This window comes from Embleya sp. NPDC055664 (genome assembly GCF_053618075.1).
The window spans coordinates 115,344-172,380 of sequence record NZ_JBSHGZ010000006.1 but is presented as its reverse complement, the minus strand read 5'-3'; the positions used below and the strand labels follow the sequence as shown (position 1 = coordinate 172,380).

Genomic DNA, 57,037 nt, shown 5'->3' with positions numbered 1-57,037 from the left:
GATCGTCGACTTCCACCCGGCCGTGAGCCACAGCGGGTAGGCGAGGTAGCGGTAGGCCAGCTCCGGGTCCAGGTCCGCGCGGAACTCTCCGGAATCGATGCCTTCCTGAAGGGTGTTCAGCCACAGATCGCGGACCCGCATACCGTCCGCCGCCAGGTGCGCGAAGCGCGGCAGCGTGGCCAGGTAGGCGTAGTCGCGGACGTACATCACGGCCGCGTCGGGGTGGTGCTCGATGGTCCGGAACGCGGCGTGCACGAGTCCGCGCAGCCGGTCGGACGAGGTGCGCGCGTCGGCGAACGCCTCGTCGTACCACGTCGCGAGGTCGCGCATCGCGGCGGTGAGGATTTCGTCGATCAAGTCCTCTTTCGAACCGAACCAGTGGTAGATGCTGCCCGCGAGAATGCCCGACGCGTCGGCTATCTCACGAACCGTCGACGCGACGACGCCCTTGCGGGCGAACAGTGCGGCGGCCTCGGACAGGATCACCTCCCGGCGCGGAAGTGCTTCGGGTTCCGTCTTCCTGCGTGCCATGAGCGCCCGTTCTCGGTCCGGCGGGTTGACTGCTGCCGCGTACTGCCAGGTGCCGTGCAGCCTAACCGCAGGTGGAGCGGTTGCCGTTGATTCAGTGGGGGATGCCTTCAGGGAGATCCGAACTACCTATCTAACATTTGTTAGATTGTGCTGAACCTTCTACGCCAGATCCCGATTCCCTGTCAAGGGCCTTGCGGGGCACGGGGGTTGCGGTCTAGCTTGTGCCGCATCCGGGAGTCCGTGGGGGATGGCCGGGCGGGGAGACGACGCGAAAGGCGTTGGCTCCCATGGCTCGTACGACGGCACCGCACAGAGCACACATCGCAACCCATGTCGCACCACCGGCCCGCGTCACAGACACGACGCGAGCGGTGACACCACGTCCGGGCCCGGCCGGGGGATCGTCCTCGACCGACGGCGGCGGCATACCCGCGCACACCGAGCTGGTGGCCACCGGGTGGGCCGGTTGGATCGGCGAATCCCGTCCCGTTCGCGCACCCCGCACGGGTGCGTCCTGACCATGGGCACCTCAGTCGCGCCGTCCCGCGTCGGCGAGTTCGGCCGAACGGCCGTGTCCGTCGGCGAGTTCGGCGATTCCGTGGGCGCGGCACCCGGCCGCGTCGCCGCGTGGATGAATCAACTCCCGTTCGATGAGCACCGGTTACCGGGCCAGGTGGGCGTAATCCCTTACCCCACACGGCTGTCGGCGATCGTGCCGCGTCCGAGCGGGGTGCAGGGAGCCGGTAGGTATACAACCGGCAACACCGAATACGTGTCGTGGCCGGGAGGTGACGCCGGGTCAGGAGGGGAGTCGGCGTCCCCCGGCCGGGGCGCGGGAGTCGTCCCGGGTGTCCCCGGGTCGGGGCCGGACGGGGCGGGGGAGCCCTGTTCGACCGTCGACCCGAGCCCGGGTACGGCTCCCGATACGGGTGGCGCGCGGGTGGGGGGTGACGCCGTGTCAGGTATGGCGTTCGATCCCGCGCGCCGCCCGTGGCGAGGGTCCGATGCCGAGGCGCGTAGACCGACGCGCCTCGGCTCGGACCCGGGATGTGCCCGGCGGGCGCGTTCGGCCCGGGGTCGGGTTCGGGCGCTGCGCTCGCCGGTCGACGGCGAGATCCCTGATCCCGTACCGCTGTTCGCCTCGGGACCGGAACCGATTCTGGCGATCGGCCTCGACCCGGTCCGGCGGCCCGTGTTGCGGGCCCGGGACCTGCGGGTGGAGTTCGCCGGGATGCCCGCCGTGGACGGGGTGTCCATGTGGGTCGAGCGCGGTGAGGTGGTCGGCGTGGTCGGCCCCGCGGGCAGCGGCAAGACGACGCTGCTGAACGCGCTCACCGGGGTGGTGCCGGCCACCGGCGCGCTGTTCGTGGACGGCCTGCCGGTACGGCTGGGCAGCCCCGAACGCTCGCGTCGCGCCGGTCTGGTCCGGATGTTCCAGACCCCGCAACCGGTTCGCGCGCTGTCCGGCGCGGACAACTTCGTGCTCACCCGCTCCGACACCCGGCATCGGGGTCTGCTCGCCGCGTGGTTGTTGCACCCGCTGCTGGCGCGGGTGGACCTGGAACGGGGCATCGGGACGGACCGGGCCGGGCCGGGGGGACGGCCGCAGCGGGGCGCGGACGTGCTGACGTACGGGGAACGTCGGCTGCTCGACATCGCCCGGGGCATCGCGGCGGTGCCCAGGGTGCTGATGTTGGACGAGCCGAGCGCGGGGCTGAACGCCCGCGAGACGGACGCGCTGCTGGTACTGCTGCGGGGGGTCGCGGCGGACGGCGTGGGCCTGATCGTGGTGGATCGAAGGATCGACTTCGTCGAGGCGCTGTGCGATCGCGTCACCGTCCTGGACACCGGCCGCGTGGTTGCGGAGGGCACGCCGGCCGAGATCCGACGCAATCGTCGCGCGATGGACGCCTGCCTGGGGGCGGGGGCCGGGTACGACGCCTGAGCCTCGGCGTCGACGGTCCACCGGTCCCGGGGCGGGGTCGGCGGGCGCGTTCGGGGGCGCCCGACCCGGGGTCACCGGCCCGTCCGGCGACCCCGGTGACCCGCCACCACAATCCCCCGCCGGCCCGAAACGCTCCCCGGGCCGGCGGTCTCACCGCCTCGCGCGCACGTTGCCCGGGGCTCGATCCACCTGGACCCGCCCCCGTGGGCCTACAGGCCCGGCGCGCCCGGCGGGTACTTGATCGCGTTCTTCACCATCTTGTCCCGCAGCGCCTGGGCCGGGTCGATGCCGAGTCGGTTCGCCAGGCTCAGCAGATAGGACAAGACGTCGGCGATCTCCTCGCGGACGTGTTCGCCCCGCTCCGGATCCGACATCACGTCGTCGGCCTGTTCGGGGGTCAGCCACTGGAAGATCTCCACCAGCTCCGAGGCCTCCACGCTGAGTGCCATCACCAGGTTCTTCGGGGTGTGGAAGGGCTGCCAGTGCCGCTCGGCGGAGAACGCGGCGATCGCGGCGGTCAGTTCGGCGATGTCGGAGCCGGCCGGAGGAGTGGTGTCCATACCCCCATGCCTACCGCACCCGCCGCGCCGCCGGCCGCCGGGCCCTGTCACCCCGGCGAGGGAGAATGGCCGAGGGCAGGCCCGGACTCGTCCGGGCGGCCCCGATCGCCGTCGTCCGCCCTGGAAGGTTCACATGAGGGTCGCCACCTGGAACATCAACTCGATCGGGGCCCGGCTGCCCAAGCTGCTTGATTGGCTGGAGCGGGCCGCGCCCGACGCGGTGTGCCTGCAGGAGCTGAAGTCCACGCCCGAGGCGTATCCGCTGAAGGAGCTGGAGGAGGCCGGCTACACCTCCGCCGTCAACGCGGGCGGGCGCTGGAACGGTGTCGCGATCCTGTCCAAGGTCGGCCTCGACGACGTCACCGTCGGCCTGACGCCCGGCCCCGGCTTCCCCGAGGTCGACGGCCCGCACGAGGCCCGGGCGATCTCCGCGACGTGCGGCGGCGTGCGGCTCTGGTCGGTGTACGTGCCCAACGGCCGCGAGGTGGACAACCCGCACTACGCCTACAAGCTGGAATGGCTGGGCGCGCTGCGGGCCGCGGTCGCCGCCGACGCGGCCGGCCCGCTGCCGTTCGCCGTCCTCGGCGACTTCAACGTCGCGCCCACCGACAAGGACGTCTGGGACATCTCGCTGTTCGGCGAGAACTCGACGCACGTCACGCAGGCCGAGCGGGACGCGGTCACCGCGCTGGAGGGTGTGGGGCTGCGCGAGGTGATGCCCCGGGCGCTCAAGTACGACGTGCCGTTCACCTACTGGGACTACCGCGAGCTGGGGTTCCCGAAGAACAAGGGCATGCGGATCGACCTCGTCTACGGCAACGCGCCGTTCGCCGCCGCGGTCACCGATTCCTACGTCGACCGCGAGGCCCGCAAGGGCAAGGGCACCAGCGACCACGCGCCGGTCGTGGTGGACCTCGACGTGTAGCCGGTCGCTACCGCGCGGGCCTGCGAGTCGGCGCTCCCCGCACGGTCCCCGAGCCGACCGATCGGCTCGGGGACCGTGGGCGGTGCTACAGATACAACCCTTCGCCCCCGTGCCGGGGCCGTTCGATCTCCACCGGCGCCGCCCCGTTGCGCAGCGCGTACAACTCGGCGAGCGTCGCGTGTGTACCGATGCCGTCGGCGGTGCCCAGCCACTCGCGCGCCTCGGCGAATTCCAGCGGACCGACGTCGATCTGAGCCAGACAACGACCGGGGCGCACCACCGCCGGGTGCAGCCGGCCCAGGCTCTCGTTGGTGGTGATCGCGACCATCACGTTGCGCCCCTGCCCGAGCAGGCCGTCGGTGAGGTTGAGCAGCCGGGACAGCGCCTGACCCGCCGAGCGTTTGGCCTCGCCGCGGATCAACTCGTCGCAGTCCTCCAAAACCAGCAGCCGCCACTTCTGCTTCTTCGACTTGTCGTGCGACTCCTCGTCCTCGTCGCCGCGCCCGATCGCGACGTCCATCAGGTAGCCGGTGTCGCCGAACAGCGCCTCGGGGTCCAGGACGCAGTCCATCCGACACCAGTCCTGCCACGCGCGGGCCAGCGCGCGCAGCGCCGTGGTCTTGCCGGTGCCGGGCGGCCCGTGCAGCAGGATCAACCGCCCCGACACGTCGTCGGAGGTGACCTTCATCAGCCGGTCGAACGCGCCGGCGGTCGGCCCGGTGTAGTTGCGGCGGATGTCCTCCCAGGGCGCGGCGGTGATCGCCCGGGTGGTGCGGTACGGGCCGCGCCGGGCGGAGAAGTACCAAAAGCCCATCGCCACGGCCTCGTCCTTGGGCGGCGGGTCGGCCGCCGCGCCCTTGACCGCCTTCTTCAACACCGCGCGGCCGACCTTCTCGTCGACGGCGGTCACGGTCACCTCGCCGCCGCCGCTGCGCCAGCGCACCGACCGCAGGGTCCAGCCGTCACCGACGGCGAGTTGGGAGGAACGGTCGTCCTCCTCCACGGCGCGGACCACTCTGGCGCCGCGCGGGACGAGTCGGGCGCCGGGCTTGACCCGGTCCAGTCGGGTGGTCCTGGCCCACGGCTGGGCGCCGGTCAGGAAGGCGGCGAGGGCGAGTCCGTCCACGGCGTCGTACGGGGTGTCCGCGTCGTCGAGTCCGAACACGAAGGGCAACAGCGTTGATGGGTCGTCACCGGCTGAATTCGGCGCCCCATCCGATGGGCGGGGCGTCTGGCGAGGCATCGACATGATTTCGATGATCCGGTGCCCCGGGCCGTCCGTACAGGGGTTTACCCATAGCGGTGCGGTTTTCGGGCGGCCGGACAAGGGCTCGGGGAGCCTCGGCGGGGGTTTGAAGACACGCGCTAGTTTGGATAGGCCGCCTCGACCGCGCCCAGTGCGGCGCTGATCGCCTCGTCGCGGGTCAGGCCGAGTCGGTGTGCACGGTGCGCGTATTCGAGCGCGGCCTCGCTCGCGGCTCGGTGCGCGCTGTCCCCGACCGCGGCGACGAAGCTGCCCGAGCGGCCCCGGGTCTCGATCACGCCGTCGGCCTCCAGCTCGCGGTAGGCGCGCGCGACCGTGTTGGGCGCCAGGCCGAGTTCGCCGGCCAAGCCGCGGACGGTCGGCAGTCTGGTGCCGGCGGGCAGCGTGCCGGCTCGGGCCTGATCGGCGAGTTGCCCCCGAATCTGCTCGAACGGTGCGACGGACGAGGCCGGATCGATGGTGATCACCATACGAGCGAGCCTAGACCCGCCCGGGTCGCGGGCCCGGCAACCGGGTGCGATTCGGCGGTGGCCGGCGGTGACGGGCCACGTTCGGTCGCCGGCGACGATTCGTCAGTGAAGATAGCGAATTGCGCGGCCGTGATGTCACGAACCGTCGTCCCGAATTCGAACGGAGCCCGCAAGAACGCCACGGCTGCGGCACGGTGGACCCGACGAACCCAGCGTGGCCACACGCTCACCGAAGGGGGAATCCGTGTCCGACCTCCCGCCGACCCGGTCGTCGTCCGCCGTGGACGCCGAGCCGTTCGACCACCACCGGCACGCGCCCGCGCCCGCAGAGGCCCCGCGCTCGGCCCGCGACGACCGGGACCCGGACGACGATCCGCACGTCGCCGCCCCGGCCCGGGGTGTCTGAGATGACCCACCCCGAGGAGCGACCGCTCGACCCGGTCGACTCGCTCGATCCGTTCGACTCGCTCGACCCGTTCGCCCCCGAGGGCGTCGACGCACCGAGCGAGCCCCGCGGCGGGGCCCGCACGCCGGTGTCGCAGGCCGACCCCGGGCCGGCCGACGGGGCGTGGTCCGACGAGGAGTTCGGGCCTGCCGAGTCGGCCGCGACGGTGATCGTCACCCCCGACGGGACCGGTCGGCACCACTTCGGCGCGGGCTCGCCCCCCGCCGCGCCGCACCGGCAGCGCCAGGCCCGCGAGGGACCGATCTGGGCGGAGGAGAGCGACCTGGTCCGGCGTACGTTCGTGCCGCCCAAGGGCTATCTGCGCGCCCAGGGCATGATGTCCCGGCAGCTGATCCTGCTCACCGGCGAGGCCCGATCAGGAAAACGCACACTGGCCCTGCACCTGATGCAGGATCAGCACGTGGAGAGCGTGATCGCGCTCGACCCCGAGGAAGACCTGACCACCCGTCGGATCCAGCGCGGCCGGGGCTATGTGGTCGACTCCGTCGGCGCCGACGCGCTCGCCGGCTACACCCGCGACGACCTGGAACTGCTGCGCCGCCGCCTGGTCGAACGCGGCAGCGTCCTGGTCGCCACGGCGGTCGTCGGCGCACCGATGCTCGGCGTCTGGGCGCCCTGGCACGTACCGTGCGCGCGACCCGATCCGGTCCAGGTGCTGCACAGCCACCTCACCGACCGCCTGGGGCCGGGCTGGGAGCGCCGGCATCTGGACCTGGTGGACGAGGACATCGCCGAACTGGTGCGCGCCGACGGCGGCCGGCCCGCACGGGCCGCGAGGATCGCCGCCGAACTGGCCGGCTTCGCCGACGGCAGGTTCACCAGGACGCAGGTGCTGAACGCGCTGCGCGATCGTGAGCACGCGGCGGTGGCCGGCTGGTTGCGGGCCCATCCGGCCTGTGCCGACTGGGCGTTGATGATCGCCGCCGCGGTGTTCGAGGGGCACGACTACGGCATCGTCGCCGAGCGGGCCGCGGCGCTGCGCGCGATGCTGGCCGAGCATCTGCCGACCGCCGCCGCCGCGTCGGCCGACGGGTGGCCGCCGCAGTCCCGGTCCGCGCGCCTGGACCTGATCGACGCGACCGCGGTCGCTGCCGACGCCACCCGGGACGGGGCCCGCTACCGGCTGGACGTGGTGCGCTTCAACCGGCCGCGCTGGGCGGCGTCGGTCCGCGAGCACGTCTGGGACGTCTACCCCGACCTGCGCGACCCGCTGGTCGAGTGGTTGGCCGCCACCCCCCGGCAGCCGGCCGACGTCCACCGGGTCGCGGCCCGGGCCGCGGGCGCGTTCATGGCCGGGGGGCGGGGGCATCGGCCGCTGGCTCCGATCCACCGCTGGGCCCGAACCGGCGCCCGGCGCACGATGGCGGTGTCGGCCCTGAAGGCGGCGGCCCAGGACGCGGTGGTGGCCACCCAGGTACGGCACCTGGTGGAGGCGTGGAGCCGGGACACCACCCACCCGGGGCTGCGCCTGATGGCCGCCCGTGCCTACCCCGGCCTCGCCTCCGTCTATCCCGGCCCGACCCTGACCGGTCTGCTGCGCCTGGCCCGGACCGGGGATCGGGCGGTGGCCGAGGCGGCCCGGGACGGCATCGCGGCGCTGTGTCGGGAGGGCATCCGCGCCGAATCGGTCCTGGAGCGGGTGGAGGACTGGGAAGAGGCCGCCGCCGCGGCCGAGTTGGCCGCGCACCTCGTGCTCGACGAGGGGGCGGGCGGGTCGCCGGCCGACGACCGGTTCCTGGCGGTGGTCCGGAACGCGGTCACGGATCGGGACGGATATGCCGTCGTGGCCCGGTTGTTCACGCGGCTGCTCGGGGCCGGGGCGGGTGATCCGACCCGCGCCTCGGCGCTGCGGGAGGGCCTGACGCGGCTGTTCGGTCCGGGGCGCGACCACGGGTTGGAACGACTCGCCTTCGACCTGACCCGGCTCGCCTACGAGGGGTTGCCGAACGGCGAGGTGATCGACATCGGGGTGCTCGAACCGGCGATCCGGGCGTTCGAGGAGCCGATCCTCGGGCCGAACGGGGGTACTCGCGCATGATCGACGAACCCGTGTCCCTGGTCCGCCCCGTCGGCGGATCGCGCCTGGGCGCCTACCTCCGGTATCGCCTGGGCCGGCGTGCGCGGCGGGTGCTTGCGGTGCCGGCGAGCGCGGGGCCGGCGCCGACCTTCGCGGAGATACGCGGGGCGGCCGAGCTGTGGTGGGTCACCGTCCGCGAGTTCGCCGAGGTGCGTACGTTCGACGTGCGGGTCGGCGCGGCGGAGGAATGGGCGGGCCGGGTCGAGGTACAGCTGCGCTGGTGGGTGCACGATCCGAGGGCGGTCGCCCGGCATCGGGCGGTGGATGCCGGAGCGTTCGTGTATCGCGATGTGGAGAAGCGGATTCGCGGGGCGCTGGCGGGTGCGGGCGGTGCGGATGGTGCGGCCGATGTGGATGAGGCGCGGTGGCAGGACGCGGTCGATGTCGCGTTGTCGCACACGATCGTGCTCGCGGAATACGGGCTCGGTTATCGACCGGTGGGGGCGCTCCTGCGGGCGGACCCGATATCGGCCGATGTTCGCGGGGAGTTGGACCGGGCGCGGGCGGCGATTTCGCTGGAAAAGGAGCGGCAGCGGCTGACCCTGATGCGGATGGAGTTTCACCGGGGGCTGATTCGGGAGGGGCCGGAGGCGTTGATCGCTTATTGGTTGACCCGATTCCCCGATCAGATCAAGGCCGTGGTGGACCATTTGGACGATCGGGGGATGATGCGGGGTGTCGATGGTGCGCCCGGTGCACCTGGTGTGTCCGGTACGTCTGCCGGTTCGGCCGCGCCCCGCACGCCGGCCGGCGAACTGCTCGCGCTGCTCGGGGACGCCGACGACTTCGAGCGGAATCAGCTGCGCAAGGCGCTCGTATCCGGCCTCGCCGCGTCCGGGCCGCGCGGGATGGCGGTGCTGCGCGAACTCGGCTGGTGGCACGACCTGGTGGGGGACGAAGCGGACGAATTGCCCGCGTAGGGGGCGGTCGAATGGGGGGCGGTCGAAGGGCCACCCGCTCGATACGAGTGGGTGGCCCTTTCGATTTCGGCCCGAAATCCGGGTGCTTATCGCTCTTCGCGGAACAGCACGTGCTTTCCGGCGGCCGGGTCGTACTTGCGCAGCGTCATCCGGTCCGGATCGTTGCGCCGGTTCTTTCGGGTCACGTAGGTGAATCCGGTCCCGGCGGTGGACCGAAGCTTCACGATCGGACGAAGCTCACTACGAGCCATGGACGCCTCCCGGAGTTTTCGAAGTTTGTCCCGACGGGTGCTTCAATGCGGACGGGCACCCGGTTATTCCACGACCCGATGCCCGGTCGGCCCAATGCGGGTGACCTCGGTATTCCCCGGCGCTCGTCGGGCGGCCCGGCGGTCCGGCGGCCGGGCGCGGCGGGGTGGCGGGGGGTGCCGGGGAGGGTGCCGGGGGTGCTCGGAAACCACGGGCGCGGTGGGTGTCGGCGGTGCGATGCTTGCCCGGTGAACCGATCGGACGTGCTGCTTCAGATCCCCGCCGAATTGCAACAGTTCCTGCCGCCGCGCCTGCGCGGACTGCCGGTGACCGCCCCCGCCGACGGGGATTCGACGCTCGGACACCTGGTCGAATCGGTCGGCCCGCCGCTGCCCGAGGTGGGCGGACTGCTCGTGGACGGCCGCGAGGTGGCGTCGGGATATCGACCGGTGGGCGGCGAGGTGGTTGACGTGCTGCCGATCCGGCGCCCGCAGGCGATTCCGGAATTCGCCGACGAGGCGCCGCGCTTCCTGCTCGACGTGCACCTGGGCGCGCTGGCCCGCCGGATGCGGCTGGTCGGGATCGACACCGCGTACCACAACGACTGCGACGACCCGACCCTGGTGATCCAGGCCAACGCCGAACGTCGGGTGCTGCTCACCCAGGACCGCGGGCTGCTGCGGCGCAAGAACCTGTGGTTCGGGGCGTACGTGTACGGGATCCGCGCCGACGCCCAACTCGACGACCTGCTCCGCCGGTTCGCGCTGCCGCTCGCGCCCTGGACACGCTGTACGGCGTGCAACGGCGAGCTGCGTGCGGCCACCCGCGAGGAGGTCGAGTCCGAGGTCGAGGCGGGCACGCTGGACAAGGTCGACGCGTTCGCCCGGTGCCGGGCGTGCGACCGGGTGTACTGGCACGGGGCGCACGGCGGCCACCTGGACGAGATCGTGGAGGCGGCGCGGCGGACGGCGGCGGGTATTCGCTGAGTGGCGCCGTTGCCGACCGGGCCGAGAGCCGGCCCGGTCGGCGTACGGCCGGCCCTCGGTGCGGTGCACCGTGGGCCGGCCGGTCGTGATCGATACCGCTAGCGCACGCGTCCCCGGGCCCGCAGCGGTACGGACGGCAGCTCCGGTGCGTGCATCCGGGGCGCCGCGTAGCCGGTGACGGTGCCGAAGTCCGAGCCGTTCTCCCAGGCGGTGCGCGCCGTCGCGATCTCCTCGCCGGTGCGCGCCACGAAGTTCCACCACATCACGATCTCCTCGGCGAACGGCTCGCCGCCGAGCAGCATCAGGTCCGCGCCGTTGGTGGAGCGGATGGCCAACGAGGTGCGCCCGCAGCCGAGGTACAGCAGCCCGCCGGGCGTCAGCGGTACGCCGTCCACCTCGGCCTCGCCCGACATCGACATCACCGCGTACTCGAAGTCCGGCTCCAGCGGCGGCCGTACGTCCGTGCCCGGCGCCAGCGTCAGATCCGCCCCGACCAGCGGGGTGTAGGCGGTGCCCGGCGAGGTCGCGCCGTCCAGCGTACCCATGATCACCGTGGCGGTCAGCCCGCCGCCGGTGGCCTGCGGGAGTTCGGTGTGGTGCTCGAAGCTCGGGTCCACGTGCCGGTGCGCGTCCGGCAGCGCGACCCACAGCTGGGCCCCGTGCAGCAGCCGGGCGTGCTCCTTCGGCGACTCCTCGGAGTGCGAGATGGCCCGTCCGGACGTCATCAGCCCCAATTCGCCGGGCCGTACGGTGGCCAGACTGCCCAGGCTGTCCCGGTGCAGCACGGTGCCCTCGCGCAGCCAGCTCACCGTCTGCAGGCCCAGGTGCGGGTGCGGCGGGACCTGCATGCCGGGCTGATCGGCGATGTCGTCGGGCCCGTAGTGGTCCACGAAGCACCAGGCGCCGATCATCCGCCGACCCAGGCTCGGCAGCAGGCGACGGACCATGTGGTTCTCGCCCAGCAGTACATCGCGCGACTTCAGCAGCTCGCGCACGGGTTCGCCCGACACGTCGGCCCGGCCACCGCACGTGGTCAGGGTCGGTCGGGTATCGAGGTTGCTCATGCCGTCACGGTACGCGGCGGCGGAAGAGGACGGGGCGCGTGGGCAACCGTTCGGTCCGGGCCCGGCGGAAAACGGATGATCCCGCCGGCTCGCGCAGGCGGTTGCGGCGGTCACGACGGAGCACTCACTCCGGCTCGCCGGGGAAGCCGCCGCACCGGGCACGCTCGGCGGCGGCCCGCTCGAACTTGCCCTCGGCCCGTGCTCCGTCCGGCACACCCTCGACGCCGCCGGCATCGGGTAGGGCCGGCTCCCCGCCGATTTCACGCCGGCCGACTACGTGGCAATCGGCAACATGTACACCGGTACCCCGCACACCGCGGCCCGAGCCCGCCCATGCGCCGCACAGCTGGGAATCTCGGCCCCTGCTCGCGGCCCGACGAAGCCGCCGATGTGTCGTCACCGCCCGGCGTCCGGGCGGCCTGGCGTTGGGTCGGTCCTGAGCAGGCGGCGCACACTGCGGGTCGATACGCCCAGGAGGTGGGCGAGTTCGACGTCGGTGACGCCGGCTTGCCATGCGGTGTGGAGGGCGTGGGTTACGCGGGTGTCGGCTTCCTCGTATATCTCCCGGGCGAGGGCGTGTGCGGCGGTGCGGGGTTCGAGGCGGTCCTGAATGCCGCGATGGGCGGCGCGGATGCGGAGCGCGCGGGTCAAGCGGTCGCGGGCCTCGCCCGGATCGGCCTGGGCAGCCGCCCGCCCGCTCGGTTCGGGGCCGTCACCCATGCGGTCGGTCGTCGGTCGTGAGGGCGGAGACGCGCCGGCGGACGAGGCGGTCGGCGAAGGCCGCGCGGATTCCTTCGCTGTCGAGCCATCGGCCGATGCGTTCGTGCAGGTGGGTGGCCTGGTCCAGGGTGAGTCCGGTGTCCGGGAGGGGGTCGAGGCACAGTCGCGGTTCGGGCGGTGTCGTGGTCGGGATCAGATCGGGCCGCACCCGCGCGATGTCGTCCAGCAGTCCGGCACGGTGATGCTCCCGGACATGGGCGATCAGCCCGGCCTCGTCCCGGACCGGCGCGACCAGCAACCGCAGCACCAACCCGAACCCGTCCCGCACCAGCCGAGCCCGCCCCCGAGCGGGCTCCTCCGCATGTGGTGGCTGCAACAGGGTCACGGCGAGAGCGGACACGTCGGCATCGGCGAGGTGACGGACCGCCCGATCCGGCCGCGCGTCGGAAGCGTGGTTGCCGGAGGCAAACACATCGAGCCGCCAGGGCCTGGACCCACCGATCAGTTCAAGGGTGACCGACCAGGCGGGAAGAGTGACGACCACAGCGGCCGGCTCGACTTCGGACACAAGAGGCTCCGTGAGATAAGTGGACAGAAGTGATCGGTGCGGAACGAGAACGACGCTGCCGTCGGGACGGCTCGGGGGAGACCTCCTCGAACCCCGGACGTCCTCGTCCCGCCCGACCCCGGACCGGCAACGGGCGGCTGCGGGACCGGTGATGCGCCTCGGCGCGGACATCACGTCGAGCCGCAGAGGGGACGATCAGCCGTGGTCCGGCCTGATCGGGCTCCGGCCGCGTCGGATCAGGTGGGCGCCGAGTTGGCGGTACAGCGCGGCTGCTTCGGCATCGGTGATGTCGGGCAGACGGCGCCCGGGGACATGTATCCGCACCGGCACCCGCTCGTCACCGCTGGGCCCGACGCGCACGATGTCGTCCAGGGTCGTTTCCTCGCTCATGCGGCTCACCTGCCTCTTCGGCCTCCGAGTGGTGGTCTCACCAGGATGTCGCGGGCATGCCGACGGGCCGGGTACGTGACGTACCCGGCCCGTCAATCCTGGGCAAATCCCGCTCGGTCAGAGGCCGATGCGGCGGCTCATGCGGTGGAGGGGTTCGCGGGAGGTGAGGTGGTTGCGGCGGTGGGCCGTGGTGACCATGTCGCGGACCAGGGGGTGGGAGTGTACGTATTCCGGGGCGATGCGGTCGGCTTCCAGGAGGGCGCGCATGCTCGACTCGTCGTCGGCGTCCTGGGCGTGGGCGCGGGCGATGTCGATCTGCCGACGGGCGCGTCGTTCCTTGGGTAGGCGGGACGTGTCCACGCCGCGCGTCTCGGCCAACGCCGCTCGTCCGTCGCCGAGTTCGAGGCGAGCCGAGACGGCCAGGATGGCGGTGTTGGCCGGGCCGAAGGCGGTTTGGTAGTCGTCGCGCTCGCCGGTGCGGGCGGCGGCGCGGCGGGCCTCGGACAGATGGGCCTCGGCGTCGCGGCGCCGGCACCACTGCGCCGCGCCGACCGCCGCGACCAGGTGCATCGTGCCCCACAGGGACCACGCGGCCATGTCGTCGTCGCCGAGCATGCCGTCGAGGCGATCGAGGGCGGAGTCGACGATGCCGTTCGCCTCGGTCGTGGCACCCGCCGACATGCACACCTCGGCCTGCGTCCACGCGGCGGCGAGCGACAGCAGCGGGTTGTCGGCATCGGCCGCGGCGTCGGCGGCCTGTCGCGCGCAAACGGTGGCGAGGTCGATGTGGCCGAGTTTCTTCGTCATCATCGCCGCGTCGGTCAGGGCGCCCGACAGAAGTTCGTGTGCCTGCCGTCGGTCGTCGCCGTCGAGCCCGCATGCGGCCCTGGACGCGTCGTCGACGAGCCCCGGCAGCAGCAGCCCCAACTCCCCGAACCGGGCGCTCGCCCGATATCGATGCGCGGTGAGCGTGTCCATGTGGATGTCCGCGAGCGCGCGCGGCGTGCCGGTCACCTGACCGAGCTGGTTGCGGAGTAGAGCCCGACGCAGGTTCGGCACGGCATCGAGACCGCGCGGGCGCTCGTCGGCGAGCGCGGGTCGAGCCGGAGCGCCCACCAGGTCGAGCAGCGAAACACCGAGCAGGTCGGCGATGGTCAGGATCGTGCTGAACCGGTCGAGCTGTCGCCGCCCGTCCTCCACGCTGCGCATCCACTCGGGCGAGCGGTCGAGTGCGGCGGCCATCTCGCGACGGTCGATGCCACGCTCCTTGCGCAGCGCCTTCACGCGTTGCCCAATGCTGAGTTCGTGATCGTCGGACACGGCGTCACCCACCTGGCTGTCGGGCAGGCCCCCGGCAGCGGTGTGTCGTGCGGCGGAGGATGGCCTGCCAGTGCTGTCGATCCGCCGCCAGGCTACGCCGGACGAACCGCCGACCGCCCCCACAAAGCCCGCGAACCCCTGCCTAACGCGCAGCTTTTGCCCGCCCATGCCCGATCGGGTACACCCCGTACCAAGAGCCACGACCGCAGCCTTGCCGCTCGTCTCGCCCTGGTCCCGTCGAGGCCGGCGGGTGGGCCGGGTCGGTCCGGGGATCGTCAGGCGGCCGGGCCGTTTTGGCATAGGAGGAAGCCGGTGGCCTGGAGGGCGATGGCCAGCAGGGCCACCGGGATTCCCACCGCGTAGCGGCGGCGGGGGTGGGGTGGGAGGACCAGGGCGAGGAAGGCGACGATGAAGGACAGTACGAACATGCCGAAGACCCAGGGCAGCCTCGTGTCGTACCAGTCGCGGCAGGCCTGGTCGCCGCAGGATTCGGTGCCGCCGCCCAGTCCGAGCAGCACGAACAGGTCGGTCATCGCGACCACGACGAACGCGAACAGGCCGCCGACGAACGTCATCGCGCGAGCGAATCCGTGCTCGCCACCGTCGGGGGTGGGAGGCATGTAGGTCATGCGGCTCACGCTAGGTGGCGGGGTCGGGCCGAACATCCGTACAGATACTCACTTCGGCGACGGCCGCACGGACGACACATCGGCCGCGCGGGTGACGACCAAGCGCGAAGTCGGGCGTGGCCGTGAGGAGTTCCCCCAGCGACGGCTGACCCGCCCCTACTCCGCCACCAAGATCTCCAGCCCCGCATCACGCAACGCGTCGAGCGCGTCCGGGTCCGCCGGGCCGCTCGTGATCAGCAGGTCGATGTCCGCCAGCGGGCACACCTCGGCGAGTTCGGTCCGGCCCAGCTTCGAGCCGTCGGCGACCACGACCCGGCGCCCCGCCGCCCGCAACATCGCGCGTTTCGCCTCGGCCTCGGGCAGGTTCACATTGGTGATGCCGCCCGTCGGGTGCACGCCGTTGCAGCCGAGGAAGACCGTGTCGGCGTGGATCCGCTCCAGGATGTGGTCGCCGAGCGGGTTGATCAGCGAGTGCTGGAGCGGTCGCAGCGTGCCGCCGGTGACCACGACGGAGAATCGCGGGATCGCCCGCTCCAACTCCAGCGCGATGGTCAGCCCGTTGGTGAAGACCACCAGGTCGCGCAGGTCCTCGCGGTCCACCAGGGCGCGTGCCACGAAGGTGGTGGTGGTGCCGACGTCCAGCACCACGCTTTCCGACGGCGACACCAGCGCCGCCGCCGCCCGTCCGATCAGCGTCTTCGCGGGCGAGGCCGAGGTCAGCGCCTCCTCGAAGGACGGCTCGACGCGCGGATCGCGACCGGTGAACATCGCCCCGCCGCGCACCCGGCGTACCCGACCCTGGCGCTCCAGTACCTCCAGATCGGCCCGGACCGTGACGCGCGAGATGCCGAACGCCTCGGCCAGGTCGGTGACCTTGGCGAAGCCGCGATCCGCGATCGTGGCGGCCATCCGGGCGCGGCGGCCTTCGGCGGGCAGACCGTCGGTGTCGTCGTCAGGCATGGGCAGCATCTTGCGGACACCTTCCGAAACTTGTCAAACCGCAGGTGAGGGCGGGTTCGACCGGCTATCGGCAAGCATCAAGCCTGCCAAAGCTTTCTAATTGACAAGATTTGGAAAGCTTCGCAAAATGAAGGCATGAAGAAGACGCAGGCCGTCCTGGCCGACGGTCGCGAGATCGTCTACTACGACACGCGGGACGAGGGGGTTCGCGCCGCCGTCGACACGCGCGACCTCGCCCCCGTGCTCAGCGGCTCCGAGATGCGCTACGACCGACTCCTCGACGAGTGGGTCGTGGTCGCCTCGCACCGGCAGACCCGGACCCACCTGCCCGCCGCCGACGCGTGTCCGCTGTGTCCGTCCACGCCCGAGCGGGCCACCGAGGTGCCCGAGGCCGACTACGAGGTCGTGGTCTTCGAGAACCGCTTCCCGTCGATGTCCGGCGGCGGCGCCGAGCGCGAACCGCTCGCGCCGGGCTGGGCCGACGACCCGTTCCCGCGCCGGCCGTCGGGCGGGCGCTGCGAGGTGATGTGCTTCACCCCCGAGCACGACGCCTCGTTCAAGGACCTCACCCCCGAGCGGGCCCGCCTGGTGCTCGACGCGTGGACCGACCGCACCGCCGAGTTGTCCGCGCTGCCCGGCGTGGAGCAGGTGTACTGCTTCGAGAACCGGGGCCGGGAGATCGGCGTCACGCTGCCGCACTCGCACGGACAGATCTACGCCTACCCGTTCGTCCCCCCGCGTACGGCCGCCATGATCGCCTCCACCGCCGCGCATCGGCACCGCACCGGCCGCAACCTGTTCGAGGACGTGGTCGCCGCCGAGCGCGCCGACGGGGCCCGGATCGTCGCGGAGAACGCGCACTGGACGGCGTTCGTCCCGGCCGCCGCGCGCTGGCCGTACGAGGTGCACCTGTACCCGAACCGGCGCGTGCCCGACCTGCTCGCCCTGGACGAGGACGCGCGCGCCGCGTTCGGCGGGATGTACCTGGACCTGCTGCGCCGCTTCGACCGCCTCTTCGACGGCGAGCCCGCGCCGTACATCGCCGCGTGGCAGCAGGCGCCGGTGCGCTCCGGGCGGGTCGACTTCGCGCTGCACCTGGAGCTTTTCTCGATCCGCCGGGCGCCGGGCAAGCTGAAGTACCTTGCCGGAAGCGAATCGGGGATGGGCGTGTTCATCAGCGACGTACCGCCGGAGACGGCGGCGGCGCGACTGCGGGAGGTCGGCGAATGAGGCTCATGGTCACCGGCGGCGCGGGCTACGTGGGCAGCGTGGTCGCCGCCCACCTGGTCGAGGCCGGGCACGACGTGGTGGTGCTCGACGACCTGTCCACGGGGCATCGCGACGCGGTGCCGGAGAAGGCGGAGTTCGTCCGGGGCCGGGTCCAGGACGCCGCCGGGCACCTCGACGCCTCCTTCGACGCGGTGCTGCACTTCGCCGCCTCGTCCCTGGTCGGCGAGTCGGTCACGCACCCGGGGAAGTATTGGCACAACAACGTCGGCGGCTCGCTCGCGCTGCTCGACGCGCTGCGCACGCACGGGATCGACCGCTTCGTGTTCTCCTCCACCGCGGCGGTCTACGGCGCCCCGGAGGTGTCGCCGATCACCGAGGACGCGCCGAGTGCGCCGACGAACCCCTACGGCGCCTCGAAGGCGGCGGTGGATCAGTTGATCGCGTCGTATTGCGCCGCCTACGGCCTGCGCGCGGTGAGTCTGCGCTACTTCAACGTGGCGGGCGCGTACGGGCGTTACGGGGAGCGGCACACCACCGAAACCCACCTGATCCCGCTGGCGCTCCAGGTCCCGCACGGCACGCGCGGCTCGGTCGCGCTGTACGGCACCGACTACCCGACGCCCGACGGTACTTGTGTGCGCGACTACATCCACGTCGCCGACCTGGCCGACGCGCACCTGCTCGCGCTGAACGCCACCGCCGAGGGCGGCGCGGCGAGCGGACACCTGGTGTGCAACCTCGGGAACGGAACCGGCTTCTCGGTCCGCGACGTGGTGGACGCGGTACGGGTGGTCACCGGCTGCGCGGTGCCCACGCACGAAGCGCCGCGCCGGGCGGGCGATCCGCCGGTACTGGTCGCCTCCGCCGACCGGGCGCGCGAACTGCTCGGCTGGCGGCCCACACGCACCTCCCTGGAGGACATCGTGGCGGACGCGTGGTCCTTCCTGCGCGAGGGTGAGGCCGGTCGGTGAGCGAGTTCGTCGTCGAGGGGGTCTGGGCGGCCCCGGGTCGGGTCAATGTGATCGGCGAACACACCGACTACAACAACGGGTTCGTGCTGCCGATCGCGATCCCGCACACCGCGCGCGCGTTCGTCGGCCGGCGTGCCGACGGCCGGCTGCGACTCGCGTCCACCCACGCCGGGAGCGAATCGGTCGACCTCGCGGTCGCCGACCTGGCACCCGGCGCGCTGTCCGGGTGGACGGCGTATCCGGCGGGCGTGGTGTGGGCGATGCGGGCGGCCGGGTACGACATCGGCGGCGCGGACATCCGGATCGACAGCGACGTGCCGGTGGGGGCGGGCCTGTCCTCGTCGGCGGCGCTGTCCTGCGCGGTCGCGCTCGCCTTCGACGACCTGTACGAACTGGGCCTGGATCGGGTCGAGTTGGCCCGGATCGCGCAGCGCGTGGAGACCGACTTCGTCGGCGTGCCGGTGGGCATGCTGGACCAGATGGCCTCGCTCGGCTGCGTCGAGGGCCACGCGTACTTCCTGGACTGCCGCGACCTGACGGGCACCCACGTCCCGTTCGACTGCGCGGGCGCGGGCCTGCGCCTGCTCGTCGTCGACACCCGGGCCCGGCACGCGCTGGTGGACGGCGGGTACGCGGAGCGCCGCGCCTCGTGCGAGGAGGCGGCGGCGCTGCTCGGCGTGCCGTCGCTGCGCGAGGTGACCGACCCGGACGCGGCCCTCGCCGCACTGCCCGACGGCCCGCTGCGCCGCCGGGTGCGCCACGTGCTCACCGAGAACGAGCGCGTGCTGCGTGTGGTCGAGGCCCTACGCAACGGCGATGTCCGGGCGATCGGCCCGGAGTTGACCGCGTCGCATGCGTCGATGCGCGACGACTACACGATCTCGTGCCCCGAACTGGACACGGCGGTCGACACCGCCCTCGCCGAAGGTGCCCTCGGCGCCAGGCTGGTCGGCGGCGGCTTCGGCGGCTCGGCGATCGCCCTGGTCGACGAGACCCGCTGCGCCGAGGTGACAACGGCGATCGAGAAGGCCTTCGCGGCCCACTCTTTCACGCCCCCACGCTTCTTCCAGGCAGTCCCCTCGGCAGGAGCCCGCCGAGAACGCTGACCAACGGCCACACGGCGCGGGCGGCCCCTCGACCTCGGTCGAGTGGCCGCCGGCCGTCGGCGATGCCATCTCACCGACGGAAACGCCGCCCACCGGGCGCACCCGCCGGCGCACGTTCTGTCACCGCATGCCGACTACCGGTCGCCCGTAGCGCGGTGCGAACCTGGGGCGGCTCTCCGTCCCCGCTGAGCGAGCCAGGCGACGAAGTCGTGGGTGCCGCCCGCAGAGTCGGTCCGGATCAGCGTCCGGCGCCCACGCCGGTACTTCTTCGGCAGCTGGGCCAAGGCCAGTCGAGCGGCGGTGATGTGGTCGGTGGCCGTGTTCGATCCCGCGTTGCCTGGTCTGAGCAGGGCCGCGACCGGTTCACCCGTGCCGCCCGGTCCGTGGTCGACGAATCCCATCAGCGGGTGGTGGCCGTAGGTTCGCTTCCACGTGGGGGCGGTGTCCTATCGTTCCAAGACTCGGCACCGCACTGACCGCTTCAGGTGACACGAAAGATTGGCCAGCCGATCTCGGTGCGCCATGCAGCGGGATCGCTTGTGTCACGAGGGCCGACAACGTACACCTCCCGCACCGGCCCGGCCACCGACATCGCGTTCTCCACCACCCAGGTCCCGAGTTCGCCGTACGTGACCTCGATGCCGTCGTGCTCGCCGATGTGGGTGGTGACGGCCAGTTCCGCGGCCGGCAGAGTCATGGGGTGCACGCGTCCGGTGCGAGGTGGTGCAGCGGTCGGCAGGTAGACGACCGCGTGACCGCGCTCCTGCTCGAAAAGGGCGTTGTCGTAGCTGCCGCCCGGCGGTCCGGTCACGGTGGCGCCGACGGCCGCCTCCAATTCGGCCATCGCGCCTGCGTACCAGGTCGCGATGTCGCCATGCCCGACTACGGCCTCTACGGCCGCGACCGTCCGGGCGGGCTCTGCACGCAGCTCGACGTCGATCGGCGCGGGGTCGGGCTGGAGCAGGCGGCGCAGCGACACGACCGCGGCCCGGGTGCGGTCGAGTGCGTCCTCGAGGCGTTGCAGGTGGTCTGTGACCAGGGCCGCGCGGACACCGGGGTCGGGGGTCCGCAGGATCTGCTGCACATCGCTCAGGGGGACGTCGAGCTCGCGGAGCCGGTGGATGACCTGCGCGGTCGGGATCTGGTCGACGCGGTAGTAGCGGTAACCGGTGGTCTCGTCCACCACGGCAGGTTCCAGCAGGGCCGCCTCGTGATACCGGCGCAGGGTCCGGACGCTCAAGTGGGTCAGCCGCGAGAACTCCCCGATGGTCAACATCCCGTCACTCTAAGCACTCCCCCTGGGGGAGAGTCCAAGGCTTGACCCTCCCGCGCCGTGAGGTCACACGGTGGGCTCATGACACAGCACACCGATCTCCCGTCCGATCTGCTCCCGGCCACCGTGCGCGAGTTCTTCGCCGCCCACGTCGTCCGCGACGCCGACACCGCCTCGTCGCTCCTCGCCGAGGATGCGGTGATCGTCGACCAGGACGAGACCTTCCGCGGCCGAGAGGAGACCTACGCGTTCCTGCGGGACGCCGGGTCCGAGTTCGAGTACACGACCGAGCAGATCGGCGCTCACCGCGTCGATGACGCCCACTGGGTGGTGACCGTGCGGCTCGAGGGCACCTTCCCGGGGGGCGTCGCCGAGCTCGACTACCGGTTCGCGCTGCGGGACGGCCTCGTCGCCGAGCTCGTCATCGCCAACCACCCAGCTTGACCGAATCCGCACCACCTCGATCTTCAGTGGAGAGAAGAATGTCTGGTTCAGATCGCGATCGTCTCGACGGTCGACGGGCGCTGGTCACGGGCGGTTCGAAGGGCTCGGGCAAGGCCGTCGTAGCGAGACTGCGAGAGATGGGTGCCGACGTGTGGACCACGGCGCGCACGATGCCCGGCGGCTACGAGCGCCCCGACCGATTCATCGAGGCGGACACTTCCACGGTGGGCGGGGTAGAAGTTGTGGTGTCCAAGATCTCTGAGAAAGGTGCGCTGGACATCCTGGTGCACGTTGTCGGAGGGTCGTCAACCCCGCCTGGCGGGTTCGCGGCAGCGACTGAGGAGCATTGGCCGGCGGAACTCGACCTGAACTTCTTGGGAGCTGTCCGACTGGATCGAGCGCTGCTGCCGGCAATGGCGGAGGCCGGATCGGGAGTAGTTGTCCACGTCACGTCGATCCAGCGTCAGATGCCGTTGCACGACGCGACGTTGCCGTACGCGTCAGCAAAGGGTGCGTTGCGTACGTACAGCAAGGGTCTTGCGAACGAGATGGCGCCACGAGGAGTGCGAGTAAACGCTGTCAGCCCCGGGGGGATTCGGACCGGAGCGTATGAGGGCTTCATCGACCAGCTCGCCGAGGGCAACGGACTGACCCGCGAGCAGGCGAAGCAGAACCTGATGGATTCCCTCGGAGGGGTTCCACTCGGAAGGTTCGCAACGACGGAAGAGGTTGCGGACCTGGTCGGCTTCCTTGTCTCGGACCGAGCCTCATCCATTGTGGGCGCGGAGTACGTCATTGACGGCGGCACTGTCCGAACCGTCTGAGCAAGGCACCGGCTCCGATTAGCCACTCGCGAACAGCTCGATCCGACGGCGGAACCCCCTCCTTCACAAGGAGAACTCTCAGACGCTGCTGAAACCCCGAGAAGCGCGTCGATGACGCCATCTCCGCGCTTCGGACGCTTGCCCGGTCGCCAAGATGGCGCCGCGCGGCTTGAAACGGACCGGACGCTACCAGTTCACGTGTCGAGCGCTCAGGTTGCCCCACCAGATGGCGGGCCGCATCGGCCACGTGACATCTATCGATGACCTGCGAGCTGGGGCAGGCAGACACCCAGTCGACTACCGCGAGGAGAACACATGACCACTCAAATCACGGACCAGTCATCCGCCCAACCGGTCGGACCGCCCCCGCCCTTCGACCCGGAGCTCGCTCCCGTCCTTGAGATCCTGACCAGCCTGCGCTCCCCCGACGCGTACCGTTTGGACAACATCGTTGAGATGCGCCGGCCCGTCCCGGGGTGGAGAGCCCGACCGACGAGGTCCTCTCGCGCGGTGGCACCTACCGCGTGGAGGAGCGGGCGGTGCCAGGGCCGGACGGGGAACCGGACATCTCGCTGCTGATCCGTCTCCCGAAGCACGCGTCGACCCCGACCCCGGCGCTATACCACATCCACGGCGGCGGCATGATCGTCGGAGACAACCGGTTCGGTCTGGTCGAGATGTCGAACCTGGCCGAGCCGATGGGCATGGCCGTGGTTTCGGTCGAGTACCGGCTCGCACCCGAGACACCCCACCCGGGTCCCGTCGAGGATTGCTACGCGGGCCTGGTGTGGGTATCGGATCACGCCCACGAGCTCAACATCGACCCTGAACGCATCGTCGTCGGCGGTGCGAGCGCCGGCGGCGGCCTCGCGGCAGGTGTCACCTTGATGGCACGCGACCGCTACGGCCCGGCAATCCTGGCCCAGCTGCTCCTGTCACCGATGCTCGATGACCGCAATGACTCGCCCTCTGCCCAGCAGATGCGCGGCGTCGGTATCTGGGACAGCTCCTCGAACGAGACCGGATGGAACGCGCTCCTCGGCGACGGCGTGCGCGCAAGGCTGTGCTGGTGCCGGAGCAGTACGGCTCACCGCTGGGCAAAAAGGTGTACGACCTCCGGCACTCCTGTCTCGCCGAGTGGCTGAATGCAGGGGGTGCCGCCCGCGTAGGTGGCGGCGTGGGCAGGAAACAACATCGCCGTTCTGCTCGCTGTTTACGCTCTGTGCTTCTCTGGACACGAAGCAGATCTGCATAAGCGAATCGAGGGGGCGCTCACGCTGCCCTGACGGACTTCGTCGCGTATTCAACGTGGCTACCCGTAGAAAGCCGGTGACAGACGGAGACAGGCGGAGAGAGCCGGACCTCCGCCGATTCACCTGGTGGGCGTCCGGCGCTTCGTCATGTCTGGGCGAGACGTGCTGTGACCTGCACGGACGCCGCCCGGGGGTGCGGGCGGCGGACGGCGGCGTGGCTGTGCCCCCGGCAGGACTCGAACCTGCGACCAAGTGCTTAGAAGGCACCTGCTCTGTCCACTGAGCTACGAGGGCTGGGCGAATCAGGATCTTGCACCGGATCCGGTCGCGGCACAACAGAATAGGGCCGTGTGCATGCCTCACCGGCGTTCCGGCGGTCACCGTTACCTGATCAGACGCAGTTGGCGGCCAGAATGTGATCAGGGAAGGGCCGAAACGGACAGCGGGAGGCGCAGTGGGTCCCATCAGGACTGTACTTGTCGGATACGGCGTGGGGGGTTCGGCCTTCCACGCGCCGGTCCTGGCGGCCGTCGAGGGGCTGGAACTCGCCGCCGTGGTGACCGGGAATCCGGCTCGGCAGGACGAGGTGCGGGCGCGGTATCCGCGGGCCGAGGTGATCGGGACGACCGACGAGATGTTCGCTCGCGCGGGTGACTTCGACCTCGTGGTGATCACCGTGCCGAACCGGTTCCATGTGCCGCTGGCCACCCGGGCGCTGGAGGCCGGGTTGCACGTGGTCGTCGACAAGCCGTTCGCGGGCACCTTCGCGGAGGGGCAGGCGCTGTGCGAGACCGCGGTGCGGTGCGAGCGGCGGCTCGGGGTGTACCAGAACCGACGGTTCGACGGTGATTTCCGGACTGTGCGGCGCCTCGTCGAAGAGGGGCGGCTCGGCGACGTGTACCGGTTCGAGTCGCGGTTCGAGCGGTGGCGGCCGCAGGTGCGTACCTCGGGCTGGAAGGAGCAGGCCGACCCGGCGGCGCTCGGCGGGATCCTGTACGACCTCGGCACCCACCTGATCGACCAGGCCGTGTCGCTGTTCGGGCGGCCCACGCACGTGTACGCCGAGCTGGACACGCGGCGGGACGGGGCGCTCGTGGACGACGACAGCTTCGTGGCGCTCACCCACGAGGGTGGGGTGCGCTCGCACCTGTGGATGAGCGCGGCGGCGGCCGATCTCGGGCCGCGATTTCGGGTGCTCGGGTCGAAGGCGTCGTATGTGAAGTTCGGGATGGATCCGCAGGAGGAGTTGTTGCGGGGCGGGAGTGCGGCGGTGGGTACGCCCGGGTGGGGGACAGAGCCGGAGAGTGCGTGGGGCAGGCTCGGTACGCCCGGCGACACCGTGCCGGTGGAGACCGAACCGGGCGCCTACCAGGACTACTACGCCATGTTCGCGGCGACGGTGCGTGAGGAGAGCGGGCCGCCGGTGCCGCTGTCGGAGGCGCTCACCGTGATCGAGGTGATCGAGGCGGCGCAGCGGTCCTCCGCCGATGGGGCGATCGTGGTGTTGCCGACCAAGTGAGCGTCGTGATGCCGACTGCGTGGCGGTGTGGTGCCGGTGGAGGATCGACGTGACGCCGACGGGTGGCCGGTGTCATGCCGACCACGTGGCCGGCGTGGTGTCGACGGGCCGCCGGCGTGACGCCGGCGGACGGCCCGCGTGATGCCGACCGGGTGACCCCTGTGGGGTAGTGCCGACCGCACGTTGAGAATGTGGACAATTCGGGCATTGGTCGCCCGTGGTGATCATGGGAAGCGACACCCTGTCCGCAGCCCTCGCCGACCTGCGCGATCGGGTTGTGGCGACGTGCTTCCCACTCGACCTGCCCGGTGCCGTGCAGGCGCGGCTGGCCCGTCGCGAGTTGATCGAACAGCTCGACGACTACGTGCTGCCGCGCCTCGCGGTGCCGCGTGCGCCGTTGCTCGCGGTGGTCGGCGGTTCCACCGGGGCGGGCCGGTCCACGCTGGTGAACGCGCTGGTCGGGCGGGCGCTCACGGAGGTCGGTTCGGTACGGCCGACCACGCGCGTGCCGGTCCTGGTCTGCCGATCCCGGGACCGGCACTGGTTCGCCGCGGACACCGCCATCGAACTGCGCCTGGACGAGCGGGTGCCGCCCGGGCTGGCGCTGCTCGACGTGCCCGACATCGACTCGGTATCCGCCGACAACCGCCGGGTCGCGGTGCGCCTGCTCGGCGCCGCCGACCTGTGGGTGTTCGTCACGTCCGCGGCGCGGTACGCGGACGCCGCGCCGTGGCATCTGCTTCGGCTCGCGCGGGATCGGAACACGCGACTTGCGATCGTGCTGAACCGGGTGCCGGCGGAGCCGGCGGACCTGCTCCGGGCCGACTTCGTGCGGTTGTTGCGGCAGGCCGGGCTCGGCGATGTACCGCTGTACCCGGTCGTCGAGGTCGAGCCGGGGGCCGGGCTGCCCGAGCGCAATGTGGTGCCGATTCGTACCTGGCTCGCCGAGCGCGGCGCCGATCCGGACGCGCGGGCCGCGGTGGTGCGGCGCACGCTCGGCGGGTTGTTGCACAGCCTGGACCGGCGGGTGCCGCCGTTGGCACAGGCTGTGGAGCGGCAGTACGAGGCGGCGGGACGTACGCGCGACTGTGTGGATCGGGCCTATGCGGCGACGGCGCGGTGGGCGTTGCGGGCGCTGGACGACGGCTCGTTGGTGCGCGGGGCGGCGGGCGTTCGGTGGCATGAGGGGGACGCGGACGGGGCGGCGGGAGCGGTTCGGGAGGGCCTGGACGCGCTGTTGGCGGACGCGTTCGCGCGGGGGGCCGAGCGTGCGTCGGGGTGTGTGCCGTACGACGGGGCGCCTCGGCTTCGGCCCGGCCCCGTGGTCTGGCCCGGTGCGGGGGAACAGCTCGCGCTGATCGCGGCGGTGGGCCGTCCGGGGATGGGGCCGGGCATCGGGCGCGACGCGGCGGGGCTGCTCGGGACCCGGATCGGGGCAGAGTCGGCGGCGCGGTTGATCCTGGACGTCCGTCGGGGCCTGCGCGCCGAGCTCGCGGCGGCGCTGGACGCGGAACGGGGACGGCGGGTGGCGGCGGTGGCGGTGGTGCCGGGACGGGCCGACGTCGGGTTGATCGAGGCGCTGGATCTGGTGCGGAGGAGCGCGTGAGGGGCGGCGCCGGGGCGCCGATCGGGCCGCCGATCGGGGCGGCTGGGCGTGGGCGCCGGGTCGGGCGAGCCGCCGGCGTGGTTCGGCCGGGCCGATGACGGCGGGTGGGGAGTACCTCGATCGGTTCGCCGTGCGCCGGGCCCGGCACGTGAGCGAGACGGAGGAATCGGCGCGGCTGGCGGCGCGGTCGGCCGCGTTGGATCGGGCGGTGCGGCTGGCCCGGGACCGGCTTCCCGGAGCCGAACTCGCCGCCGCCGAGGACCTGCTCGGGCATGCCGAGACGCGGCTCGCCACGGCCGGGCGGCACACCGTGGTGGCGCTCGCGGGGGCCACCGGTGGGGGGAAGTCGTCGCTGTTCAATGTGCTTACGGGGTTGCGCCTGGCGGATACCGGGGTGCGTCGGCCGACGACCCGGACCACGCTCGCGTGCGCGTGGGATCCCGACGGGGCGGCGCCGTTGCTCGATCTGCTCGGGATCGAGCAGGGGTGTCGGGTGGCGCGGCACGGGGTGTTGGACGCGTGGCACGGTGGTGGGGCGGAGCCCGCGCACGGCCGCCACGGCTCGCAGGGCGCTCGGCGTGGCGGCGGGATGCCCGCCGGGTTGATTCTGCTGGACCTGCCGGACCACGACTCGATCGACCTCGCGCACCGGGCGGAGGTGGACGCGTTGGTGGCGGTCGCGGATTACATCGTGTGGGTGCTCGATCCGCAGAAGTACGCCGACGCGCTCCTGCACGACCGCTATCTCCGGGTGTTCCGGCACCACGCGCACTGCATGACGGTCGTGCTCAACCACGCGGACCGGTTGCCCGTCGGGGATCTCGCGGCGTGTCTGACCGATGTCCGGGCGTTGCTCGCGGCCGACGGGCTCGCCGAGGTGCGGGTGTTGGCGACCTCGCCGGAGACCGGGCTTGGGATCGCCGAGCTGCGCCGGGTGGTGGCCGGTGTGTCGGGGAGCGGCGAGGCGTCGGTGGCTCGGCTGAGCGCGGATCTGGACGCGTTGACCGAGCGGCTGGAGCCGTACTTCGCCGGCGTGGTGCCGGGCGTGGAGGTGTTCGCCGCGGCGGACCGGGACGTGCTGGTGGGCGATTTGTGCGATGCGGCCGGGGTGGGCGTGGTGGCGGCGGCCGAGGGGGAGCGGGTACGGGCCGCGCGGGCGTCGTTGTGGCGTCGGGCGCGGCGGCCGGTGGCGCGGGTCGAGCCGGTGCAGGTACATCGGGCCGAGCAGGCGATCCGGCGGGCCGGGGCGACGCTGAGTCGGGGGATGCCGGCGGTGTGGGTGGGCGGGGTGCATCGGGCGTTGGCCGAGGGGTTGCGGGTGTTGCCGGACGAGGTGGACGCGGCGCTGGTCGGGGCCGTGCCGAAGGCGCCGCCGCCGACTCGGGTGGCGCGGGTGGCGGCGGGTGCGTGGTGGGTCGGGGTGGTCGCGGTGATCGCCGGGCTGCTCGGGATCGGGTTGGCGGCGACGGGGGTGCCGGTGGCGCGGTGGCTCGGGCTTCCGGTGGCGGCGTGGGCGGCGTTCGCGGGACTGGTGGTGGGGGCCTCGGGGGCGTGGTGCGGGTGGCGGGTGGCGGTGGGTGCGGCGGGGCGGCGGGTGGCGGGGGTGGAGGCCGCGTTGCGGGCGCGGGTGGCGGATGTGGCGGATCGGGTGGTGGTGGGGCCGGGGGAGGCGGAGGTGGTGCGGTATCGGGAGGCGTGCGCGGAGTTCGTGGCTGCGCGGGAGGGGGTCGGGCGGGTGGGTGGTCACCCACGTGAGTGACGCGTCGTTGTCCACAGGCGCCGAGTTGTCCACACCCCGTCCTGGTCCCCGGCCTCCCCACCGCCGCATGCCGCATCGTCGAGTGCGGACGGCGATGTCGCGGTGCACGCCGGTGACCCAGGGAGGCAAGCGTGGACACGTACGTGACGGTGGTCGGCAATGCCGCGAGCGAGGTCCGGGTGCAGATGACCCAGGCCGGTGTGCCGCTCGCGCGGTTTCGGATGGCGGTGTCGCCGCGGCGCTTCGACCGGGACAGCGGCCAGTGGGTGTCGGGGGACGCGTCCTTCTACACGATCGCGTGCTTTCGTGCGCTGGCCGAGAACGTGACGAGTTCGATCGACAAGGGCGACCCGCTCGTGGTCACCGGGCGGCTGCGGGTGCGCGAGTGGGAGCGGGAGGGACGGTGGTTGACGGTCACCGAGATCGACGCCTCCTCGGTGGGACACGACCTCGCCCGAGGGGTCGCGGAGTTCCGCCGGGTGGCCCGGCCGGCCCGACTGGCGCTCGTGGCGGATGACGTCGCGGCCGGAGCGACGGTCGACCAGGGCGTCCTCGCGATCGGGATGGGGAGCAGTCCCGAACGCGAAGAGGAGGCGGCATGAATTGATGCACGACATGGCCGCATGTTCGGGAAAGCCATTCATTGGCGATAGCCGAGATAATTCCGGTCGGTTTTCGGGACGAATCTGAAACAGAATTGTGACGACCGCGCCGTCGGTACGATGCATATCGAAACGGGCCAATCGCCGCAATCGAGGCAACCGACACGGCGGTGAGGTCGGAAAGCGTCGGAACGTGGGGGTGAATACGCCCGAGGCAAGGTATTGATCACCAAAAGACCGTTTCGCACGGTTGTGCACCTTGAAAAATCAATAGTGAGCCAGATCGCCCTGATCAGCGGCTATGCGGCTTGTCGACCGCAATGAGCTGCTATTCCCGCCGAGGACTTGTCGACTCGGCGATATTCGAATTACCTTCCTCGAGTCGGATCTTCTCCCGAGGTAAAGAACGTGAAACAAATTGCTACCCCGGGTCGCGGGGGGTGGCCCACCGGCTCATACCATTCAACGGTTCTTTACTCGCGCCGTGCTCGGGGGAACGATGCGCCGCGCGAGATTCGGCATACATTTTTCGAGGGGACCACCACATGTTCCGTACACCGGGACGGACGGCCACCCGCCTGTCGGCCATGGTCGTGGCGACGGGCCTGGCGGCGGCCGGCGTGATCGGTTTCGCGGGTGCGGCCAACGCGGAGGGCGCCAAGGGCGTCTATCAGGGCGGCGATGTCGGTGCGGACATCTTCCTGAAGGGCAAGGATGGCGCCCAGCGAGCGTCGATCCTGAAGCTCCAGGTGGACGGAAAGATCCTCCGCACCTACTGCATCGACTTCCACACCAAGGTGTACGACGGCGCGAAGTACGACGAGTCGAACTGGAAGGAGACGTCCTTCGGGACCAAGGCCGACAAGGCCAAGGTCAAGTGGGTCCTGCTCAACTCCTTCCCGACCGTCGACCTGGCCAACGTTCGTACGACGATCAAGAGCCCGGAGCTGACCGAGGGTGAGGCCGCGGCTGCCACGCAGGCCGCCATCTGGCACTTCACCGACGGCCAGAACCTGGACGAGGGCAACAAGAAGAACGACGCCGACGTCGTCAAGCTGTACAAGTACCTGGTCGGCGACGCCAACAAGGGCGACGTCACCGAACCGCCCGTCTCGCTCTCGCTCAACCCGGGCGAGAAGACCGGCAAGATCACCGACAAGCCCGGCATCGGCCCGTTCGAGGTCAAGACCAACGCCGAGGGCAAGTCGATCAACGCGAAGCTCACCGCGGGTGACACCGACGGCAAGCCCGTACTGGTGGACGCCGATGGCAAGCCGGTCACCAAGGTCGGCAACGGCGACAAGCTCTACGTGAACCCCGCGGGTGCCACCAAGGAAGGCAGCCAGACCTTCGAGGTCTCCGGCGAGTCGACCGTGCAGGCCGGTCGGGTTTTCCAGGGCGTCAACACCAACGGGACGACCAGCCAGCTGCTGATCGTCGCGGACAAGCAGAAGGTGCAGGCCTCGGACCACGCGGTCGCCAAGTGGGGCAAGCCCGGCAAGGGCCCGCTCCCGGAGATCAACGCCACCAAGGACTGCGTGGCGGGCGGCGTGAAGGTCACCGTGAAGAACAACGGTGACGAGTCGTACAAGTTCAAGCTCGACGGCAAGGAAACCACCGTCGAGGCGGGCAAGTCGTACGACCAGGTCGTGAAGGTCCAGGAGGACCAGGCGTACAAGATCACGATCGTGGGCCCCGACGGCAAGACCGCCAAGGAGTTCACCGGCACCCTCGACTGCGAGACCGCCGGCACCACGGGCGGCGGCACCACCGGTGGCACCACCGGCGGAACCCCGGCCCCGGTGAACCCGAAGGGCCCGGACCTCGCCGAGACCGGTAGCGACGGCAGCAACACCCCCGCGATCCTGGGCGGCGCCGGTGCGCTCGTCCTCGCGGGTGGCGGCCTCGTCTTCTTCATGCGTCGCCGCAAGGGCTCGACCGGCGCCACCGCCTGACAGCCGAACCGCCACACATAACACCACCCCCAAGGACCGGGCCCCGCCGCACCCAACCGCGCCGGGGCCCGCCCCCTTGCCACACCCCGACCACCGGCCCGCACACACACCAAGCCCAAGCCCCCAGGGCCACCCGCGGATCCGAGCCGGTCCCAAGCCGCCACCGCACAGCCAAGCCGCTCGCAGCGGGGCGGGTCCAAGAGCCGGCCAGGATTGGGCACGGACCCGAGCCGGCCCCGAACGCCAAGCGGCCCAGGTCGGTCGCCGACCCGAGCGGCAGCCAAGCAGCCAGCGGTCGGAGCCAGGCCCGAGGCCACGAAGCGCGGACCGATCGCGGCCCGACACGGAACCGGGCCGAAGCCGAGCACCCACCGCCAGGGAAGCCCGGCATCGGCCGGTTCGTTCCGAGCACGAGGTTGAGCCAAAGCCAAACACCGAGCAGGTCACAGCCCGAAGCCGCGTATCGGGCGGGCAGAGTCCGTTGCGGAGCCGACCCCGAGCGCCGAGTCGGTCGCGGCCGTGTCGGCCCGGGTTGGGCACGGCGTCGGACCGACCGCCGAGCAGGTCGTTGTCGGGCGGGGTCGAGCCGAGGCCGAGGGTCGAGCGGGTTGGGGTCGGGCTCGGGCCGAGTCTGCGCCGGGCATCGGATCGGTCAAGCCGCGCGCCGAGCCGCGTCCCGATCCGACGTCCGTCGAGGCCGAACCGCGTGCTCGGCCAAGCCGAAGCCGACAGCGACCCAAGCACCGCCGCACCGAGCCGCTACAAGCCCGGTTGGTCCACGGCACATGCCGCACCCGAACCAAGCAATTCCAGCCCGTCCGGCGCTTGAGGACGAGCGGGCCGCAGGCCGGTCGACCTCGCCGGGCCGAGTTCCGGGCCGGGCGGGTGCGGGCCGGGGCGCTTGGCTCGGGGTTCGTATCCCGCGCCCACCGGGCACCCATGCACGGGCACTGTCCGCCAGACCATAGGCTTGGACGCATGGCTGAGTACATCTACACCATGCGCAAGGCGCGTAAAGCGCACGGCGACAAGGTGATCCTCGACGACGTGACGCTCAGCTTCCTGCCGGGAGCCAAGATCGGCGTCGTCGGCCCGAACGGCGCGGGTAAGTCGACCGTTCTGAAGATCATGGCCGGGCTGGAACAGCCCTCCAACGGCGACGCGTTTCTGTCCCCCGGCTACACCGTCGGAATCCTGCTCCAAGAGCCTCCGCTCGACGAGACCAAGACCGTTCTGGAGAACGTCCAGGACGGCGTCAAGGAGATCAAGGGCAAGCTGGACCGGTTCAACGCCATCGCCGAGGAGATGGCCACGAACTACACCGACGAGCTGATGGCGGAGATGGGCGAGCTGCAGGACCAGCTCGACCACGCGAACGCCTGGGAACTCGACTCGCAGCTCGAACAGGCCATGGACGCGCTGGGCTGCCCGCCCGGCGACTGGCCGATCGTGAACCTCTCCGGTGGCGAGAAGCGCCGCGTGGCGCTGTGCAAGCTGCTCCTCGAAGCCCCCGACCTGCTGCTCCTCGACGAGCCGACCAACCACCTCGACGCGGAGAGCGTCCAGTGGCTGGAACAGCACCTGGAGAAGTACGCGGGCACCGTCGTCGCGGTCACCCACGACCGGTACTTCCTGAACAACGTCGCCCAGTGGATCTGCGAGGTCGACCGCGGTCGCCTGCACCCCTACGAGGGCAACTACTCCACCTACCTGGACACCAAGGCCACCCGCCTGAAGGTCGAAGGGCAGAAGGACGCCAAGCGGCAGAAGCGGCTCAAGGACGAGCTCGAGTGGGTCCGCTCCAACGCGAAGGGCCGGCAGGCCAAGAGCAAGGCGCGACTGGCCCGCTACGAGGAGATGGCCGCCGAGGCGGACAAGATGCGGAAGCTGGACTTCGAGGAGATCCAGATCCCGCCGGGTCCGCGCCTGGGCAGCGTCGTCATCGAGGTCGAGCACCTCAGCAAGGCGTTCGACGAGAAGCTGCTGATGGACGACCTGTCCTTCACGCTGCCGCGCAACGGCATCGTCGGCATCATCGGTCCGAACGGCGCGGGCAAGACCACGCTGTTCAAGATGCTGATCGACGCCGAGACGCCCGACACCGGCAACATCAAGGTCGGCGAGACCGTCAAGGTCTCCTACGTCGACCAGTCGCGCGGCGGCCTGGACCCGAAGAAGAACCTGTGGGAGGTCGTCTCCGACGGCCTGGACTACATCAAGGTCGGCAACGTCGAGGTCCCGTCCCGGGCCTACGTCAGCGCCTTCGGCTTCAAGGGTCCGGACCAGCAGAAGCCCACCGGGGTGCTCTCCGGCGGTGAGCGCAACCGGCTCAACCTGGCGCTGACGCTCAAGCAGGGCGGCAACCTGCTGCTGCTCGACGAACCGACCAACGACCTCGACGTCGAGACCCTGTCCAGCCTGGAGAACGCGCTCCTGGAGTTCCCGGGCTGCGCCGTGGTCGTCTCGCACGACCGCTGGTTCCTGGACCGGGTCGCCACGCACATCCTCGCCTACGAGGGTGACTCGAAGTGGTTCTGGTTCGAGGGCAACTTCGAGTCGTACGAGAAGAACAAGGTCGAGCGCCTGGGCGCCGACGCGGCCCGGCCGCATCGCGCGACCTACAAGAAGCTCAAGCGCAACTGATCCACCCGATCGGTTCGGGCGGCCGACGGCCTGTCGCATGTCCCCATGCGGCAGGCCGTCGGCGACACCGGGCCGGACCGGTCGGTCGGCAATCACAGAGAAGAGGCTGGGCACGTGGCCAGGCACATCTATCACGCGGCGGTTCGGTGGTCCGACATGGACGCCTACCGGCACGTCAACAATGTGCAATACCTCCGCTATCTGGAGGAGGCGCGCGTGGACATGATGTTCACCCTCGGGCAGCGCGAGGGGGCCAAGACGCTCTCCGAGGGCGTGGTGATCGCCCGCCACGAGATCGACTACAAACGCCCGCTGGTGTGGCGCGCCGAACCGGTGCGGGTGGAGACCTGGGTGACCCGGATCGGGGCCGCCCGATTCACCCTGGCCTACGAGATCAGGGACGGCGAGCAGGTGTACGCCACGGCGCTGTCCGTGCTCGTGCCCTATTCGCTGGTCGAGCAGCGTCCCCGGCGACTGACCGAGGAGGAACGGGCCTACCTGGACCGCTTCCTCGAACCGCAGGACGAGTCGGCGGGGCGGTCGGCCCGCGCATGACCGTGCTGCGACTCGCCGACCCGGCCGCCGCCGCGGACCTGGGCGGCTACCTGAGCCGACTGCTGCGCTACGACCGCGGCGCGGTGGTGCGGATACGGGCCGAGGGGATGGTGCTCGGTACGTTCGGGCATCCGCCGTTCGGTGCCGCCTCCTCGGGCGTGATCACGCTGCGGGCGAGCGAATTGGCCGAACCCGCGACGGTGGACGCGACCGTGTCCGCCGGACAACTCCTCGACGCGATCGCGGACGACGCGAGTGTGTCGCTTCCCCCGTCGGTAACCGGCCCGGGGTGGGCCGGCCTGCTGCCGCCGCGCACCGGGTGGGAACACGTCGCCGACCTCTCGGTGCCCGACCTGGCCCGCGAAGTGGCCGCCGGCGTCGCCGAGTTCCGGGCCAGGACCGAGCCGGGCATGCCGCGTGCCGAGTTCGAGCGGGTCGCGGCCGGGATCTGGACCCGACCGATGGCCGGCCGACTGCCGCTGCGGGCCGCGCACGCCGCGCAGTCCTTCGGCTTCCTGGGCCCGCCGGATGCCGACGCCCGGGCCGCGGTGTTGCGCACCGGCGCCTGGCTGCGCCTGGAGGCCCGCTACGGCTCGGTATCGGTCCGGCGCGAGGACGCCCCGGGCCTGCTGTTCACCCGCTGACCGCCCCCGAGACAACGCCGCCCGCGTCGAGCCGCCGAGGTCGACTCGTCGGAGGCGAGGTTGTGGTCAGGCGACGGCCGACCACCACACCGCGGTGTTCGGCGGGAGGGTCAGGTCGCCGGTCCCGGTGTGCTCCACCGGTCCCGAGGCCAGCAGCAGCGGGCCGGTCACGGGGACGCGGGCCGGGGCCTTGCCCATGTTCACCGCGCAGCCGAAGCCGGGGACGCGGGTGAAGGCCAGTATGTCCGGCGGGAGTTCGTCCTCGGCCCAGGTCAGGCCGCGGCCGGCCGCGCGGGCGCCGAGGGCCGGGTGGGTCCGGCGGATGCGCAGCGCGGTGCGGCACAGCGCGAGGGTGGAGTCCGGGTCGTGCCGCTGGGCCGCGACGGTCAGCTCCGCCCAGGAGGCGGGCTGGGGCAACCAGGCGGCCTCCCCCGAGGTGAAGTCGAACGGCGCCGCCTCGCCCGCCCACGGGAGCGGCACCCGGCACCCGTCCCGGCCCGGCACCCGACCGCCCGAGTGCGCGAACACCGGGTCCCGACGCAGCCCGTCGGGCAGGTCCTCGACCTCGGGCAGGCCCAACTCGTCGCCCTGGTACAGGTAGGCCGCGCCGGGCAGGGCGAGTTCGAGCAGCAGCGCCGCCCGGGCCCGGGCGAGACCGAGGGCTCCGCCGCCGAACCGGGTCACCGGCCGCACCACGTCGTGGTTGGCCAGTACCCACGTCGGCGCCGCGCCCACCGCGGCGGTGGCGGCCAGCGCGTCGTCGATCGCCGCGCGCAGCCGGACCGGGTCCCAACCGGCGAGGAGGAAGGGGAAGTCGAACGCCTGATGCAGCTCGCCGGGTCGCAGGTAGGCGGCCGACCGCTCGGCCCGGGGCAGCCACACCTCGGCCACCGCGATCCGCCCGCGCCGCCCGCCGCCGGTGTCCACGTCGGCGTACGAGTCGAGCAGCCGACGCCACGTGCGGTAGACGTCGTGCACCTCGGGCTGGTCCCAGTACGGCAGCCGATGCCGCAGCCGACCCTCCCACCCCTGCGGTACGCCCGGCGGCACGTCCGGCAGGCCGAGTGCCTTGACCAGACCGTGCGCGACGTCGATCCGGAAGCCGTCCACGCCGCGGTCCAGCCAGAAGCGCAGGATCGACAGATACTCGCAACGCACTTCGAGGTTGCGCCAGTTCAGGTCGGGCTGCGCCGGTGAGTACAGGTGCAGATACCACTGGCCCGGACGGCCGTCGGCCTCGGTGATCCGGGTCCACGCGGGGCCGCCGAACTGGGACAGCCAGTTGTTCGGCGGCTCGTCCCCGCCCGTGCCCCGGCCGTCGCGGAAGAGGTAGCGGGAGCGCTCGACCGAACCCGGGGGCGAGGCGAGTGCGGCGGCGAACCACGCGCTGTCCCGAGAGGTGTGGTTCGGGACCACATCCACCAGGACCGCCAGGCCGAGTTCGTGTGCCCGCGCGAACACCCGGTCCGCGTCGGCGAGGGTGCCGAACAGGGGGTCCACGTCGCGCGGATCGGCGACGTCGTAGCCGGCGTCGACCATCGGCGACCGATAGAAGGGGCTCAGCCAGATCGCGTCGACACCCAGGTCCCGGAGGTACGGCAGGCGGGCGAAGAGCCCGGGCAGATCGCCGACCCCGTCCCCGTCGCCGTCCGCGAAGCTGCGCGGATAGACCTGGTAGAAGACCGCGTCGTGCCACCACCCGCGTACCATCGGCCGCCTCCGTCGGATCGCTCCCGGTGTGGCTGTCGCCCCGTCCCGCCCGCCGTCGGTCGCCGGGTCAGTCGAGCCGGTTGACCATCGACTGCGCGGCGTAGACCAGGTATTCCCAGAGGGTGTTCTCCTGCGCGGCCGGCAGCGCGATCTCGTCGACCGCCGCGCGCATGTGCCGCAACCACGCGTCGCGCGCCTCCTCGGTCACGGCGAACGGCGCGTGTCGCATCCGCAGCCGCGGGTGACCGCGTTGTTCGCTGTAGGTGCGCGGGCCGCCCCAGTATTGGACGAGGAACATCCGCAGTCGGTCCTCGGCTCCGTCCAGGTCCTCCTCCGGATACATCGGACGCAGCAGGGGATCCTCGCGCACACCCTGATAGAAGCGGTGCACGAGTTTGGCGAACGTCTCCTCGCCGCCCACGGCTTCGTAGAGACTCGGTTCCGGCGCCGGCATCTGGGTCACCGCTCCATCCTCTCAGATGGGCCCGCGAGCCGGAGGCCCCCGGACGGGACCTAACGCTCCGCGGCGCGGGCGATGCCCCGGCGCATGCCGCCGAAGACGATGCCGTGGAAAGGGAACACGGCCCACCAGTACGCGTGCCCGAGCAGTCCCCGGGGATGGAACAGCGCACGCTGGCGGTAGTGCGTGGTGCCGTCGTGGTCCGTGACGCTGAACTCCAGCCAGGCCAGGCCCGGCAGACGCATCTCGGCGCGCAGGCGGAGCAGCCGACCGGGCACCACCTCCTCCACCCGCCAGAAGTCGAGCGAGTCGCCGACCCGGAGCCGGTGCGGATCACGGCGTCCCCGGCGCAGTCCGACACCGCCCACGATCCGGTCCAGGGCGCCGCGCACCGACCAGGCGAGCGGCCACGAGTACCAGCCGTTGCCGCCGCCGATGCCCTCGATCACCCGCCATACCGCCGCCGGGGACGCGGCCGGCTCCGCCTCGCGGACGTCCTCGTACAGCGAGCCGCCGGACCAGTCCGGATCGGTGGGCAGCGGATCGCTGGGCGCCCCGGCGGTGGCCGCCGAGGACCAGCGGGTGGCCACGTCGGCGTCGCGGATCCGGGCCAGCGCCAGTTCGAGGGCCCGGTCGAAGCCGATCAGGCCCTCCGGCGGGTCGGGGACGTAGCGGGCGATGTCGTGCTCGTGGCAGACCACCTCGCTGCGCAGCGACTCCACCAGCGGTCGGGCCAGGGCGCCGGGTACGGGGGTGATCAGACCCACCCAATGGCTGGACAACCAGGGCGAGAGCATCGGCACCGGCAACACCCGGCGGCGGCGCAGTCCGGCCACGGCCGCGTAGCGCTGCATCATCTGCTCGTAGGTGAGCACGTCCGGGCCGCCGATGTCGAAGGCGCGGTTCACGTCCGGGGGCAGTGTGGCGCAGCCGACCAGGTAGCGCAGTACGTCGCGAACGGCGATCGGCTGGATCCGGGAGGTGACCCAGCGCGGGGTGACCATCACCGGCAGCCGCTCGGTCAGGTAGCGCAACATCTCGAAGGACGCCGAGCCCGAGCCGATGATCACCGCCGCGCGCAGCACGACGGTGGGCACCGCGCCGGCGAGCAGGATCTCGCCCACCTCGGCGCGCGAACGCAGGTGCGGGGAGGAGTCGCGGGCCGCGGAACCGGCGGCCGGGCCCAGGCCGCCGAGGTAGACGAGCCGGCCCACGCCCGCGTCCTCGGCCGCCTCGGCGAACACGCGCGCGCTGTCGCGGTCGGTGTCGGCGAAGCGCGGTCCGCTGCCGAGCGCGTGGATCAGGTAGTAGGCCACGTCCACGCCGTCGAGGGCTCGGCGCACCGCGGCCGGGTCGAGCGCGTCGGCGCGCACGATCTCCACCCGGTCCGCCCACGGGTGGTCGCGCAGCTTGGCCGGGGTCCGGGCCATGCAGCGCACCCGATGACCGGCGGCGAGCAGCTCGGTCACCAGCCGGCCGCCCAGATAGCCGGTGGATCCGGTGACCAGGCACAGGGGAGCGTTCACCCGACCCAGTCTCGGCGACGCGGCAGCCACAACGGCCGGAGACGCGCCACGGGTAGCCCGAATGGTCCCGCGCCCACGCACCCCGCGAGCCGCAGACGCCCGGCCCGCCCCTGTCCCTGCCCCCGCCGGCGCGGCGGCAAGCTCTCCGGCGACACCCGGCACGAGAACGCCCGGCCCGACCCGAGGCAACCCAGACCAAGCGGCGTCGCCGGCATGGGGGCAGAGCCCGCCCAGGACACGGGTGGGGTCGGGCACGCGGCGCCGGGATCAGGGCGCCCCGGGGCTCTGCGGCGTCGCCGGCACGGGTGGCGGTCCCACCCACAACCTGGGTGGGACCCGGGCAGGCGGGGCCAGGATCGGAGGCGGCCCGGGGCCTGCGCCGGCGCCGGTACAGGCGACCGGGTTCACCCACGACACGGGTGGAGGACCCGGGCCGGCGGGGTCGGGGTCAGGGTGCCCCCGGGGCCTGCGGCGTGGGGGGTGTGGGCGGCGGGTTGACCGGGACCGGGGCCGGTTCGGCCTGGGGGGCCGGGGCGCCCGGGTCCTCGGTGGGGGGTGTGGCGCCGGCGATCGGTTCGCTGATGCGGATGCCCGCGTCGTCGAACGCGCGCTTGACCCGACCCCGCAACTCGCGCGCGACCGGCAGTTCCTGGCCCGGCATGGTCTTGATCTGCACCTGGAGCACCACCGCGTCGGCCGTCACCGCCTCCATCCCGACCACCGTCGCCGAGCCCCAGACCCGCTCGTTCCACGGCTCCACGTCGGCCAGCGCCTCGGCGGTGGAGGTGATCACCGCGCGGACCTTGTCCACGTCCTCGTGGTAGCCGACCTGCACGTCCACCTTGGCGGTGCCCCAACCCTGGCTCTTGTTGCCGATCCGCTTGATCTCGCCGTTGCGGATGTACCAGACGGTGCCGTCCACGTCGCGCAGCTTGGTGATCCGCAGGCCCACCTCCACCACCGTGCCGGTGGCCGGACCGGCGTCGACCAGGTCGCCCACGCCGTACTGGTCCTCCAGGATCATGAACATCCCGGACAGGAAGTCGGTCACCAGGTTGCGCGCACCGAAGCCGAGCGCGATGCCGGCGATGCCCGCGCTGGCGAGGAGCGGCGCGAGGTTGACCTTGAACTCGCCGAGCACCATCAGCCCGGCGATGCCCAGGATCACGAACGACGCGGTGCTGCGCAGCACCGAGCCCACCGTCTCGGCGCGCTGGCGGCGGCGCTCGGCGTTGAGCAGGAAGCCGGTGACCGGCCGCCCGCTGCTGTCCGTACCGCTGTTGGCCATCCGGCCGACCAGCTGGGTGATCAGCTTTCGGGTCACCGCCCGCAGGATCAGCGCGACCAGGATGATCACGAGGATCCGGATCGGCGTCACCACGAGGGACTCGCCGTGCCGATCGAACCACGACGACACCTTGCCGTTGCCTGCGGCGGCGTCGAGGGACAACTGGACTCCGGGGACGAGCGCGGACACGTACGAGACCTTTCGGACGACGAGCGGGGGACGATCTCCCCGCGACCGGGGACCCGCGTCCCACAGTAGTCACGAGGCCGAGGGCACTCGTGCGTTACCTCTCCTTCGCGCCTTTCGTCGTTGATCACCGTTATGTCACCGATCCCCACCTTCGTCGATCTTGTACCCGAGGCCGTGCCCGAGCCCGGACCCGGCCGGCACGGACCCGGCGGCCGACGCGGACCCGGGCCCGTCCGGGTCGAGGCCGGTGTGCGCGGCCAGGAAGGAGAGTGTGTCCGCGGTCAGTTCGACCGTGCGGGTGACCGAGCGGGCCGCGTGACCCACCTCGGCCTCGGCCCGCAGCAGCACCGGGCGCCCGCTCGTGGTCGCGTGTTGCAGGGCCGCGCACATCTTGCGCGCGTGCAGCGGATCCACCCGGCTGTCCCCGTCGAACACGGTGAACAGCACCGCCGGATACGCCACGCCCGGACGCACGTGGTGATAGGGCGAGTAGCCCAGCAGCCAGTGCAGTTCCTCCGCCACCTCGGCGGTGCCGTACTCGTCGGACCACAACCGTCCCAGGCCGAAGCGCTCGTAGCGGACCATGTCGAGCAGCGGCATCGAGCAGGCCACAGCCGCGTACAACTCGGGCCGCTGGGTGAGCGCGGCGCCGACGAGCAGGCCGCCGTTGGAGCCGCCGGACGCGGCGAGCCGGTCGGGCGTCGTCCACCCGCGGGCGACCAAGTGCTCCGCGGCGGCGTGGAAGTCGTCGAACACGTGTTGCTTGTGCCCCCGCATGCCCGCTCGATGCCACTGCTCGCCCTCCTCGCCGCCGCCGCGCAGGTTGGCGATCGCGTACACCCCGCCCGCCTCCACCCAGGCGAGCACACCCGCCGAGTAGGCGGGGCCGAGCGAGATGCCGAAGCCGCCGTACCCGTAGAGCACGGTGGGCCGGGGGCGGTCCGGTTCGGCGGTCGGCGCGATCACGAACATGCGCACGGTGGTGCCGTCGGCCGAGCGGTACGTCTCCTGGCGCACGTGTACGTCGGGCAGCGTCGCGGTACCGGGCGCGGTGGCCCAGGTGTCGATCGCCCCGGTACGCGCGTCGTAGCGCAACACCGCCGACGGGGCGGTGTAGTCCGACCAGCCGAACCACGCCTCGTGTCCGCCCTCGGGGTGTTCGGCGAGGCCGCCGATGGATCCGGGTGAGCCGCCGGGCATGCTCGGGCGGGCCGACAATTGCCCGTCCGCCAGGTCGTACGCGGCCAGTTCGCCCACCGCGTGCCGGGTCCGACCGACCAGCAGGGTCGGTCGGGGCGCCTGCGGTCCGTCCAGGATCGCGAAGCCCGTCAGCACCGCGTCCGGCTCCTCGGCGACCAGATCGCGCCAGCCCTCGGGCCCGGGCGCCGCCGGATCGGCCACGCACAGCCGGCCGCGCGGCGCGTCCAGGTCGGTGAGCACGTACAGCCGCCCGTCGCGACCCACCCGCACCCCGGTGAGCGCGTCCAGTCCCACGGTCACCGGCCGCAGTACCGGCCGCTCCGGCGGACCCGCGTGCAGATCGGCCAGCCACAGGTCGTTGCGCGGCGCGGTGCCCGAGGAGGAGGACACGCTCAGCCAGCGGCCGTCCCGGCTGACCCCGACGCCGAAGTAGGTGCCCGGATCGGTGCCCGCGCCGAACACCTCCACATCCTCGGCCGGTTCCGTGCCGATCCGGTGCAGGTACACCCGGCGGTGGTGCTGCTCCTCACCCTCGGGCACCGCCTCCGGCGGCAGTCGGCGTACCAGGTAACACGCCTCGCCGCCGGGGAGCCAGGCGATCGAGGTGTCCCGCATCCGGTCGATCGGGCCCTCGATCCGGGTGCCGTCGGCGACGTCGAGCACGTACAGGCGCGACTCCTCGTCCCCGCCCGTGGAGAGCAGATACGCCAGCCGGTCGCCCTCGTCGGAGGGCACCCATTGGTCGAGCGTGGTGGTGCCGCCCGGGTCGATCGCGATCGGATCCACCAGCTCCCGCTCGCTCCCGTCCGGCTCGACCACGAACAACACGCCGTGCTCGCGCCCCGGGTCGCGGCGGACCAGGAAGTGCCGCCCGCCGCGCCAACAGGGCAGCCCCATCGACCCGGTGGCGAGCAGTTCGTCCAGGCGCGCCCGCAGCCGATCGCGTCCGGCCAGATGGTCCACATGGGCGTGGAACCACTCGTCCTGCGCGGCCGACCAGGCGCGGGTGGCCGGCGCGTCCGGGTCCTCCAGGGCACGATAGGGATCCGGCACGGGGCGGCCGAACAGCACGTCGACCGTGTCGCCACGGGCGGCGGCGGGCGCGCGGGGGGTCTCGTGGGGGGCGTGTTCCGCGGGCTGCACAGAGCGCGTCATGGGCGCACCCTAGACGCCCGAGCCCGTCGCGCGTTCGGGCGATGCGGACGGTCACCGAGCCACCACGCGCGGCCACTCGTGCAGGTGAACGCTATGTGACCTTGTCGATTCCTGGTAGCGCGTGGGGTATCCCGCCATGGACACTGGAGGCCGATCGTCCCCGGCGCGAGCCACGCGCTGTCGGCGTCACAGGGAGGCATACGTGCCGCATTCGCTGGTCCTCAACGCGTCGTACGAGCCCCTGTGCGTGGTGCCCGTTCGCCGCGCACTGATCCTCGTGCTGAACGACAAGGCAATGTGCCTGGAAGAGACAGGCACCATCCTGCACAGCGCCACCACCGAGATTCCCGTACCCAGTGTCATCAGACTGACCCGTTTCGTCCGAATCCCCTTTCGGGGCCAGGTACCGCTCACCCGCCGCGCGCTGTTCGCCCGCGACGGAGGGCGTTGTGTCTATTGCGGAAGCGCCGCCACCAGCGTCGACCACGTCGTCCCCCGCAGCCGCGGCGGCCGGCACACGTGGGACAACGTGGTCTCGGCGTGTCGTCGCTGCAATCACGTCAAAAGCGATCGCTACATCGCCGAACTGGGCTGGCGAATGCCGCGCCCGCCGGCCCAACCCACCGGCCTGGCGTGGCGGATCCTCGGGACCGGGTTCCGCGATCCACGCTGGGAGCCCTACCTGGCGCCGTACGGTGCGCAGGAAGCGGGCTTCGACCATTTCGACCAGGTCGCGAGCGCCTAGACGGCGGCGGATTTCCTCAGGGGAGCCCGTCGCCGTTTGCGTTGGGGTGGGGCGCCGCGTTTCGCGGCGGTGCTGCGCTTCGACGGGTTCCCCGCCGCGTTTCGACGTGTCCGCGTGCCGCGGTCGGGTCCCGACACACCCGTTCGTGTCCGCGGCGAACACGCCGACAGCCGGGCCGTTCGGGTGCGATGCTCGCGGGCATGGAGGAACCACGCGTATCGCAGTTGTCTCCCGAATTGGTCCGGCTCGCCTCCGCGTTCGGGGTGGCCACGGAGTACGAGGGGTGGCGCGGCGAGGCCGTGCACGCCGCTCCCGCGACGGTGATAGCGGTGCTCGGCGCACTGGGGGTGGACGCGTCGACGCCCGAGGCGGCCCGGGCCGCGCTGGCGGCACAGGACGAGTCGCGCCGGACCCGGCTGCTGCCTCCGGTGCTGGTGCTGCGCGCGGGCCGCACGGCCGGCTTCACGGTCAACGTGCCGGCGGGACATCGGGTCGAGTTGTGGATCGAACTGGAGGACGGCGGGGTCCGGCGCGACGTCGGCCCCGGCCCGGGGCCCGGCCCGCTGGGTGACCCGGTCGGGGCCCACCGCGTCCCCGCCGACCTGCCGCTGGGCTGGCACACCCTGCACGCGCGCTGCTCGCCCGAGCCGGAGGAGTCGTTGGGCTCGGGCGGCGTGCCGAGCGCGACCGGCGAGGGGGTGTACGCGTCGTGCGCGATCGCGATCACCCCGACCGTGCTGCCCGTGCCGGCGGAGCGGGCGTGGGGCTACATGGTCCAGCTCTACTCACTGCCCTCGCGCCGCTCGTGGGGCATCGGCGACCTCGCCGATCTGGCCGATCTGGCCACGTGGTCGGCGCGGGCGCAGGGGGCCGGGTTCGTACTGGTCAATCCGCTGCACGCGGCCTCGCCGGTGCCGCCGGTGGAGGCCTCGCCGTATCTGCCGGTGAGCCGTCGTTTTCCGGATCCGATGTACGTGCGGGTCGAGGCGGTGCCCGAGTTCGCCTATCTGAGCCCCGTCGAGCGGGCGGTCGCCGAGGAGTTGCGGGCCTCGGCGGGCGACGGGTCGGACGGCGCGGATCGGCTGGACCGGGACGCGGTCCGCACGGCCAAGCGGGCCGCGCTCGCGCTGGTGCACAAGGTGCCGCGGAGCCTGGGGCGCGACGCCGACTACCGGGCGTTCATCGCGCGTGAGGGCCAGTGGTTGACCGACTTCGCCACCTGGTGTGCGCTGGTCGAGGAGTACGGCCCGACCTGGCGCGACTGGCCCGAGGAACTGCACGACCCGGACTCGGCCGAGGTCGCCGCAGCGCGCGAACGGCTGGCCGGCACGGTCGACTTCCACCGCTGGACCCAGTGGGTGCTGGCCGATCAGCTGCGCGCCGCGCAGGAGGCCGCGACCCGGGCGGGCATGCCGGTGGGCGTGGTGCACGACCTCGCGGTGGGCGTGCACCCCGACGGGGCGGACGCGTGGGTGCTCGGCGCGGCCCGGGGCGGTGGGGTGCTGGCGCTCGGGGCGACGGGCGGGGCGCCGCCGGACGCGATGAACCAGATCGGGCAGGACTGGAACCAGCCGCCGTGGCATCCGCAGCGGTTGGCCGAGGCGGGCTATGCGCCGTACCGGGAACTGCTGCGCGCGGTCTTTCGGCACGCGGGCGCGGTGCGGGTGGACCATGTGCTCGGGCTGTTCCGGTTCTGGTGGGTGCCGAAGGGCAACAGCCCCGCCGAGGGCGCCTATGTGCGCTACGACCACGAGGCGATGGTCGGCATCCTGGCCCTGGAGGCGCATCGGGCGGGCGCGGTGGTGATCGGCGAGGACCTGGGCACGGTGGAGCCGTGGGTGCGCACGTATCTCGCCGAGCGCGGGATCCTGGGCACCTCGGTGTTGTGGTTCGAGCGCGACGACAAGGGCCGGCCGCTGTCGCCCGAGCAGTGGCGGGCGAGTTCGCTGGCGACGGTGACCACGCACGATCTGCCGCCCACCGCGGCCCGGCTCGCGGGGGAGCACATCGACCTGTGGGAGCGGCTGCACCTGCTGGTGCGGGACGTGGAGGTGGAGCGGGCCGAGGACCTGGCCGACCGTGAGCAGTGGCTCGAACTGTTGCGCCGGCGCGGGTATCTGCGGCCGGGCGCGGGCGAGCGGGAGACGGTCGAGGCGCTGCATCGGTTGCTCGCGGCCACGCCGTGCCGGCTGCTGGGGGTGTGGCTGCCGGACGGGGTGGGCGATCGGCGGCCGCAGAACCTGCCGGGCACCTCGAACGAGTATCCGAACTGGCTGCTGCCGGTCGCCGACGGCGAGGGGCGGCGGGTCTGCCTGGAGGACCTGCCGGTGGATCCGCGGGCGGTGTCGCTGGCGCGGGCGTTGCGGGGACGCTAGGCCCTGTTCGGGCGGGCGGGGGATGGGCCGCCGCCGTACGTGCGGAAGCCGCCGAGTGGGCGTTGGCCCGGTCGGCGGCTTCGGCGGAGGGTCAGCGCTTCTTTTTGATGATGTCCGGAAGCATCACGAGGCCCGCGATGACCACGAACGCCAGGATCGGGATGCCGACGAAGACGGCCAGCGTCGTGCCGAGGCCCATGCTTGCGCCCGGCTCGTCGCCGTCGTCGCGGATGTTCGCGAAGGCGGGCGCCGAGATCAGCGACATGAGCGTGACTACGGCCGACACGGCCCCGGCGCGAAGTGCGTTCCTGTTCACCACGGGGGTTACGGTACCGGGTCGGTGCGGTGGGGTGCGCACCGGGTTGACCCTTTCGGGGTGGGCCGACCTCCGGTCCGGTGGCCTCAAGCGCCGGCCGGGCTGCTTGGCCTCAAGCGCCGGCCGGGCTGGGTGGCCTCAAGCGCCGGCCGGGCTGTTTGTGACTGGCGGGCTGGGTTTCGGCTCGGCCGGCGTTTGAGGATGGCGGGTTGCAGGTTGGTGGGGTGTGGGGCGGGCCGGTGGGTTGCCGGGATGCGTGCTTTTTGTTACTGGGTGTCTCGGGCTTGGGCTCGGAGGCTTCGGGCTACGCCGTCTCGGCTTTCGAGGACCAGGCGGCGGAGGCCGGCCGGGTGGTCCCCGGAGGCGAGCCAGGCGTCTGTGCGGTTGAGGGTGTCCTCCGTGACCTGGAGGGTCGGGTAGAGGCCGACGACGATTTGTTGGGCGATTTCGTTGGTGCGGGTGGCCCAGACGTTGGCGATCGCGTCGAAGTAGCGTTCCGTGTAGCCCGCGAGCAGGTCTCGTTGGGCGGGTTGGACGAAGCCGCCGATCACCGCCGCCTGCGTGGCGTTCGGGAGGGTGTCGGATTCGACCACCGCCGCCCATGCCGCGTCCTTGGCCTCGGTGGTCGGGCGGGCCGCGCGCGCCGCTTCCGCGTAGCGCCGGCCGGCCGCGGTGGAGTCGCGCTCCAGTTCGGCCAGTACGTCGGCCTCGCTCGCCCCGCCGGTCGCCGACAGCCGCAGCAGCAGCGTCCAGCGCAGGTCCGGGTCGATCGCCAGGCCCTCGATCGTCTCGGTGCCGTCGAGCAGGCCGCGCAGGATCGCCAGGTGGTCCGGTCGTGCGGCCACCGTCGCCAGGCAGCGGGTCCAGGCCAGCTGGTGGTCGCTGCCCGGCTCGGCCGCCCGCAGGAACCGCTCGGCCGCGACCGCGAGTTCGGCCAGCGAGCGCTCGCGGTGGGCCGGGTCGACGTACAGCTCCAACGCGCTGGTGACCTGACGCTGAAGCGACTGGACGATGTTGATGTCCCGCTCGCCGCCCGCGCCGGCCAGGACCAGCTTGAGGTAGTCGCTCGCCGCCATCTCCGCGTCGCGCGTCATGTCCCACGCCGCGGCCCAGCACAACGCGCGCGGCAGCGGCTCGACGAACTCGCCGATCGCCTCGGTGACGCAGGCCAGCGACTGCTCGTCGAGCCGGATCTTGGTGTAGGTCAGGTCGTCGTCGTTGAGCAGCACCACGTCCGGCCGGGCGCGCCCGACCAGTTCCGCGACCTCGGTGCGCGCGCCGGCGATGTCCAACTCCAGCCGGTGGGTGCGCACCAGGCCCGCGTCGGTGCGGTCGTAGAAGCCGATCGCGATGCGGTGCGAGCGCAGCGTCGGCCACGCCTCCGGGGCCTCCTGGAGCACCGCGAAGGAGGTGATCACGCCGTCCTGGTCGAGCGAGATCTCGGGCCGCAGCGTGTTCACGCCCGCGGTCTCCAGCCACTCGCGCGACCACGCCTTCAGGTCCCGGCCGGAGGTCTCCTCCAGCGCGCCGAGCAGGTCGGCCAGCCGGCTGTTGCCCCACGCGTGCTTCCTGAAGTAGGCCCGCACACCGGCGAAGAAGTTCTCGCTGCCGACGTAGGCGACCAACTGCTTGAGCACCGAGGCGCCCTTGGCGTAGGTGATGCCGTCGAAGTTGACCTCGACGTCCTCCAGGTCCCGGATGTCGGCGAAGATCGGGTGGGTGGACGGCAGTTGGTCCTGCCGGTAGGCCCACGTCTTCATCTTGTTGCCGAACGTGGCCCACGCGTGCGACCAGCGCGTCACCTCGGCCTGGCAGCGCACCGACGCGTAGGTGGCGAACGACTCGTTCAGCCACAGGTCGTCCCACCACTGCATGGTGACCAGGTCGCCGAACCACATGTGCGCCAGCTCGTGCAGGATGGTCTCGGCCCGCGTCTCGTAGGACGCGTCGGTGACCTTGGAGCGGAAGACGTAGTCCTCCAGGATCGTCACGCAGCCCGCGTTCTCCATCGCGCCCGCGTTGTACTCCGGCACGAAGAGCTGGTCGTACTTCCCGAACGGGTACGGGAAGTCGAACTGGCCCAGGAAGTAGTCGAAGCCCTGCTTGGTGACGTCGAAGATGGCGTCCGCGTCCAGGTGCGGCGCGAGCGAGGAGCGGCAGTACACGCCGAGCGGCACCACGGTGCCGTCGGCGGCGGTGTAGCTGTCGTGGACCGCGTGGTAGTGGCCCGCGACCAGCGCGGTGATGTACGTGGAGATCCGCGGGGTCGGCTCGAACGCCCACACCGAGGCACCGTCGCTGCCCGCCGTCGGCTCGGGGGTGGGCGAGCAGGAGACCACCCGCCACTCGCTCGGCGCGGTGATGGTGAACGCGAACGTGGCCTTGAGGTCGGGCTGTTCGAAGTTGGCGAACACCCGGCGGGCGTCGGCCACCTCGAACTGGGTGTAGAGGTAGGTCTTGCCGTCGACCGGGTCGACGAAGCGGTGCAGGCCCTCGCCGGTGTTCATGTAGGCGCAGGACGCCACCACACGCAGCTCGTTGCTCTCGGCCAGGTCGGCGAGCGCGATCCGGCTGTCCGCGAACACCGCGTCGACGTCGAGCGCCTTGCCGTTGAGGGTGATCTCGTGCACCTCGGGGGCGATCAGATCGACGAAGGTCGCCGCGCCGGGCTCGGTACACCCGAACCGCACCACGGTCGTGGACGGGAACGTCGCCCCCGTGCCGGTCAGGTCGAGGGTGACGTCGTACGAGTCGACGGTGAGGATCCGGGCCCGCTCGCGGGCCTCGTCACGCGTCAGGTTGGTACCGGGCACGCTGCGCTCCTTGTGGGATGGGCGCCGCCGGGATGGGCGGCCGACGGATCGGACCCCGCCGCGGTCGGCGGCGGGGTCCGGGAGGGACTTCAGTTGCGCCGGTCGCGCCCGCGCGCTCGAAGGGCGCGGGCCACGTCGTCGCGGCATTCCAGGACCAGGCGGCGCAGGGCCGGCACCGGTTCGGCGGCGGCCAGCCAGTCGTCGGTGCGGCGCAACGTGTCGGGGTCGATCCGGCCCGATGGGTACAGGCCGACCACGATGCGCCGCGCGATCTCGATCGAGCGGTCCCGCCAGACCGGCGCCAGGGCGGCGAAGTAGCGGTCGACGTACGGCTCGGTCAGCTCCTCCTGGCCGGCGGTGGCGAAGCCGGCGATCACCGCGCCGAGTGTGGCGTTGGGCAACTCGTCGGTCTCCACCGCCAGGTGCCACGCCTCGGCCTTGGCCTCGGCGGTGGGGCGTGCGGCGCGGCACTCGATCGCGTGCCGCCGGCCCGCGGCGGTGCCGTCGCGCTCGAGCTCGGCGGCGATCTCGGGCTCGTCGGCGGCGCCGCCCGCGCACAGCGCGCGCAACATCGCCCAGCGCAGCTCGGTGTCCATGGCCAGCCCGGGGATCTCCTGTGCGCCGGACAACAGCTCGCGCAGGAAGGCGAGTTCGTCGGGCGTCGCGGAGGCCGCGGCCAGGCAGCGGGCCCAGGCCAGCTGGTGGTCGCCGCCGGCCGGCGCGGCCCGCAGCTCGTCGGCGGCGCCGCTCGCGAGCCGGTGCAGCGCCTCGGCCCGAAGCGCCGGGTCGGTGTAGTGGTCCAGGCCGGTCTTGACCTGGGTGTGCAGCTTCTGCACCACGCCCACGTCGCTCTCCCGACCCGCGTGCCGCAGCACCAGGTCCAGGTAGTCGCGGGCGGACAGCTCGCCGTCGCGGGTCATGTCCCACGCCGCGCCCCAGCACAGGGCCCGGGCCAGCGAGGACTCGATCGTGCCGAGCGAGTCGAGCAGCGCCCGCCACGACTCGGCGTCGAAGCGCACCTTTGCGTAGGTGAGGTCGTCGTCGTTGAGCAGGATCAGCGGGGTACGGACGCGGCCGACCAGTGCCGGTACCTCGGTGCGCTCGCCGACCACGTCCACCTCGACCCGGGCGACGCGCTCGGCGCCGTCGTACAGGCCGATCGCGATCCGGTGCGGGCGCAGCGTCGGGAAGCCCGGCGCGGCCTCCTGGAGCACGGCGAATGAGGTGATCACCCCGGCGGCGTCGGTCTCGATCGCCGGCCGCAGCGTATTGACGCCGGAGGTCTCCAGCCAGTCCGCCGACCACGACTTCAGGTCCCGGCCGGAGGTCTCCTCCAGGGCGGTGAGGAAGTCGGCGAGGGTGGTGTTGCCCCAGGCGTGGGTGCGGAAGTAGGACCGGGCGCCTGCGAAGAACTCGTCCTCGCCGACGTAGGCGACCAGCTGCTTGAGCACCGAGGCGCCCTTGGCGTAGGTGATCCCGTCGAAGTTGAGCTTGGCGTCCTCCAGGTCGTTGATCACCGCCACGATCGGGTGGGTGGTGGGCAACTGGTCCTGGCGATATGCCCAGTCCTTGCGGCGGGCGGCGAAGCTGGTCCAGGCGTCGGTCCAGCGGGTCGCCGCGCCCTGCGAGTAGGAGCCCATGAAGTCCGCGAAGGACTCCTTCAGCCACAGGTCGTCCCACCAGCGCGGGGTGACCAGGTCGCCGAACCACATGTGCGCCATCTCGTGCAGGAGCACGTTGGCACGGCCCTCGTACGCGGAGTCGGTGACCTTGGAGCGGAAGACGTATTCCTCGGTGAAGGTGACCGCGCCCGGGTTCTCCATCGCGCCGAGGTTGTACTCGGGTACGAAGAGCTGGTCGTACTTCCCGAACGGGTAGGGGAAGTCGAACCGGTCGTGGAACAGGTCCAGGCCCTGCTTGGTGACCGCGAAGATCTCCTCGTGGTCGAACGACTCGGCCAGCGACGCGCGGCAGAAGCCGCCGAGCGGGACGACCAGGCCGGCGTCGCTCGTGTAGGTGTCGAAGACCGCGTGGTATGGACCGGCGACTATCGCCGTCAGGTAGGTGGAGATCCGCGGCGTCGGGGCGAAGTCCCAGCGGGCCACCCCCTCGCGGACCGGCTCCGGCTCCGGGGTGGTCGAGTTCGACACCACCCGCCAGTCGGCCGGCGCGGTGATCGAGAACCGGAACGAGGCCTTGAGGTCGGGCTGCTCGAAGTTGGCGAACACCCGGCGCGAGTCGGCCGGTTCGTACTGGGTGTAGAGGTAGACCCGGTCGTCGACCGGGTCGACGAAGCGGTGCAGACCCTCGCCGGTGCGGCTGTAGGCGCAGGAGGCGAGTACGCGCAGTTCGTTGGCGCCCTCGACGAGGTCGGTCAGCAGCACGCGGGTGCCGTCGAAGACCTCGGCGGGATCGAGTACCCGGCCGTTGAGCACGACCTCGTGTACTTCCGGGGCGAGCAGGTCCACGAACGTGGCCGCACCCGCCTCTCGGCATCCGAAACGGAGCACCGTCTCGGAGTGGAACGTCTCCGTGCTGTCGGTGCTGACGTCGAGCCTGACGTCGTAGTCCTCGACGCTCAGGATCCGGGCCCGCTCGCGGGCCTCCTCGCGGGTCAGGTTCCTGCCGGGCACTGGATCACTCCCTGGTTGGCTGCGGTCCCGGCGATCCTTTCACGGCGCGGGGGCGCCTGTCGGCCCGGTTGTTCGGGAATGGCGGACCGCGGTCGCCCGTTGCACAGTCGACGCCGGCGGCGCGGACGCCGGTATGCCCGAACCGCGCTTCGTCGTCGGCCGGGCGTACGGCATCGCGAGCCAGGCGGCACCAGGCGGCACCAGGCGGCACAGGCGGTATCAGGCAGGACTTCGCACGACCAGAGACTTTGCTCGACCAGAGATCAGGACCGAGAGGAACACCGCAGTGACCACCAAGGACAACGGCTCCGCCCGCGACGTCGCGCACTTCTGGTTCGACCCGCTGTGTCCGTGGGCGTGGATGACCTCGCGCTGGATGCTCGAGGTGGAGAAGATCCGCCCCGTGGACGTGCAGTGGCACGTGATGAGCCTGTCGGTGCTCAACAGCGGTCGGGAGGACATACCCGAGGCGTACAAGGAGATGCTGGAGCGCGGCTGGGGCCCGGTGCGGGTGTGCATCGCCGCCGAGCAGCGGTTCGGCAACGAGGTGCTGCTGCCGCTGTACACGGCGCTGGGCACCCGTCGGCACCCGGGCGGCGAGGAGTTCTCGCGCGAGATGATCGAGGCGGCGCTGACCGAGGCCGGGCTGCCCACCGATCTCGCCGACGCGGCCGACTCGACCGAGTACGACGAGGCGCTGATCAAGTCGCACCACGACGGCATGGACCGGGTGGGCATGGACGTCGGCACCCCGGTGATCAGCGTCAACGGCGTGTCCTTCTTCGGCCCGGTGGTGACCCCGGCGCCCAAGGGCGAGGACGCGGGCCGGCTGTGGGACGGTGTGGTGCTGGTCGCGGGCACCCCCGGCTTCTTCGAGATCAAGCGCACCCGGGACCAGGGGCCGATCTTCGACTGACGATCGGACCGGGCCGGGATCGGCGGTTCGTACCGGCCGCCGGCGGTTTCGACTGACCGGATGAAACCCGTCGATTCCGGCTCGCCATCGACAACAAAGTAAAACAAAGCTAACTAATCTGGATAAATGACGGCTCCGGAACGCCAGAGCAGTGTGATCCACACCTCCCGAACCGGGCGGCCGGATCCGCGCACACCCAACGGCAACGCCCCCTACGCGTCGCGCATGCCCCGGTGGCGCGACCGCGCGCTGGCCGTGGGGCTGCGTGCGCTGGTCCCGCTGTGGCGGTTGGTGGGGCTGCGGACCGGCGCCGCCTCGTTGCGGCACTACCTGGTCGGCCGCGGCGCGCCGTTCGTGATCGACCCGGCCCAGCCGCTGCGGGCCAAGCCGTTTCGCCGCGCGGCGCTCACCCACTTCGAGGAGTGGTGGGCGCTCGCGGCGATCCGCTGGCATGACAGCGAGGGCACGGAGAGCGTCTTCGAGACCACCACGCACTGGCACGGGGTGCTCATCCGCCGCGCGGACGACACCGACTGGTGGCTGGCGATGCGCGGTCTGCAGTATCGGATCACCGGGCGGATCGAGGTGTTGCCCGGGACGACCGCGCTCCCCGGCTCGTCGGTGTTGCCCGACGTGCGGCTGGTGTACCGGGTCGAGGTGTACAAGGACTGGGGTTTCGACAAGGACAAGGACGAGTACGGGATGTCGTTCACCCCGCTCGCCCGCCTGCACGAGGTGGGCCTGGCCCGGGAGTTCCCGGTCACCGGACACAGCGGGGAACTGGTGTGGACCTCGAACGGCCCGACGGGCTGACCGGCGTTGCCGGTGGCGCGGGCCCGCTCGGGCCGGTCGCGGGGGCGCTCGGGTCGGCGCTGGGGATCGTATCCGTGTCGCCGTACGCTCGGGGGAGGTCACCAGCGGCGAACGGCGAGGAGTCCGGCGGCATGAGCAAGGCTTACGACACGATCTACATCGACGGCGCATGGACGACGCCCTCGTCCACCGAAACCATCGACGTCGTCGACCCCAACACCGAACAGGTCGTGGCGACGGTGCCGCAGTGCACACCCGCCGACGTGGACCTGGCCGTGGCCGCGGCCCGGCGCGCCTTCCCCGGCTGGGCCGCCACCGCCCCGGCCGAGCGGGCCGCGCTGCTGACCAAGGCCCGGGACCTGCTCGCGGAGCGCACGGACGCAATGGCCGAGGTGATCACCGCGGACATGGGCGCGCCGGCGTGGCTGGCCTCGCGGGTGCAGGTCGGCCTGCCGCTGACGGTGCTCGCGAGCTACATTGCGCTCGCCGAGGAGTTCCCCTGGGAGGAGCAGGCCGGGACCTCGCTGGTGGTGCGCGAACCGGTCGGCGTGGTCGGCGCGATCACCCCGTGGAACTACCCGCTGCACCAGATCACCAACAAGCTCGCCCCGGCGCTGATCGCGGGCTGCACCGTGGTGGTCAAGGCCAGCGAGGTGGCGCCGCAGGCCGCGCACCTGTTCTTCGAGATCCTGCACGACGCGGGCTTCCCGCCGGGTGTGGTGAACCTGGTCTCCGGCACCGGTCCGGTGGTGGGCGAGGCGATCGCGTCCCACCCGGACGTGGACATGGTCTCGTTCACCGGCTCGACCCGGGCCGGCACCCGGGTGTCGGAGCTGGCGTCGGCGACGGTCAAGCGGGTCGCGCTCGAACTCGGCGGCAAGTCCGCCAACGTGATCCTGCCGGGCGCGGACCTGGACAAGGCGGTCCGGGCGGGCGTCGACGGCGCGTACCGCAACAGCGGTCAGACGTGCAGCGCGCTGACCCGGATGCTGGTGCACCGCGACGACCTGCCGCGCGCGGTCGAGCTGGCCACCGCCGCCGCCGAGGCGTCGGCACAGCGGCTCGGGCCGCTGGTCAACGCGACCCAGTTCGAGCGGGTGCGCGGCTACATCGCCAAGGGGCTTGCCGAGGGGGCGACGCTGGCCACGGGCGGCGCGGAGCTGCCCGAGGGGGTCGAGGTCGGCTACCACGTGCGGCCCACCGTGTTCACCGACGTGACCCCCGAGATGACCATCGCGCGCGAGGAGATCTTCGGGCCGGTGTTGTCGATCATGGCCTACGACACCGAGGAGGAGGCCGAGCGGATCGCCAACGACACCCCGTACGGCCTGTCCGGCGCGGTGTGGGCGCCGACCCGGGAGGCGGCGGTGGCGTTCGCGCGCCGGTTGCGTACCGGGCAGGTGGAGATCAACGGTGGCGCGTTCAACCCGATCGCGCCGTTCGGCGGGTACAAGCAGTCGGGCAACGGGCGCGAACTGGGGCGCCACGGCCTGGAGGAGTACCTGGAGGTCAAGGCGCTGCAGTTCTAGTTCTGAGGCGCCGTCGCTCCGAGGCGTTGCGGTAGCGGTGGGTTGTCGGTGGTGTTCGACAAAGTGCGGATCCGTACGTTGTCGGGCACCACTGTGACCGCTCGATGTCCGATTGGTTAAGTTCACAGGGTCCCGCAACACAAGAGTGTGGAGTCCGCTGTGAGCACTGCCCTTCTCGATGCGCGCCGCCCCGTTCTGGCCGACCTCGTCCCGGCCCGCGTCTTTCGCGGCGCGGCCGTTCGTGACGCCGCGCTGATCGTCGGCGCGTCCGCGTTCGTCGGCCTCGCCGCCCAGATCTCCGTCCCGGTGCCCGGCTCGCCGGTGCCGGTGACCGGCCAGACCTTCGCCGTCCTGCTCGCCGGCAGCGCGCTCGGCGCCTGGCGCGGGCTCGCCGCGATGGTGCTCTACCTGGGCCTGGGCGCGGCCGGGATGCCCTGGTTCGCGGAGGGCACCTCCGGGACCGGATTCCCGACCCTGGGCTACGTGTTCGGCATGGTGCTCGCGGCGGCCGCGGCCGGCTTCCTGGCTCAGCGCGGCACCGACCGCAGCCCGCTGCGCACCGCGGGCACGATGCTCCTCGGCAACGCGGTGATCTACGCGGCGGGCCTCACCTACCTCGCGCACGACCTGGGCATCTCGATGTCGCAGGCGTACGAGATCGGCATGCGCAACTACCTCTTCGGCGACGCGGTCAAGATCGCGCTGGCGATGGCGCTGCTGCCCAGCGCCTGGAAGCTGGTCGGCCGGCGCGGCTGACGCCTCGTCACGCCTGCGGGATGCGAAATCCCGATCACCCGTGCCCCGTCCCCCCGTTCGTGGGAGGCGGGGTACGGATTTTTCGGCGAAGGTCGTGCGAAGGCGCCTAACCTCGTCTCATGAGAGCCGGGGCAACCAAACGCATCACCGTCAGCGGGACGATCGTGGCCTTCCTCCTCGTGGCCGGCCTGGGCAACCAGTGGGTCTTCAAGGAGGTGTGGACGCAGGGCCATGACGAGAACAAGTGGTACCTCACGCTGCTGCGCATCATCGGCTATCCGGTGTGGATCGTGGATCGCAACGACCTGGGCGACGAGTTCCACGAGGTGTTCACCACACGCTACGTCACCGCCGGATTCGTCGGCTTCGCGCTGTTGCTTCTGGTGGTCGCCGCCCTGCTCGCGCTCGGCGCGCGCGGTCTGGGCGAACGGTCCGGTGGGTTCACCGCATTCGTCGTCGGCTGGTTCTCGCTGGTGATCGGCGGTGCGGTGTACGGGCTGACCGTGGTGGCCATCGCCTACGACGACGACCCGCTCATCCGCAGGGGACCCGGTTTCGACCGGACCATGGCACACGCACAGTCCGGGGCCTACTTCGGCGTCCTCGTCGGCTGGCTGGTCGGCCTGGCGGCGGTGGCCGCCTACCGGTCGGCGACGACCTACGGGCCGCCCGCCTCGCCCCTGTCGCCGGGCGGATACGGCCCGCCCTTCGGCTATGGCCCGCCGTCCGCCTCCGCCGGCCCCGGCTACGGCGCGCCGTCCCCCTACGACGCGCCGACCACCATCCGTCCGGCCGGGCCGCCGCCCACCGCGCCGCCGCGGCCGACCGGTGCGCCGGACACGCCACCCGGTGGATACCGGCCCTGAGGGGACGTTCGGGACCGGGCCTGAGAGACTGCGCCCCATGCGCGTTTACCTCGGCTCCGACCATGCCGGCTACGACCTCAAGCAGCACCTCATCGCGTGGCTCGACGCCAACGGCCACGAGGCCGTCGACTGCGGCCCGGCCGTCCAGGCCGACTCCTACGACTACCCCGTGTACTGTCTGCGCGCCGGCGAGCGCGTCGCGGCCGACCCCGGCAGCCTGGGCGTGGTCCTCGGCGGCTCCGGCAACGGCGAGGCGATCGCGGCGAACAAGGTCAAGGGGGTGCGCTGCGCCCTGGTGTGGAGCGAGGAGACCGCGTCGCTGGCCCGCGAGCACAACAACGCGAACGTGATCTCGATGGGCGCGCGCATGCACACCCTCGACGACGCGACCAAGTTCCTCGAGGTCTTCGTGAACACCCCGTACAGCGAGGCCGAGCGGCACACCCGGCGGATCTCCATGCTGACCAAGTACGAGAACACCGGCGAGCTGCCGGCCCTGCCGTAGCCCGCGCCCCGTACCCCGCATCTCCCACCGCCCCCGATCGGTCCGTCCGGTCGGGGGCGGTGGCGTGTCGGTGCGGGTCGGTAGCGTGGAGGGTGACACACCGCCCGTGTCCCCACCCGTCGCAGCGCTGGAGGCCGCGTGCCCGAGGGCCACACCATTCACCGTCTCGCCGCCGAGCACCGGGAGCGCTTCGCCGACGTACCGCTGCGGCTGAGCAGTCCGCAGGGGCGCTTCGCGGAGAGCGCCGCGCTGCTCGACGGGGAGCGTCTGGTGGATACCGACGCACACGGGAAACACCTGTTCCTGGAGTTCCCCGGCGAGCGCTTCGTACATGTGCACCTGGGCCTTTACGGACAGTTCTCCTTCGGCGAGGGCGAGAAGCTGCCGGAGCCGGTCGGCCAGGTCCGGCTGCGGATGGCCGCGAAGGTGCCCGGCGGGGCGAGCTGGGCCGATCTGCGCGGACCGACCGCGTGCCGGCTCCTGGAGCGGGCCGAGAAGGACGCGGTGCACGCCCGGCTCGGTCCCGATCCGCTGCGCGAGGACGCCGACCCGGCCGCGGCCTGGCGGCGCATCGAGCGCAGCGCGAAGCCGATCGGTGCGCTGCTGATGGAGCAGGACGTGCTCGCGGGTGTGGGCAACGTCTACCGCGCCGAGGTGCTGTTCCGCTTCGGGGTGGACCCCAAGCTGCCGGGCAAACGGCTGGCGCGGGCCACCTGGGACGCGATGTGGGCCGATCTGGTGCTGCTGATGCACGAGGGTGTGCGGCTGGGTCGGATCGACACGGTGCGGCCCGAGCACACGCCCGAGGCGATGG

Annotated in this window: 50 protein-coding genes, 1 tRNA gene and 1 pseudogene (2 of these 52 only partly in view); 29 read left to right on the top strand and 23 right to left on the bottom strand. The window is 71.8% G+C overall.

Annotation, left to right across the window (positions count from 1 at the left end):
- On the bottom strand, positions 1-531 hold the 5' portion of the coding sequence (locus ACWGR4_RS13210; RefSeq protein WP_380002864.1) for a TetR/AcrR family transcriptional regulator. 72 nt of this gene lie to the left of the window's left edge; 531 of the gene's 603 nt are visible here — the first part of the coding sequence; it begins with the start codon at positions 529-531; its stop codon lies beyond the left edge, outside the window.
- 964 nt (positions 532-1,495) lie between these two features.
- Here ACWGR4_RS13210 and ACWGR4_RS13205 point away from each other — a divergent pair.
- A complete protein-coding gene (locus ACWGR4_RS13205) occupies positions 1,496-2,476 on the top strand; it encodes an ATP-binding cassette domain-containing protein (protein WP_380002865.1) in 981 nt (326 codons plus the stop codon).
- A gap of 209 nt (positions 2,477-2,685) precedes the next feature.
- On the opposite strand, the gene ACWGR4_RS13200 is transcribed toward ACWGR4_RS13205, so the two are convergent.
- Entirely contained in the window at positions 2,686-3,036 is a 351-nt protein-coding gene (locus ACWGR4_RS13200; RefSeq protein ID WP_380002866.1) for a nucleotide pyrophosphohydrolase, read from the bottom strand.
- 133 nt (positions 3,037-3,169) lie between these two features.
- On the opposite strand from ACWGR4_RS13200, the gene ACWGR4_RS13195 reads away from it, so the two are divergent.
- Positions 3,170-3,961 (top strand): exodeoxyribonuclease III, encoded by a 792-nt coding sequence (locus ACWGR4_RS13195; protein ID WP_452130763.1) that lies wholly within the window; start codon positions 3,170-3,172, stop codon positions 3,959-3,961.
- Between the two features lie 85 nt (positions 3,962-4,046).
- On the opposite strand, the gene ACWGR4_RS13190 is transcribed toward ACWGR4_RS13195, so the two are convergent.
- Complete coding sequence (locus ACWGR4_RS13190) at positions 4,047-5,204, bottom strand: DUF5925 domain-containing protein (RefSeq protein ID WP_371863131.1); 1,158 nt, start codon at positions 5,202-5,204, stop codon at positions 4,047-4,049.
- 122 nt (positions 5,205-5,326) lie between these two features.
- Positions 5,327-5,695, bottom strand: a complete 369-nt coding sequence (locus ACWGR4_RS13185; protein WP_452130762.1) for a GntR family transcriptional regulator — start codon at positions 5,693-5,695, stop codon at positions 5,327-5,329.
- Positions 5,696-5,939: 244 nt separating this feature from the next.
- Here ACWGR4_RS13185 and ACWGR4_RS13180 point away from each other — a divergent pair, with 244 nt between their 5' ends.
- From ACWGR4_RS13180 to ACWGR4_RS13170, 3 genes are read left to right on the top strand one after another with little or no spacing between them, the layout of a single operon-like run.
- On the top strand, positions 5,940-6,101 hold the full coding sequence (locus ACWGR4_RS13180) for a hypothetical protein (RefSeq protein WP_380002869.1): 162 nt from the start codon (positions 5,940-5,942) through the stop codon (positions 6,099-6,101).
- Position 6,102: 1 nt separating this feature from the next.
- Positions 6,103-8,199, top strand: coding sequence for a hypothetical protein (locus ACWGR4_RS13175; RefSeq protein ID WP_452130761.1), 2,097 nt, complete (start codon positions 6,103-6,105; stop codon positions 8,197-8,199).
- The gene (locus ACWGR4_RS13170; RefSeq protein ID WP_452130760.1) at positions 8,196-9,158 is read left to right on the top strand and encodes a hypothetical protein; all 963 of its coding nucleotides are present in this window, start codon (positions 8,196-8,198) and stop codon (positions 9,156-9,158) included. The genes ACWGR4_RS13175 and ACWGR4_RS13170 overlap by 4 nt, the downstream gene beginning before the upstream one ends.
- An 86-nt stretch (positions 9,159-9,244) precedes the next feature.
- Here ACWGR4_RS13170 and rpmG read toward each other — a convergent pair whose 3' ends face one another.
- A complete protein-coding gene (gene rpmG / locus ACWGR4_RS13165; protein ID WP_078977190.1) occupies positions 9,245-9,409 on the bottom strand; it encodes a 50S ribosomal protein L33 in 165 nt (54 codons plus the stop codon).
- A 246-nt stretch (positions 9,410-9,655) separates the two neighbouring features.
- Between rpmG and ACWGR4_RS13160 the strand changes: the two genes are divergently transcribed.
- Positions 9,656-10,393 (top strand): Mut7-C RNAse domain-containing protein, encoded by a 738-nt coding sequence (locus tag ACWGR4_RS13160; RefSeq protein WP_170222345.1) that lies wholly within the window; start codon positions 9,656-9,658, stop codon positions 10,391-10,393.
- Positions 10,394-10,491: 98 nt separating this feature from the next.
- Here the strand turns inward: ACWGR4_RS13160 and ACWGR4_RS13155 are convergent, their stop codons facing one another.
- The 7 genes from ACWGR4_RS13155 to ACWGR4_RS13125 all read right to left on the bottom strand — a co-directional run bounded on the left by ACWGR4_RS13155 (position 10,492) and on the right by ACWGR4_RS13125 (position 16,044).
- A complete protein-coding gene (locus ACWGR4_RS13155) occupies positions 10,492-11,457 on the bottom strand; it encodes a pirin family protein (protein WP_380002873.1) in 966 nt (321 codons plus the stop codon).
- Positions 11,458-11,853: 396 nt separating this feature from the next.
- Positions 11,854-12,177 (bottom strand): hypothetical protein, encoded by a 324-nt coding sequence (locus ACWGR4_RS13150; protein ID WP_452133888.1) that lies wholly within the window; start codon positions 12,175-12,177, stop codon positions 11,854-11,856.
- A complete protein-coding gene (locus ACWGR4_RS13145) occupies positions 12,170-12,745 on the bottom strand; it encodes a hypothetical protein (RefSeq protein WP_452133887.1) in 576 nt (191 codons plus the stop codon). Before ACWGR4_RS13145 ends, ACWGR4_RS13150 begins: the two co-directional genes overlap by 8 nt.
- A 195-nt stretch (positions 12,746-12,940) precedes the next feature.
- Complete coding sequence (locus tag ACWGR4_RS13140) at positions 12,941-13,135, bottom strand: hypothetical protein (RefSeq protein ID WP_452133886.1); 195 nt, start codon at positions 13,133-13,135, stop codon at positions 12,941-12,943.
- 117 nt (positions 13,136-13,252) lie between these two features.
- Positions 13,253-14,455 carry a helix-turn-helix domain-containing protein gene (locus tag ACWGR4_RS13135; RefSeq protein WP_452133885.1) on the bottom strand — a complete coding sequence of 401 codons (1,203 nt, stop codon included), beginning with the start codon at positions 14,453-14,455 and terminating at the stop codon, positions 13,253-13,255.
- A gap of 275 nt (positions 14,456-14,730) precedes the next feature.
- Positions 14,731-15,084, bottom strand: a complete 354-nt coding sequence (locus tag ACWGR4_RS13130) for a hypothetical protein (protein ID WP_452133884.1) — start codon at positions 15,082-15,084, stop codon at positions 14,731-14,733.
- 156 nt (positions 15,085-15,240) lie between these two features.
- A complete protein-coding gene (locus tag ACWGR4_RS13125; RefSeq protein WP_380002879.1) occupies positions 15,241-16,044 on the bottom strand; it encodes a DeoR/GlpR family DNA-binding transcription regulator in 804 nt (267 codons plus the stop codon).
- A gap of 135 nt (positions 16,045-16,179) precedes the next feature.
- Between ACWGR4_RS13125 and galT the strand changes: the two genes are divergently transcribed.
- From galT to galK, 3 genes are read left to right on the top strand one after another with little or no spacing between them, the layout of a single operon-like run.
- On the top strand, positions 16,180-17,274 hold the full coding sequence (gene galT, locus ACWGR4_RS13120) for a galactose-1-phosphate uridylyltransferase (RefSeq protein ID WP_452133883.1): 1,095 nt from the start codon (positions 16,180-16,182) through the stop codon (positions 17,272-17,274).
- Positions 17,275-17,279: 5 nt separating this feature from the next.
- Positions 17,280-18,245 (top strand): UDP-glucose 4-epimerase GalE, encoded by a 966-nt coding sequence (gene galE / locus ACWGR4_RS13115; RefSeq protein ID WP_452133889.1) that lies wholly within the window; start codon positions 17,280-17,282, stop codon positions 18,243-18,245.
- Positions 18,242-19,351: a galactokinase gene (gene galK, locus ACWGR4_RS13110; protein WP_380002881.1), complete on the top strand. Its 1,110-nt coding sequence runs from the start codon at positions 18,242-18,244 to the stop codon at positions 19,349-19,351. The genes galE and galK overlap by 4 nt, the downstream gene beginning before the upstream one ends.
- 182 nt (positions 19,352-19,533) lie before the next feature.
- Here galK and ACWGR4_RS13105 read toward each other — a convergent pair.
- Positions 19,534-19,797 (bottom strand): annotated as a pseudogene (locus ACWGR4_RS13105) (transposase); the annotation flags it as partial.
- A gap of 35 nt (positions 19,798-19,832) precedes the next feature.
- The gene (locus tag ACWGR4_RS13100) at positions 19,833-20,627 is read right to left on the bottom strand and encodes a MerR family transcriptional regulator (RefSeq protein ID WP_452133627.1); all 795 of its coding nucleotides are present in this window, start codon (positions 20,625-20,627) and stop codon (positions 19,833-19,835) included.
- A gap of 78 nt (positions 20,628-20,705) precedes the next feature.
- Between ACWGR4_RS13100 and ACWGR4_RS13095 the strand changes: the two genes are divergently transcribed.
- The 3 genes from ACWGR4_RS13095 to ACWGR4_RS13085 all read left to right on the top strand — a co-directional run bounded on the left by ACWGR4_RS13095 (position 20,706) and on the right by ACWGR4_RS13085 (position 23,037).
- The gene (locus ACWGR4_RS13095; RefSeq protein WP_452133626.1) at positions 20,706-21,068 is read left to right on the top strand and encodes a nuclear transport factor 2 family protein; all 363 of its coding nucleotides are present in this window, start codon (positions 20,706-20,708) and stop codon (positions 21,066-21,068) included.
- Positions 21,069-21,106: 38 nt separating this feature from the next.
- Positions 21,107-21,892 carry an SDR family oxidoreductase gene (locus ACWGR4_RS13090; RefSeq protein WP_452133625.1) on the top strand — a complete coding sequence of 262 codons (786 nt, stop codon included), beginning with the start codon at positions 21,107-21,109 and terminating at the stop codon, positions 21,890-21,892.
- A 476-nt stretch (positions 21,893-22,368) separates the two neighbouring features.
- Positions 22,369-23,037 (top strand): alpha/beta hydrolase, encoded by a 669-nt coding sequence (locus ACWGR4_RS13085; RefSeq protein WP_452133624.1) that lies wholly within the window; start codon positions 22,369-22,371, stop codon positions 23,035-23,037.
- A gap of 329 nt (positions 23,038-23,366) precedes the next feature.
- On the opposite strand, the gene ACWGR4_RS13080 is transcribed toward ACWGR4_RS13085, so the two are convergent.
- Positions 23,367-23,439: transfer RNA gene (locus tag ACWGR4_RS13080), tRNA-Arg, on the bottom strand.
- Between the two features lie 160 nt (positions 23,440-23,599).
- Between ACWGR4_RS13080 and ACWGR4_RS13075 the strand changes: the two genes are divergently transcribed.
- From ACWGR4_RS13075 to ACWGR4_RS13040, 8 genes are all read left to right on the top strand, one after another.
- Positions 23,600-24,664 carry a Gfo/Idh/MocA family oxidoreductase gene (locus tag ACWGR4_RS13075; protein WP_452133623.1) on the top strand — a complete coding sequence of 355 codons (1,065 nt, stop codon included), beginning with the start codon at positions 23,600-23,602 and terminating at the stop codon, positions 24,662-24,664.
- 226 nt (positions 24,665-24,890) lie between these two features.
- A complete protein-coding gene (locus ACWGR4_RS13070) occupies positions 24,891-26,270 on the top strand; it encodes a GTPase (RefSeq protein WP_452133622.1) in 1,380 nt (459 codons plus the stop codon).
- Positions 26,271-26,364: 94 nt separating this feature from the next.
- Positions 26,365-28,029 (top strand): GTPase family protein, encoded by a 1,665-nt coding sequence (locus ACWGR4_RS13065; protein ID WP_452133621.1) that lies wholly within the window; start codon positions 26,365-26,367, stop codon positions 28,027-28,029.
- A 131-nt stretch (positions 28,030-28,160) separates the two neighbouring features.
- Positions 28,161-28,631, top strand: coding sequence for a single-stranded DNA-binding protein (gene ssb / locus ACWGR4_RS13060; RefSeq protein WP_380002888.1), 471 nt, complete (start codon positions 28,161-28,163; stop codon positions 28,629-28,631).
- Positions 28,632-29,176: 545 nt separating this feature from the next.
- Positions 29,177-30,586, top strand: a complete 1,410-nt coding sequence (locus ACWGR4_RS13055) for a Cys-Gln thioester bond-forming surface protein (RefSeq protein WP_380002889.1) — start codon at positions 29,177-29,179, stop codon at positions 30,584-30,586.
- Between the two features lie 978 nt (positions 30,587-31,564).
- The gene (gene ettA, locus ACWGR4_RS13050; RefSeq protein WP_380002890.1) at positions 31,565-33,229 is read left to right on the top strand and encodes an energy-dependent translational throttle protein EttA; all 1,665 of its coding nucleotides are present in this window, start codon (positions 31,565-31,567) and stop codon (positions 33,227-33,229) included.
- A gap of 114 nt (positions 33,230-33,343) precedes the next feature.
- Positions 33,344-33,784, top strand: coding sequence for an acyl-CoA thioesterase (locus ACWGR4_RS13045; RefSeq protein WP_452128387.1), 441 nt, complete (start codon positions 33,344-33,346; stop codon positions 33,782-33,784).
- A complete protein-coding gene (locus ACWGR4_RS13040) occupies positions 33,781-34,428 on the top strand; it encodes a hypothetical protein (protein WP_452128330.1) in 648 nt (215 codons plus the stop codon). The genes ACWGR4_RS13045 and ACWGR4_RS13040 overlap by 4 nt, the downstream gene beginning before the upstream one ends.
- A 66-nt stretch (positions 34,429-34,494) precedes the next feature.
- On the opposite strand, the gene ACWGR4_RS13035 is transcribed toward ACWGR4_RS13040, so the two are convergent.
- The 5 genes from ACWGR4_RS13035 to ACWGR4_RS13015 form a co-directional block, all read right to left on the bottom strand.
- The gene (locus ACWGR4_RS13035; RefSeq protein ID WP_452128331.1) at positions 34,495-36,138 is read right to left on the bottom strand and encodes a glycoside hydrolase family 13 protein; all 1,644 of its coding nucleotides are present in this window, start codon (positions 36,136-36,138) and stop codon (positions 34,495-34,497) included.
- A gap of 67 nt (positions 36,139-36,205) precedes the next feature.
- Positions 36,206-36,592, bottom strand: coding sequence for a globin (locus ACWGR4_RS13030; protein ID WP_380029220.1), 387 nt, complete (start codon positions 36,590-36,592; stop codon positions 36,206-36,208).
- A gap of 59 nt (positions 36,593-36,651) precedes the next feature.
- Positions 36,652-38,124 (bottom strand): SDR family oxidoreductase, encoded by a 1,473-nt coding sequence (locus ACWGR4_RS13025; RefSeq protein WP_380002894.1) that lies wholly within the window; start codon positions 38,122-38,124, stop codon positions 36,652-36,654.
- Positions 38,125-38,572: 448 nt separating this feature from the next.
- Entirely contained in the window at positions 38,573-39,601 is a 1,029-nt protein-coding gene (locus ACWGR4_RS13020) for a mechanosensitive ion channel family protein (protein WP_452128332.1), read from the bottom strand.
- Between the two features lie 135 nt (positions 39,602-39,736).
- Positions 39,737-41,956 carry a prolyl oligopeptidase family serine peptidase gene (locus ACWGR4_RS13015; RefSeq protein WP_452128333.1) on the bottom strand — a complete coding sequence of 740 codons (2,220 nt, stop codon included), beginning with the start codon at positions 41,954-41,956 and terminating at the stop codon, positions 39,737-39,739.
- Between the two features lie 202 nt (positions 41,957-42,158).
- On the opposite strand from ACWGR4_RS13015, the gene ACWGR4_RS13010 reads away from it, so the two are divergent.
- Entirely contained in the window at positions 42,159-42,701 is a 543-nt protein-coding gene (locus tag ACWGR4_RS13010; protein ID WP_380002897.1) for an HNH endonuclease, read from the top strand.
- A gap of 200 nt (positions 42,702-42,901) precedes the next feature.
- Positions 42,902-45,076, top strand: a complete 2,175-nt coding sequence (gene malQ / locus ACWGR4_RS13005) for a 4-alpha-glucanotransferase (protein ID WP_452128334.1) — start codon at positions 42,902-42,904, stop codon at positions 45,074-45,076.
- A 91-nt stretch (positions 45,077-45,167) separates the two neighbouring features.
- On the opposite strand, the gene ACWGR4_RS13000 is transcribed toward malQ, so the two are convergent.
- From ACWGR4_RS13000 to pepN (ACWGR4_RS12990), 3 genes are all read right to left on the bottom strand, one after another.
- Positions 45,168-45,341, bottom strand: a complete 174-nt coding sequence (locus tag ACWGR4_RS13000) for a hypothetical protein (protein ID WP_380002899.1) — start codon at positions 45,339-45,341, stop codon at positions 45,168-45,170.
- Between the two features lie 317 nt (positions 45,342-45,658).
- Positions 45,659-48,205, bottom strand: coding sequence for an aminopeptidase N (gene pepN, locus ACWGR4_RS12995; protein ID WP_380002900.1), 2,547 nt, complete (start codon positions 48,203-48,205; stop codon positions 45,659-45,661).
- An 89-nt stretch (positions 48,206-48,294) separates the two neighbouring features.
- The gene (gene pepN, locus ACWGR4_RS12990; RefSeq protein ID WP_380002901.1) at positions 48,295-50,838 is read right to left on the bottom strand and encodes an aminopeptidase N; all 2,544 of its coding nucleotides are present in this window, start codon (positions 50,836-50,838) and stop codon (positions 48,295-48,297) included.
- A gap of 286 nt (positions 50,839-51,124) precedes the next feature.
- Between pepN (ACWGR4_RS12990) and ACWGR4_RS12985 the strand changes: the two genes are divergently transcribed.
- The 7 genes from ACWGR4_RS12985 to ACWGR4_RS12955 all read left to right on the top strand — a co-directional run.
- Positions 51,125-51,754: a mycothiol-dependent nitroreductase Rv2466c family protein gene (locus ACWGR4_RS12985; RefSeq protein WP_380002902.1), complete on the top strand. Its 630-nt coding sequence runs from the start codon at positions 51,125-51,127 to the stop codon at positions 51,752-51,754.
- 126 nt (positions 51,755-51,880) lie between these two features.
- Positions 51,881-52,567 carry a hypothetical protein gene (locus ACWGR4_RS12980; RefSeq protein WP_452128335.1) on the top strand — a complete coding sequence of 229 codons (687 nt, stop codon included), beginning with the start codon at positions 51,881-51,883 and terminating at the stop codon, positions 52,565-52,567.
- 131 nt (positions 52,568-52,698) lie between these two features.
- Positions 52,699-54,096 carry an aldehyde dehydrogenase family protein gene (locus ACWGR4_RS12975; protein WP_380002906.1) on the top strand — a complete coding sequence of 466 codons (1,398 nt, stop codon included), beginning with the start codon at positions 52,699-52,701 and terminating at the stop codon, positions 54,094-54,096.
- A 159-nt stretch (positions 54,097-54,255) separates the two neighbouring features.
- A complete protein-coding gene (locus tag ACWGR4_RS12970; protein ID WP_380029069.1) occupies positions 54,256-54,852 on the top strand; it encodes a biotin transporter BioY in 597 nt (198 codons plus the stop codon).
- 119 nt (positions 54,853-54,971) lie between these two features.
- Positions 54,972-55,718, top strand: a complete 747-nt coding sequence (locus ACWGR4_RS12965) for a hypothetical protein (RefSeq protein WP_452128336.1) — start codon at positions 54,972-54,974, stop codon at positions 55,716-55,718.
- A gap of 37 nt (positions 55,719-55,755) precedes the next feature.
- Positions 55,756-56,223 carry a ribose-5-phosphate isomerase gene (locus tag ACWGR4_RS12960; protein WP_126642621.1) on the top strand — a complete coding sequence of 156 codons (468 nt, stop codon included), beginning with the start codon at positions 55,756-55,758 and terminating at the stop codon, positions 56,221-56,223.
- Between the two features lie 138 nt (positions 56,224-56,361).
- On the top strand, positions 56,362-57,037 hold the 5' portion of the coding sequence (locus tag ACWGR4_RS12955) for a DNA-formamidopyrimidine glycosylase family protein (RefSeq protein ID WP_395789545.1). It continues 152 nt past the right edge of the window; only the first 676 of its 828 coding nucleotides appear in the window; its start codon is at positions 56,362-56,364; its stop codon lies beyond the right edge, outside the window.

Coding starts and splice junctions, on each gene's coding strand:
- ACWGR4_RS13205 (WP_380002865.1), top strand. CDS start 1,496: ATGGCGTTCGATCCCGCGCGCCGCCCGTGGCGAGGGTCCGATGCCGAG.
- ACWGR4_RS13200 (WP_380002866.1), bottom strand. CDS start 3,036: ATGGACACCACTCCTCCGGCCGGCTCCGACATCGCCGAACTGACCGCC.
- ACWGR4_RS13195 (WP_452130763.1), top strand. CDS start 3,170: ATGAGGGTCGCCACCTGGAACATCAACTCGATCGGGGCCCGGCTGCCC.
- ACWGR4_RS13190 (WP_371863131.1), bottom strand. CDS start 5,204: ATGCCTCGCCAGACGCCCCGCCCATCGGATGGGGCGCCGAATTCAGCC.
- ACWGR4_RS13185 (WP_452130762.1), bottom strand. CDS start 5,695: ATGGTGATCACCATCGATCCGGCCTCGTCCGTCGCACCGTTCGAGCAG.
- ACWGR4_RS13175 (WP_452130761.1), top strand. CDS start 6,103: ATGACCCACCCCGAGGAGCGACCGCTCGACCCGGTCGACTCGCTCGAT.
- ACWGR4_RS13170 (WP_452130760.1), top strand. CDS start 8,196: ATGATCGACGAACCCGTGTCCCTGGTCCGCCCCGTCGGCGGATCGCGC.
- rpmG (WP_078977190.1), bottom strand. CDS start 9,409: ATGGCTCGTAGTGAGCTTCGTCCGATCGTGAAGCTTCGGTCCACCGCC.
- ACWGR4_RS13155 (WP_380002873.1), bottom strand. CDS start 11,457: ATGAGCAACCTCGATACCCGACCGACCCTGACCACGTGCGGTGGCCGG.
- ACWGR4_RS13150 (WP_452133888.1), bottom strand. CDS start 12,177: ATGGGTGACGGCCCCGAACCGAGCGGGCGGGCGGCTGCCCAGGCCGAT.
- ACWGR4_RS13140 (WP_452133886.1), bottom strand. CDS start 13,135: ATGAGCGAGGAAACGACCCTGGACGACATCGTGCGCGTCGGGCCCAGC.
- ACWGR4_RS13130 (WP_452133884.1), bottom strand. CDS start 15,084: ATGACCTACATGCCTCCCACCCCCGACGGTGGCGAGCACGGATTCGCT.
- ACWGR4_RS13125 (WP_380002879.1), bottom strand. CDS start 16,044: ATGCCTGACGACGACACCGACGGTCTGCCCGCCGAAGGCCGCCGCGCC.
- galT (WP_452133883.1), top strand. CDS start 16,180: ATGAAGAAGACGCAGGCCGTCCTGGCCGACGGTCGCGAGATCGTCTAC.
- galE (WP_452133889.1), top strand. CDS start 17,280: ATGGTCACCGGCGGCGCGGGCTACGTGGGCAGCGTGGTCGCCGCCCAC.
- ACWGR4_RS13100 (WP_452133627.1), bottom strand. CDS start 20,627: ATGTTGACCATCGGGGAGTTCTCGCGGCTGACCCACTTGAGCGTCCGG.
- ACWGR4_RS13095 (WP_452133626.1), top strand. CDS start 20,706: ATGACACAGCACACCGATCTCCCGTCCGATCTGCTCCCGGCCACCGTG.
- ACWGR4_RS13090 (WP_452133625.1), top strand. CDS start 21,107: ATGTCTGGTTCAGATCGCGATCGTCTCGACGGTCGACGGGCGCTGGTC.
- ACWGR4_RS13070 (WP_452133622.1), top strand. CDS start 24,891: ATGGGAAGCGACACCCTGTCCGCAGCCCTCGCCGACCTGCGCGATCGG.
- ACWGR4_RS13065 (WP_452133621.1), top strand. CDS start 26,365: ATGACGGCGGGTGGGGAGTACCTCGATCGGTTCGCCGTGCGCCGGGCC.
- ACWGR4_RS13055 (WP_380002889.1), top strand. CDS start 29,177: ATGTTCCGTACACCGGGACGGACGGCCACCCGCCTGTCGGCCATGGTC.
- ettA (WP_380002890.1), top strand. CDS start 31,565: ATGGCTGAGTACATCTACACCATGCGCAAGGCGCGTAAAGCGCACGGC.
- ACWGR4_RS13040 (WP_452128330.1), top strand. CDS start 33,781: ATGACCGTGCTGCGACTCGCCGACCCGGCCGCCGCCGCGGACCTGGGC.
- ACWGR4_RS13035 (WP_452128331.1), bottom strand. CDS start 36,138: ATGGTACGCGGGTGGTGGCACGACGCGGTCTTCTACCAGGTCTATCCG.
- ACWGR4_RS13030 (WP_380029220.1), bottom strand. CDS start 36,592: ATGCCGGCGCCGGAACCGAGTCTCTACGAAGCCGTGGGCGGCGAGGAG.
- ACWGR4_RS13015 (WP_452128333.1), bottom strand. CDS start 41,956: ATGACGCGCTCTGTGCAGCCCGCGGAACACGCCCCCCACGAGACCCCC.
- malQ (WP_452128334.1), top strand. CDS start 42,902: ATGGAGGAACCACGCGTATCGCAGTTGTCTCCCGAATTGGTCCGGCTC.
- ACWGR4_RS13000 (WP_380002899.1), bottom strand. CDS start 45,341: ATGTCGCTGATCTCGGCGCCCGCCTTCGCGAACATCCGCGACGACGGC.
- ACWGR4_RS12980 (WP_452128335.1), top strand. CDS start 51,881: ATGACGGCTCCGGAACGCCAGAGCAGTGTGATCCACACCTCCCGAACC.
- ACWGR4_RS12975 (WP_380002906.1), top strand. CDS start 52,699: ATGAGCAAGGCTTACGACACGATCTACATCGACGGCGCATGGACGACG.
- ACWGR4_RS12965 (WP_452128336.1), top strand. CDS start 54,972: ATGAGAGCCGGGGCAACCAAACGCATCACCGTCAGCGGGACGATCGTG.
- ACWGR4_RS12960 (WP_126642621.1), top strand. CDS start 55,756: ATGCGCGTTTACCTCGGCTCCGACCATGCCGGCTACGACCTCAAGCAG.